Below are 56,689 nucleotides of genomic sequence, written 5' to 3' on the forward strand. Positions count from 1 at the left end.
CCATGGGCCCCAGGAACAGTGCAGCAGTGAGGGGGAGAGGTCAGCCCCAAAACGGAGTATTTTTTTTTTAACCCAGAGGTGGGAATCCGTTTCCGGGTGTGGCGCGGTGGCGCCGGGTGTGTGTAGAGAAGACGGTTGTTGTGCGCCCCCGGCCCGCCAATGGCCCCGGCCCGCCGACCCGCTCCGGCCTTTGCTGCTGCTTTCGCGCAGAGCCTTCCGGCGGCCGACCCGGTCCCCGCCGGGTCCCCGGGCGCACCCCGACCTCCGACCCATGAAGAACAGACCGATTTTCACCTTCGACGACGCCCGCCGGCAGACCGCCCCCGTCGCCTTCATGACGATGCTCAAGCCCGCCGGCTCGAGCTGCAACCTCGACTGCAGCTACTGCTACTATCTGGACAAGGCGGCGCAGTACGGCGGCCGTCAGGCGGTGATGAGCGACGAGCTGCTCGAACGCTACATCCGCCAGTACATCGAGGCCAACGATGTCCCCGTCGTGCAGTTCTGCTGGCACGGGGGCGAGCCGCTGCTGCTCGGCATTGACTTCTACCGCCGCGCCCTGGAGCTCCAGCGGCGCTATGCCGACGGCAAGCGCATCGAGAATACGCTCCAGACCAACGGCACGCTGGTCGACGAGCGGTGGTGCGCCCTCTTTGCCGAGAACCGCTTCCTGGTGGGACTCTCGCTCGACGGGCCGCGCGACATCCACGACGCCTTCCGCCGCACGAAGGGGGGCGAGCCCACCTTCGACCGCGTGATGCAGTGTGTCGAGCTCTTCCGCCGCACGGGGGTCGAGTTCAACACGCTGAGCGTCGTGAACAGCCGCTCGGAGGGGCGCGGCGCTGAAATCTACCGCTTCTTCCGCGACGAGGTCCGGAGCCGCTACATGCAGTTCCTGCCCGCCGTCGAGCATGTGGTCGACCTTCCCGGCGCGCGGCGGCCGCTCATCGTGCCGCCCGAGCGCGAGGGGGCGCGGCTGGCCGAGTGGTCGGTCTCGGCGCGCGGCTACGGCGACTTCCTGTGCGACGTCTTCGACGAGTGGGTGGTGCGCGACGTGGGGCAGTGCTTCGTCCAGATGTTCGACGCCACGCTGGCGCAGTGGTGCGGCGTACGGCCGGGCGTCTGCTCGATGTGCGAGACCTGCGGCGATGCGCTGGTGGTCGAACACAACGGCGACGTCTACCCGTGCGACCACTTCGTCTACCCCCGCTACCTGCTGGGCAACATCCGCGAGCAGACGCTCGCCGAAATCTACCGCTCGCCGCAGCGGCGCGAATTCGGGCTGGCCAAGCGCAACACGCTGCCGCGCGAATGCCTCCGCTGCCGCTACTGGTTCGCCTGCCGGGGCGAGTGCCCCAAGCACCGCTTCGAGCAGGGCAGCGACGGCTATCCGCGCAACTCGCTCTGCGAGGGGCTGCAGCGCTACTTCCGCCATGTGGAGCCCTACATGGAGCAGATGCGCGACCTGCTGGCCCGGCAGCAGCCGCCCGCCTGGGTGATGCCCTTCGCCCGCCGGCGCATGGGGCTGCTGTAGGCGCCGCCGCGGCTGAGGGGGTTGCTGTTGAGGTGCCGTTGCGTGGGGGCGCGCCTGCCTGCCTGCCCGCCTGTTCGCCCTGCCGTCGAGCCGTACAAAAAAGAGGCGGCCCGCGGCGAATCGTGCGATTCGTTGCGGGCCGCTTGCCTGTGGTGCGGGGCCGGCCGGGGGTTGCCGGGCGGGCCTTGTGTGCTGAGCGGGCGATGGTTCTGCCCCTCGGCAGCCGGGCGGTCAGAGGTTGAGGCGGTTGCCCTCGGCGAAGCGGGCGTCGAGGATGAGCTGCGCCTCGGTGAAGAGCTCCTCCTCGTCGAGCGTGCCGCTCAGCGCGTAGAAGCGGCTCTGCGTCGAGCCGTACTGGAGCATCGTCGCCATGCTGCACCCCTCCACGCCGCAGACGATGACCGCATCAATCTGCTCCTCGTGGCGCAGCAGGGCGTTGTAGAGTTCGAGCCGCTGCCGGTTGGAGGCGGCCCGCATGAGCGGGAGCAGCGCCCCCGTGCCGCCGTCGGCAAACTGGTCGGGGTGCTCGATGATGCGCAGGGCGTAGTGGCGGGCGAGCCGGTGTGTCGTCGCCTCGGGAAATCCATAGAGTACGATGTTCATGGCGTGTCGTTTTTTTGAAAAAAAGGCGCGGCGGCTACTAATCTCTCTCTTTTGCTTGTACCTGATGACCTGTTATTATGGCAGACAACGAAGTCGCTGGGTGCCGCGCCTTTTTATGGGTGTGACGGATAAGAACGTTGCGACCGGTTTCCCGATGCGGAGCCTGGCGTGCGTCCGGAGGTTTTCCAGGGGCAGGGAGCTTGTACCGCTCCGGGAGCTTGTGCCGTGCAAGGAGCTCCTGCCGTGACGGAGGGTATCCGCTGCACTGAGCCTTTGCCGCGCCGGGAGCTTGTGCCGTGGCGGGACCCGTGCCGCTCCGGGGGCTTGTGCCGTGACGGAACTCGTGCCGCTTCAGAGGCCTTGTGCCGGTCGGGACAGGAGCCTGTACGGTGCCCCTTCTGCGGTGGTGCGCCCCTGTTGCGGGTCTCTTCCCGGCGGTGCACCCCTTCTCGTGCGATGCGCCTTTGTCTGCGGTGCGCGGTCTGCCGGATATAATCCCGGTCCGACCTCCTGTCCGGCCCTCCTGTCCGGCCCTCTGTTGGCCCTTCTCTCCGGCCGCCGGCAGTCTCGGGCGGGTGCGGCAACGGGGGAGACGTATGCCTGCAACGGCATCCGCAGGGCGGAACGGGGCGCAGCGCCGCGTCAGCTCTTCATCCTGGTGAAACACTTCCGAAATCGAACGGCCATCCCACGGGCGAGTCCGATGTCGAATCGATTTGGCAGGTCTTCTGACTGGCTCCTGTTCCGAAGCCTTCCCGGCACGCGGCCAGTGGCTGAGATGTTCGGAATGTTGCGGAGCTTCACAGCAGCGGGACTGTCCGGGAATTGCACCCGGTTCCCTTTTCATCCTCGCCTCCGAAAGGGGGCGTCGGAACCAAATCTTCGGGAACAAATATAGCGGATAAATCCGAAAAACGAAGCATTGCGGGCAAAAAAAAATCGTCCGGCGCACCGGGAGAGCCCTCTGTCGGCTATTTTTGCACCATGGAACAGACGCTTCGCTACCGCGCCGAGGATTTCTCGGCGACGCTCCCCCTGGCCGACTACCTGGCCCGCTTCCGCGATGCCGCACGCATCGGCGGCTACTGCCGCAGCTGTCCCCGCTACGGGGCCACATGGGCCTGCCCGCCCTTCGAATTCGAGGTCGAATCGCTCTTCGAGGGGCGCACCACGGCGCTCATCATCGCCACGCGCATCACCCCCGCCGAGGCGGGTGCGCCCCTCGCCGCGGCGCGCGAGGTGATTCGCCCCGAGCGGCTGCGGCTTGAACGGCAGCTGCTCGAACTCGAGCATCGGGTCGGCGGCCGTGCCTTCACCTGCGTGGGGGAGTGCTTCGCCTGCCCCGGCGAGCCCTGCACCCGCCCCGAGGGGCTGCCGTGCCGCCATCCCGAACGGGTGCGCCCCTCGCTCGAGGCGTGCGGATTCGACCTGGAGCGCACCGCCTCCGAGCTCTTCGGCATCGAGATGCGCTGGGGACGCAACGGCCTCCTGCCCGAATACCTGACGCTTGTCTGCGGGCTCTTCCACAGCCAGCCCGCCGACGCCGTGCGCTGGTAGGCGCCGCCCGCGGCCGCCTGCCGCCGGAGCGCTTCGTCCCGCCCGCTACGCTGTCCTGCCTGTCGGCTCTCCGTCTGCGGCCGGCCGTTTTCGCCGGGTCCCGCCCCTGCTGCCCGCTGCGGGTTTCTCTCCGTTTCTGCCGCGCCCATCCTCACCTTGCGGCCCGTCTCAGCCCGCCCTGCTGTCCCGCCTGCCGGCTCTCCGCCCGCGCCGGAATATCCCGAAAAGTGGGGTTTGACTTCCGCTGCCGACGCCGCTATCTTTGCCCTTGCGAAATGCCTGATTCGGAAGAAAATGCGCCCCGGCCGCCGAAAAGGGGCCGCCCGGCGCTCCGTTTCGCAAAAAAAAGCATATCTTTGCCCCCAGACCGTCCGTGCGATGCGTAAACGACTGAAAAACATAGGCGCCCTGCTGCTTCTGGTACTCTTTGCCGGGTACTGGAGCTGCGTGACGCTCTTCCCCCACGTCCACCGCATCGACGGCCTCCTCTACGTCCACTCGCACCCCTATTCGGGTCCGGCCGACAACCCGACGCACAGCCACTCCGCGCAGCAGTTCCAGCTCATCGCCCACCTCTCGCTGCTGGTCATGGCCCTCGCGACGCTCGCAGCCCTGGTCCGCCGCCCCGAAGGGCGCACCTTCCTCTTCGGACCGCTCCGCCCCGCACGCCGCTCCTTCGCACCGATGCGGAGCTGCCCGCTCCGGGCCCCTCCCTGCCTCTGAACCGGCTCCGGCCCCGCCGCCGGAGGGGAGCATCCCGCCCGCGGTGCCTCCACACCCCGTGCATACCCCGCACTACATGCCCTGCGCACGTCCCGTGCATCCGGGTGCACCTTTCGGGTGCATCGTACCCATGCGCGCTCCCCGTTTGCGCGCCGCACCGCCGCGGCGCCCCGCCGTGCCGCACCCCTGCGGCGCGTGCAATCCGCCATTCACAACCCAACGAAACAACCCCACATGAAAAGATACCTTGCGGGAGCACTGCTCCTGCTGCTCCTTGCCGTCGCCGCGCCGCTGCGCGCCGACGAGCACCCCGCGCGTCCCGGCCGGCCGAGCGACGCCAACATCACGGGCCACGTCGTCGACGCCCGCACGGGCGAGCACCTGGCCTACGCCACCGTGACCGTCGAGGGGACCACCCTCGGCCTCTCGACCGACGCCACGGGCCACTACTTCCTCAAGAACCTCCCCACGGGCAGCTTCACGCTCGTCGCCTCGTCGGTGGGCTACGGCACGGCCCGTCGGCAGGTCGAGACCGAGGCCGGCAAGACCCTCGAGGTGAACTTCAGCCTCGAGGAGGAGGCCCTCTCGGTCGACGAGGTGGTCGTCTCGGCCAGCCGCACCGAGCGCAACAAGCGCTATTCGCCCACCATCGTCTCGGTGGTCGGCGAGAAGCTCTTCGACGCCACGGCGTCGTGCAACCTGGCCGAGTCGATGAGCTTCCAGTCGGGCCTGCGCGTCGAGAACAACTGCAGCAACTGCGGCACCGTGCAGCTGCGCATCAACGGCCTGGAGGGGCAGTACTCGCAGATACTGCTCGACAGCCGCCCCATCTTCAGCACGCTGGCCACGGTCTACGGCCTTGAGCAGCTCCCCGCCTCGATGATTGAGCGCGTCGAGGTGATTCGCGGCGGCGGCTCGGCCCTCTTCGGCGCCAACGCCATCGGCGGCGTGGTCAACATCATCACGCGCGAGCCGCAGCGCAACACCGTCTCGCTCTCGGGAACGACCTCCATCCTCGAGGGGGGCTCGCTCGACCTGGGGGCCTCGCTCAACGGCGCCTTCGTCTCGGACGACTATCGCGCCGGGGTCTACCTCTTCGGCATGGTGCGTGAGCGCGACGCCTACGACCGCAACGGCGACGGCTTCTCCGACATCCCGAAGCTCAACTCCGAGACGGCGGGCTTCCGCGCCTACTACAAACCCTCGGCCTATACCCGTCTGACGGCCGAGTACCACCACATCCACGAGTTCCGCCGCGGCGGCAACGCCTTCGACCAGCCGCCCCACAACGCCGACATCGCCGAGCAGCTCGACCATCAGATTGACGGCGGCGGGCTGAAGTTTGACTACTTCAGCCCCGACAACCGCCACCGGATGGGGCTCTACCTCTCGGCGCAGAACATCGACCGCAACAGCTACTACGGTGCCGGCCGCAACCCCGACGCCTACGGCGCCACGAGCGACCGCACGCTGGTGGCCGGCGCGCAGTACACCTACTCGTTCGAGCGGCTCTGGTTCTCGCCCGCCGAGCTGACGGCCGGCGTCGAGTACAACGGCAACGCGCTGCACGACCGCTACGTGGGGCTGGGGCGCGACCTGCGGCAGACGACCCACAGCACGGGCCTCTTCTTCCAGAATGAGTGGCGCAGCGACCGCTTCAGCCTGCTTGTCGGCGGGCGCCTCGACAAGCACAACCTCATGCGCAACGTCGTCTTCTCGCCCCGCGTCAACCTGCGCTACACCCCCCGCGAGGAGGTCGGCCTGCGGCTGAGCTACTCGAGCGGCTACCGCGCCCCGCAGGCCTACAACGAGGACCTGCACATCGACGCGCTCGACAACAAGGTCTCGCTCATCGAGCTGGCCCCCGGCCTGCGCCCCGAGTACTCCCACAGCGTGAGCGGCTCGGTGGACCTCTACCACAGCTTCGGTCGCGTGCAGACGAACCTGCTCGTCGAGGGCTTCTGGACGCTGCTGGACGACGTCTTCACGCTCGAGAAAATCGGCGAGAACGCCCAGGGCTACATCATCCGCGAGCGGCGCAACGGCTCGGGGGCGACCGTCGCCGGGGTGAGCGCCGAGCTGAAGGCGGGCATCCCGGGCCGCTTCGAGGTGCAGGCGGGCTACACCTTCCAGCGCAGCCGCTACACCGAGCCCGAGCGGTGGTCCGACGAGGTGACCCCGCAGCGGCGCATGTTCCGCTCGCCCGACCACTACGGCTACCTGACGGCCAGCTACACCCCGGTGCGGGCCCTCTCGCTCTCGCTCTTCGGCACCTTCACGGGACCGATGCTCGTGCAGCACAACGCCGGCTACATCGCCGCCGACACCGAGCGGATGACCCCCTCGTTCTGCGACCTGGGTGCGCGTGTGGCCTACGAGTTCCGCCTCACGCGGCAGTTGCGGCTGGAGCTGAGCGCCGGCGTGAAGAACATGTTCGACAGCTTCCAGCGCGACCTGGACCGCGGCGCCGGGAAGGATGCCGCCTACATCTACGGACCCTCGCTGCCCCGCACCTGGTTCTTCGGCGCCAAGTTCGCCCTCTGACGCGGCCGGTGCCGGGTTCGCTCTCTGAGCGGCCGGTGCCGGGTTCGCCCTCTGACGCGGCCGGTGCCAGGTTTGCCCTCTGACGCGGCCGGTGCCGGGTTTACCCTCTGACACGGCCGGTGCCAGGTTCGCCCTCTGTGCGGCCGCCAGGGAGCGCGGGGCGTCGAGGCCATTCGGGGACTGCCGCGACGAGCGTTGCAGCTCTTTTGCGGCAGTTGTTCCGCGGCACCGGCCCTTCGTCATGCCTGTCTCCACTGCCTTTGCTTACCGGCGGAGCCGCCCCGGATGCCTGCCGTTTTTGCCGCGCCGGCCCGCCGACCACCCCTCCATCGCTTCGCCCCGGACCTTCCATGGCCCGGGGCGTTGTTGTGGGGGCGCCGCAACCCTCCCGCCCCGTCGTTCGTCCCGCCGTTCGCCCCGTTCGTCCCGCCGCTGTCCCGCCGCTCGCCCCGCCGCCTGCTGCCGTGCCGTGGCTCCTGCCCGCCGTGCCGCCGCGGGGCGCGAACCCCGGAAAAATTGTTCCGAATGTGCCCGGTGTTTTTCAAAATCGGCACTCCAGAGCCTCATTTTTCGTGAAAATCCGCTCTTTTTTTCCGAAAGAGTGTATCTTTGCGGACGGAAAAACGGTTGGAGAGAATGCGCGGTCTGTTGCGAAATACATTGTGGCTCTGGATGTTCATGCTGCTGGGCAGCACGAATCTCCTCCTCGCACGAAGCGATGCGGAGCCCCTCCCCTCCCTCCGTCCGATGGCCCTCGTCTCGTGCTCCGACACCGCCCCGGGCGCTGTCGGCGAGCTGCTTCCCGCACACGAAGAGTCGCTCCTCGCACCCCGTCTCCAGGGTGCGCTTCCCGCCGAGACCTCCGTCACCCACACCGACCACAAGAGCCTGCAGGCACTCCGCCTTGCCGGCGACCGCGCGCGTCTGCGGAGCATCGCGTGCGGCAACACCGCCGCCGCCGTTGAGGCGGCCGCTCCGTTCCGACCTTCCGACTACTACGTCTTTACCCTGAGGCGCATCCTCGTCTGACGCCTTGAATCTTCCCTGCAGCCCTCCCCGCCGGACGGCTGCATGCGACGGCCCCGCCCCAGCGGTGCGGCCGTCCGCTCCGCACGGGCGGAGCCGAAGCGCTTTTGCTACGAATTTACCGGATGCCCGGCCGCGTGCCGGCGCACTCCGCCAACATTCTAAAAACGTTCGTCTTATGTATTTTACCTTGCTGGTTGTCGTCATCCTCACGGCCATTGCGCTGGTCGCCGTGGCGTTGGGTGTGGCCCGGGCCATCGCTCCCCGGTCGTACAACCCCCAGAAGGGCGAAGCCTACGAGTGCGGTATTCCCACCCGGGGCAAGTCGTGGATGCAGTTCAAGGTGGGTTACTACCTCTTTGCCATCCTCTTTCTGATGTTCGACGTCGAGACGGTCTTCCTCTTCTCGTGGGCCGTCGTCGTCCAGGACCTGGGCATCTACGGTCTGGTGAGCATCCTCTTCTTCTTGTTGATTTTGGTTTTGGGCCTGGCCTACGCCTGGCGGAAAGGAGCACTCGAATGGAAATAAGGAAGCCTGAGATAAAGTCGATGCGCTACGAGGATTTCAACGACAACGAATACCTCGAGCGGATGGTGCAGGAGTTGCGCGGCAACGGCACCAACGTCGTGGTGGGATGCCTCGACGATGTGATTGAGTGGGGTCGCAGCAACAGCCTCTGGCCGCTGACGTTCGCCACGAGCTGCTGCGGCATCGAGTTCATGGCCGTGGGCGCCGCGCGCTACGATTTTGCCCGGTTCGGGTTTGAAGTGGCCCGCGCCTCCCCGCGTCAGGCCGACTTCATCATGGTGGCCGGCACCATCACCCACAAGATGGCCCCGGTGCTCAAGCGCCTCTACGACCAGATGGCCGACCCCAAGTATGTGATTGCCGTGGGGGGCTGCGCCATCAGCGGCGGACCCTTCAAGAAGTCCTACCACGTGGTCAAGGGCGTCGACGAAATCCTGCCCGTCGACGTCTACATCCCGGGCTGCCCGCCCCGTCCCGAGGCGATGCTCTACGGACTGATGCAGCTGCAGCGCAAGGTGCGCCTGCAGCGCTTCTTCGGCGGCGTCAACAAGCAGATTGACCGCAAGGAGTACGAGCGGCTGCTGCAGCGCGACCTCACGGCCGAGCGCAACGAGCTCAACGTCGAAGTGCAATCCCAACCTCAAGAAGAAAACAAGAAGTGAAAGAGAATATGACGCTCAACGAAAAAATAACGGCCTGGGAGCCTGCGGCCGTCTGGTCCGACAAGGGCGACGGCCTCTACACCGTTCCCGCGGAGCGGTTCCACGACCTTGCCTCGCGGCTCCGTCACGAGGCGGGATTCGACTTCCTGCGCAGCCTCACGGGTGTCGACTGGGGCGAGGAGGGCATCGGCGCGGTCTATCACCTCGAATCGACCTCGACGGGCGAGAATGTCGTGCTGCGCACGCTCACGCCCGACCGCACGCAGGGGGTGCTCCCCTCGGTGTGCGACCTGTGGAAGGGTGCCGAGTTCAACGAACGCGAGGTCTTCGACTACTTCGGCATCCGCTTCCTGAACCACCCCGACATGCGGCGCCTCTACCTGCGTGACGACTGGGTGGGCCACCCCCTGCGCAAGGACTACGACGAGTCGCTCAACCCGCTGCGCATGAGCAACGAGGTCTCGCGCGACAGCACCGCCACGTTCGAGCTGATGCCCGACGGCAGCTTCATCCGCAAGCGCAGCATCCTGTTCGAGGAGGGCGAGTATGTCATCAACATCGGTCCCCAGCACCCCGCCACGCACGGCGTGCTGCGCTTCCGCGTCTCGCTCGAGGGTGAGATTATCCGCAAGCTCGACGTCCACTGCGGCTACATCCACCGCGGCATCGAGAAGATGTGCGAGAGCCTGACCTACCCCCAGACGCTGGCGCTGACCGACCGCCTCGACTACCTCGGGGCCTCGCAGAACCGCCACGCCCTCTGCATGTGCATCGAGAAGGGTCTGGGCGTCGAGGTGACGGAGCGCGTGCAGTACATCCGCACCATCATGGACGAGCTGCAGCGCATCGACTCGCACCTGCTCTTCTTCTCCTGCCTCTGCATGGACATGGGCGCCCTGACGGCCTTCTTCTACGGCTTCCGCGACCGCGAGAAGGTGCTCGACATCCTCGAGGAGACGACGGGCGGCCGTCTGATTCAGTGCTACAACACCATCGGCGGCGTGCAGGCCGACATCCATCCCAACTTCGTGCGCCGCGTCAAGGAGCTCATCACCTACCTGCGCCCCATGCTGCGCGAGTACCACGAGGTCTTCACCGGCAACGTCATCGCGCAGGAGCGTCTGAAGGGCGTGGGCGTGCTGACGCGCCGCGACGCCATCTCGTTCGGCGCTACGGGCGGTACGGGCCGCGCCGCCGGCTGGGCCTGCGACGTGCGCAAGCGCCATCCCTATGCCGTCTACGACAAGGTCGACTTCGACGAGGTGCTCTTCACCGAGGGCGACTGCATGGCGCGCTACATGGTCCGCATGCACGAGATTGAGCAGAGCATGCGCATCATCGAGCAGCTCATCGACAACATTCCCGAGGGCGACTACCAGCTCAAGATGAAGCCCGTCATCCGCATCCCCGAAGGCACCTACTACTCGGCCGTCGAGGGGAGCCGCGGCGAGTTCGGCGTCTTCATCGAGAGCCACGGCGACAAGTCGCCCTACCGCATGAAGTTCCGCTCGACGGGCCTCCCGCTGGTATCCTGCATGGAGACCATCGCGCGCGGAGCGAAAATCGCCGACCTGATTGCCATCGGCGGCACGGTGGACTACGTGGTGCCCGATATCGACCGATAAAGTTAACGCAGAAAGTGAAAATAAGCCATGTTTGATTTCAGTATCGTAACTTCCTGGGTCCACGGGCTGCTGACCTCGTTCATGCCCCTGGGACTGGCAATCTTCATCGAGTGTGTCATCGTGGGAGTCTTCCTGCTGGTGATGTACGCGGTGATTGCCGTGCTGATGATTTTCATGGAGCGCAAGGTCTGCGCCGCCTTCCAGTGCCGACTGGGCCCGGTGCGCGTGGGGCCGTGGGGAACGCTGCAGCTCGTCTGCGACATCCTCAAGATGCTCACCAAGGAGATTATCACCATCCGTCACGCCGACAAGTTCCTCTACAACCTCGCCCCCTACCTGGTCATCCTGGCCTCGGTGCTCGCCTTCTCGTGCCTGCCCATCAACCGCGGCATGGAGGTGCTCGACTTCAACGTGGGCGTCTTCTTCATGATGGCCGCCTCGTCCATCGGCGTGGTGGGCATCCTGCTGGCGGGGTGGAGCTCCAACAACAAGTATTCGCTCATCGGCGCCATGCGCAGCGGCGCGCAGATGATTTCCTATGAACTCTCCATCGGCCTCTCGATTCTGACCATCGTCGTGCTGACCGATACGATGCAGTTCTCCGAGATTGTCGAGCGTCAGGCCGACTGCTGGTTCATCTTCAAGGGCCACCTGCCCGCCTTCGTGGCCTTCGTCATCTACCTCATCGCCGGCAACGCCGAGGTCAACCGCGGCCCGTTCGACCTGCCGGAGGCCGAGTCGGAGCTGACGGCCGGCTACCACACCGAGTATTCGGGCATGCACTTCGGCCTGTTCTACGTGGCCGAGTTCGTCAACCTCTTCATCATCGCGGGCGTTGCGGCCACCATCTTCCTCGGAGGGTGGATGCCGCTCCACATTGCCGGCTGGGAGGGCTTCAACACGGTGATGGACTACATCCCGGGCTTCGTCTGGTTCTTCGGCAAGGCCTTCTTCGTGGTGTGGCTGCTCATGTGGATTAAGTGGACCTTCCCCCGCCTGCGCATCGACCAGATTCTGACGCTCGAGTGGAAGTATCTGGTACCCATCGGACTGGTCAACCTGCTGCTGATGGTTCTCGTCGTCGTATTCAAACTGCATTTCTGATTATGAGCAACTATATCAAAGGTCTTATCCACGGCGTGGGGAGCCTGCTGACGGGCCTCAAGGTGACCGGACGCGAGTTCTTCACCCCGAAGGTCACCGAGCAGTACCCCGAAAACAGGGCTACGCTGCGCATGTTCGACCGCTACTGCGGCGAGCTGACCATGCCCCACGATGCCGAGGGCCACAACCGCTGCATCGCCTGCGGTCTCTGCCAGGCGGCCTGCCCCAACGGCACGATTCACATCACCACCGAGATGGTGACCGACCCCGAAACGGGCAAGAGCCGCCGCCGGCTGGTGCGCTACGAGTACGACCTGGGGTCGTGCATGTTCTGCCACCTGTGCGTCAACGCCTGCCCGCACGACGCCATCCGCTTCTCGACGGCCTTCGAGCATGCGGTCTACACGCGCGAAAAACTGGTAAAAACCCTGAACAAGCAATAAGCCATGGAGATAACACTCGAACTCATCGTCTTCATCGTGCTGGCGCTCTTCACGACCGTCAGCGCGCTGCTGGCCGTAACGACGCACCGCATCCTGCGCGCGGCGACCTACCTGCTGTTCGTGCTCTTCGGTACGGCGGGTATCTATTTCCAGCTCAACTACTCGTTCCTGGGTGCCGTGCAGCTGCTCATCTACGCGGGCGGCATCACCGTGCTCTACGTCTTCTCGATTCTGCTCACCTCGAGCGAGGGCGACAAGGCCGAGGACCAGAAGGGCTACAAGCTCTTCGTCGGACTGGCCGCGACGCTCTTCAGCCTGGGCGTCTGCCTCTACGTGACGCTGTGCCACGACTTCCGTCCCGAGCACTTCGTCCACGGCGAGCTGCACGTGAGCGAAATCGGCCACACGCTGATGAGCACCGCGAAGTACGGCTACGCCCTTCCGTTCGAGGTCATCAGCATCCTGCTGCTGGCCTGCATCGTGGGCGGCATCCTCATCGCCCGCAAACGTTAAACTCCAAAGCCTGCGACTATGATACACATGGAATATTACCTCATCCTCTCGACCATCATGATGTTCGTGGGGCTGTACGGTTTCGTCACGCGGCGCAACCTGCTGGCGATGCTCATCTCGGTCGAGCTGATTCTCAACTCGGTCGACATCAACTTCGTGGTCTTCAACCGCTTCCTCTTTCCGGAGCACCTCGAGGGCTTCTTCTTCACGCTCTTTGCCATCGGCATCAGCGCGGCCGAGACGGCCGTGGCCATCGCCATCATCATCAACATCTACCGCAACATCCGCAACATCCGCGTCAAGAGCCTGCGCGAAATGAAGTGGTAAGCGCACCGAAAAACGTCTTCCTATGGAATATACGATTCTCATCCTGCTGCTTCCGCTGCTGAGCTTCCTCTTCCTGGGGCTCTTCGGCATGAAGCTCAAACCCGCCGCCGCAGGGGCCGTCGGAACGGCCGTGGTGGCCGTCGTGGCGCTGGTGAGCTACTGGACGGCCGCCGTCTACTTCGGCGCCGGCCGCGATGCCGCGGGCCTCTATCCGACCCTCATCGCGTGGAACAGCGTCTGGCTCCCCATCAGCGAGACGCTGCACATCGACCTGGGCGTGCTGCTGGACCCCATCTCGGTGATGATGCTCGTCGTCATATCGACCGTCTCGCTCATGGTCCACATCTACTCGTTCGGCTACATGAAGGGCGAGCGGGGCTTCCAGCGCTACTACGCCTTCCTGTCGCTCTTCACCATGAGCATGATGGGTCTGGTCGTGGCGACGAACATCTTCCAGATGTACATCTTCTGGGAGCTGGTGGGCGTCAGCTCCTACCTGCTCATCGGCTTCTACTATACGAAGCCCGAGGCGATTGCCGCCTCGAAGAAGGCCTTCATCGTGACGCGCTTCGCCGACCTGGGCTTCCTCATCGGCATCCTCGTCTACGGCTACTACGCCGGCACCTTCTCCTTCACGCCCGACGCGCGGCTGCTCGCCTCGGCCGGCGTGATGATACCTCTGGCACTGGGGCTGATGTTCGTCGGCGGCGCCGGCAAGAGCGCCATGTTCCCGCTCCACATCTGGCTGCCCGACGCCATGGAGGGCCCGACGCCCGTCTCGGCGCTCATCCACGCCGCGACGATGGTCGTTGCGGGCGTCTACCTGGTGGCGCGCATGTTCCCCCTCTTTGTGGGCTACGCCCCCGAAGTGCTCCACTGGACGGCCTACGTCGGCGCCTTCACGGCCCTCTACGCCGCCGCGGTGGCCTGCGTGCAGAGCGACATCAAGCGCGTGCTGGCCTTCAGTACCATCTCCCAGATTGGCTTCATGATTGTGGCGCTGGGTGTCTGCACCTCGGCCGACCCCCACGCCGGAGGTCTGGGCTACATGGCCTCGATGTTCCACCTCTTCACCCACGCCATGTTCAAGGCGCTGCTCTTCCTCGGCGCCGGCTGCATCATCCACGCCGTCCACTCCAACGAGATGTCGGCCATGGGCGGCCTGCGGCACTACATGCCCCTGACGCACGTGACCTTCCTGGTGGCCTGCCTGGCCATCGCCGGCATCTGGCCTCTGAGCGGCTTCTTCTCGAAGGATGAAATCCTCTCGGCCTGCTTCGCCTTCAGCCCCGTGATGGGCTGGGTGATGACCCTCATCGCCGGCATGACGGCCTTCTACATGTTCCGCCTCTACTACGGCATCTTCTGGGGCCGCGAGAACCGCGAGCTCCACGCCGCCCACACGCCCCACGAGGCCCCCTGGACGATGACCCTGCCGCTGGTGGTGCTCGGCGCCGTGACGCTCGTTGCGGGCTGGCTCCCCTTCGGACACTTCGTCTCCTCCAACGGCACGTCGTACGACATCCACATCGAGGGGAGCGTCGCCGCGCTGAGCCTCTGCGTGGCCCTCGCGGGCATCGCGCTGGCCACCTGGATGTACGCCCGCGAGAAGCAGCCCGTGGCCGACCGCCTGGCCGACCGCTTTGCGGGGCTCCACCGCGCGGCCTACCACCGCTTCTACATCGACGAGGTCTACCAGTTCATCACCCACCGCATCATCTTCGGCTGCATCTCGACCCCCATCGCCTGGTTCGACCGCCACGTGGTCGACGGCTTCCTCAACCTGCTGGCCACGGCGACGCAGAGCGCCTCGTGGGCCATCCGCGAGATGCAGAGCGGCAGCGTGCAGCGCTACTGCATCTGGTTCCTCGGCGGCGCGATGGGCTTCACGCTGCTCCTGTTGTTAATCTGCTAAAACGAGTCGCACTATGAATATGTTATCCCTGTTCCCCGCCATCCCGCTGCTCATGATGCTGGGCCTCTGGCTCTCGAAGAGCACGCGGCAAATTCATGCCGTCATGGTGACGGGCGCCTCGCTGCTCCTGGCGCTGGCCGTGCTGCTGGTCTTCCGCTACCTCGGACTGAGGGAGGCGGGCGAGAGCGCCGCCATGCTCTTCACGGAGAGCCACGTCTGGTATGCGCCGCTCAACATCCACTATGCGGTGGGCGTCGACGGCATCTCGGTGGCCATGCTGCTGCTCTCGGCCATCATCGTCTTCACGGGCACCTTCGCCTCGTGGCAGATGAAGGACCAGGTCAAGGAGTACTTCCTCTGGTACTGCCTGCTGAGCGTCGGCGTCTTCGGATTCTTCATCTCGGTCGACCTCTTCACGATGTTCCTCTTCTACGAGGTGGCGCTCATCCCCATGTACCTGCTCATCGGCGTCTGGGGCAGCGGCCGCAAGGAGTACTCGGCCATGAAGCTCACGCTGATGCTCATGGGCGGCTCGGCGCTGCTGCTCATCGGCATCCTGGGCATCTACTTCGGCTCGGGCGCCACGACGATGAACATCGAGGAGATTGCCGCGCTGCACAACATCCCCCTCTCGCTGCAGCGCATCTGGTTCCCGCTCGTCTTCGTGGGCTTCGGTGTGCTGGGGGCCCTCTTCCCCTTCCATACGTGGAGCCCCGACGGCCACGCCTCGGCCCCGACGGCCGTCTCGATGCTTCACGCCGGCGTGCTGATGAAGCTGGGCGGCTACGGCTGCTTCCGCGTGGCGATGTACCTGCTGCCCGACGCGGCGCAGGAGCTGAGCTGGATATTCATCATCCTGACCACCATCTCGGTGGTCTACGGCGCCTTCTCGGCCTGCGTACAGACCGACCTGAAGTACATCAACGCCTACTCGTCCGTCTCGCACTGCGGACTGGTGCTCTTCGCCATCCTGATGATGAACACCACGGCCTCGACCGGCGCCATTCTCCAGATGCTGAGCCACGGTCTGATGACGGCCCTCTTCTTCGCCCTCATCGGCATGATTTACGGCCGCACCCATACGCGTGACGTCCGCCAGCTGCGCGGTCTGATGCGCGTGATGCCCTTCCTGGCCGTGGGCTACGTCATCGCCGGTCTGGCCAACCTCGGACTGCCGGGTCTGAGCGGCTTCGTGGCCGAGATGACCATCTTCAACGGCGCCTTCATGCACGACGACACCTTCCACCGCGTGGTGACCGTCATCGCCTGCACCTCGATTGTCATCACGGCGGTCTACATCCTGCGCGTCATCGGCCGCATCCTCTACGGCACGTGCGAGAACCCCGAACATCTGAAGCTCTCCGACGCCACGTGGGACGAGCGTGTGGCGGTCATCTGCCTCATCGTCGCCGTGGCCGGTCTGGGACTGGCGCCGATGTGGGTCAGCGACATGCTCCGCTCGAGCGTCTCGGAAATCGTAGCGCACCTAATCAACTAAGTCGTTTATGGAATACAGCAACATATTCACCTACATGCAGGCCGAGCTCTCGCTCATCGCGGTCATCGTCCTGCTCTTCTTGTACGACCTGATTGCCGGTGAGCGCGGCCGCCGCCACTTCGCTGCGGTAGCCTGCTCGCTGCTCACCCTCTCCATCCTGCTCAACATCGTTCCCCGCGGGGAGTCGTGCGACCTCTTCGGCGGGATGTTCCGCTACGTGCCCATGCACACGGTCATCAAGAGCGTCCTCTCAATCGGCGCTCTGGTGGTCTGCATGCAGGCCACCACGTGGCTGCGGCGCGAGGATACGGCCCACAAGCAGGGCGAGTTCTACGTGCTGACGCTCTCGACGCTGCTGGGCATGTACTTCATGATTGGCGCGGCCAACTTCCTGCTCTTCTTCATCGGGCTCGAGCTGGCCTCGGTGCCGATGGCCTGCCTGGTCGCCTTCGACAAGTACAAGCACTACTCGGCCGAGGCGGGTGCCAAATACATCCTCTGCGCCCTCTTCTCGAGCGGTCTGATGCTCTACGGCATCTCGTTCCTCTACGGCACCACCGGCACGCTCTACTTCGACGACATGGTGCCCCTCATCACCGGCTCGCCGCTTCAGATTATGGCGCTGGTCTTCTTCTTCGCCGGTCTGGGCTTCAAGCTCTCGCTCGTGCCCTTCCACCTCTGGACGGCCGACACCTACCAGGGAGCCCCCACGGCAGTGACCTCCTACCTCTCGGTGGTCTCGAAGGGTGCCGCGGCCTTCGTGCTGATGGCCATTCTCGTGAAGGTCTTCGCCCCGATGCTCCACGAGTGGCGGACGCTGCTCTTCTGGGTCATCATCCTCAGCATCACGGTGGCCAACCTCTTCGCCATCCGGCAGCAGGACCTCAAGCGCTTCATGGCCTTCTCCTCCATCTCGCAGGCGGGCTACATCATGCTGGGCGTCATCGGAGGCACGGCCTTCGGCATGACCTCGCTGGTCTTCTACGTGCTGGTCTACCTGGCGGCCAACCTGGCCGTCTTCGGGGTCATCTCGGCCGTGGAGCAGCACAGCGGCAAGGTGCTGCGTGAGGACTACAACGGCCTCTACCGCACCAATCCGCGCCTTACGCTGGTCATGACGCTGGGACTCTTCTCGCTGGCGGGCATTCCCCCCTTCGCGGGCTTCTTCTCGAAGTTCTTCATCTTCGCCGCCGCCTTCCGCGAGGGCTTCTACGTGCTGGTCTTCATCGCGCTGCTCAACACGGTCATCTCGCTCTACTACTACCTGCTGGTGGTCAAGGCGATGTACATCGTCCCCAACGAGCGCCCCATCGCAACGTTCCGCAGCGACGGCTATACGCGCGCGGCGCTGGTGCTCTGCCTGGCGGGCGTGCTGCTGCTGGGTCTGGTGAGCGCCGTCTACGACGGCATCGGGCTGCACGCCTTCGGCATGTAGGCGCCCGAGCCTGTGCGTCCCGCGTCTGAGCCTGCGTTTTGCCCCCGCTCCCGCGTTTTGCCCCCGCTCCGGCCACCCCTGCGTCGGCCTCTTCCGCCCGCATGCGCGGCCGTTCGGGCCCGGCAAACCGACAACAAACCGACAACGGAAAACCCCCGGCATGGTTCCATGCCGGGGGTTTTCGTCTTTGTCTGCGCCTTCCGCCCGGGGTCAACCGGAGGCGGGGTGCCGCGGCGCCGCATCAATAGTCGGCGTCGGTCAGGTCGTTGGTCTCCGAGCCCGAGTATTTGGTCATCGGACCCTCCCACTCGATGAGTACGGTGCTCTGCGTACCCTCCTTGGTGGAGGAGTAGTTGCTGAAGCGGCCGTAGTCAACCATGCGGAAGGTGATTTTCCACGTCTTGTCGTCGTTCTTGACAACGGTCACCTTCACGTCGTCCGGGCAGCGGTAGGTCCAGCTGCCGAACATCTGGTAGTTCTCGAAGTACTCGGTGAGGTAGAGCTTGTCCTTTTCGGTCTTGTACTTGAAGTTCCAGTGGAGCTCCTCGTCGCCCGACGCCAGGTCGAGTTCGCCGTCGGTCGGAACGGCCGACGCGCTGAGCATCAGCTGCGGGATGGTGTAGGTGTCGGTGATGCTCGTCGTCTCCCCGCCCGCAGGACGGAAGTAGAAGAAGTAGGCGTCGAAGGTCGCGCCGCCATATGCCGGGTCACCGCCGCGCAGCTTGTAGTTCTTCTGCATGCGCATCTCGACCGAAATCAAATCCTTGTCCACATGGGTGGTCGTACCGTCGGCCGCCGTGAGGGTGAAGTGCGAACGGAAGGGGGCCACGGGGGTCATGTCGGGCTCCTGGCTCATCGGCGTGGTGACACCCGACCACTCACCCTCGAGCTTCGGCCCGTCGGGGAAGGACACCTCGAAGCTCAGATAGAGCTTCTTGCCGTCGCTCGTGCGGGCGACGGTGAGCGAACCGCTCATCCCCTCGCTGACCTTCGAGTTGTCGTAGGTCTTGTAGGCCTCGTAGTCGAAAATCCGGGCGCGGAAGGCCGAGATGTCGAACGTGCCGCCCTGGAGCTGCTTGGCCGTGAGGGTCAGCGCTGCGGCGTAGTGGCCCTGCTGGAGCTCCTCGGGCTCTGCGGCATCGACCTGGCCGAAGAGCAGGACGTTCGAGACGCCCGTGGTGGCGAAAATCTTCGTCAGCGCCTTCTCCTCGGCATTGCCCGCCTCGGTGACGCGGATGAAGTCGGCGCTCTCGAAGCCCTCGCTGAAGCCGCCTTCATAGTCGGCGCGCAGCCGTCGGCCGCTCTGCTCGGCATCGAGCGTGAGGGTCAGTTTGCCCTGGGCGTTGATTCCAATATGGAGGGTTCCGGTCGTTTCCTGGCTGCTGGTGAAGCCGCCGCAGCTGACCTTTACCTTCGACGGGTCGGCCGTCGAGAGGTCAATCTCCGAGGCATCGATGCCGTCGCTCAGCACCACCGTCAGGCCGTCGGCCCCCTCGGTGGGCTCCGTCAGCCCGGTGCGGGCATAGAAGGTGTAGGTGGTAGTCCCCTTGGCGGGAGCCTTCCATACGATGGCGCTGCCGATGGAGGTGGGTACCTCGTCGAGCTCGTACTCGTTCTCGAGCACGGGCAGCGTCGCCTTGTTGCAGGTGCCGTCGTAGCCGGCGCGCAGCGTGCGGCCGTCGGAGTGTTGGAGCTCAATGACGAGCTTCAGCGCGGCCGAAGCCTCCGTGTAGCCCACCTCGAGCGAGAGCGACTTGACGGCGAACATCGTGTGTTCGTTGACCGTCAGACCGCCGTACGCGAACTCGAAGTTGTCGGCATCGGGGTAAATCTTCCCCTTGGGGTCGGCCACCGTCACACGCAGGTAGTCGCCCGCGGCCTCCATCTCCTCCATGCCGGTGATGCCCGACGTGGGCGAGAGGTAGAAGGCATAGTTGTCGTTGTCGTCCATCTCGTAGATGGCCGAACGTATCTCGACGGGGTTTGCTCCGTTGAGCTCAATCTGGTTGTTCAACGCTACGGGCGGCGGCGCGGTTGTACCCTCGTCGTTGTCGTCCGTGCAGGCCGCGAAACTTCCTGCAGCCAGTAATGCTACGCTCCATGTCAGGACGCGGAGTCCCGACCAGTAACTGCTTTTCATGCTGTATTGTTTTTGGGGGTGAAAAAGGGAGTGCGGGTGCGGACGACATCCGCACTCCCCGAAAGGGTTTCTCGTATGGAATGCTAACGGAAGCGGACGCGCTCGACGGGTCTGCGGTCAAGCGGCAGGGTCACGTAGTCGCGCAGCCCCTCGACGGGCTTCATGTGGCGGAGCGTCTGCTGCTCGGCCTTCACCGAGGCGCCGTCCGACTCATCGCCGCCGGCACTGCCGCTCGATGCGGAGTCTTCCTCATCGAAGTGCTTGCCCGAGTCGGCCACCGGCGTGTCGGAGCCGCCCAGTACGACCGGTCCGGTCCACGAGCCGGTAATCTTGTGGTGCAGCACATCCTCGCCGTTGACTTCGAAGGTGTACCAGTTGTCGCCGCCGTCGGCCTTCGTGATGGTGACGGTGCCTTCGTAGAGGCTTGCGTAACCGGTCATCGAGGGGATGTTGAGCCAGCCGTTCTGTACCATGTAGTTGGGGTCATTGTAGTAGCGGGGCTTGCCGTTGCCGATAGCGCTGGAGATGTAGAGCCAGCGGGTGCCGATATGGTCCGTGGCCTGGTAGCCGCGGTAGCAGGCTCCGGGCTGGAGCGTGTTCAGGTAGCGGTTACGCGTGATGGTGTAGGTACCCGTCGTAATCTTGTCCTGGTCGCCCGGCTCGACGAGCAGGTCGAGGCGGATGATGTCACCCTCGTGGAGTTTGCCCGGGTCGACGTATTCGCCCGTCTCGTCATGCTCGTAGGTGCCCGTCGCCAGACCGATGTCGATATACTGGTAGCCGCACGGCGCGATGGCGGCCGGCTGGCCGATGGTGGTGATTTCATCCACGGGGATGTATCCCATGCCGGCGACATAAATCTCCGTCTGCGGGAAGCAGCGGGCCTGCTGGATGTAATCCACGTCGAGGTGCAGGTCCTCGGTCAGCGTCGACGAACCGTCGTTGTCGTTGTCGTTGGACTGGTCCGTGAGGAAGACGTCGCCCGTGAAGCTGCCCTTGATGGCATAGCCGGTCTGGGCCTCCAGGTCGAAGGTGATTTCGTACTCCGAGCCGCCGAGCTCCTTGACGTCAATCGTTCCGTCGTTGGCATAGGCGTAGTAGCCCGTCTCGGTGCTCGAGTCTCCCGTGACGCCGTAGGTGCCGAAGGGGAGAACCAGGCCCATGATTTCCAGCTCGGTAACCGGAGCCCAGGTCCCCTGTTCAATCTCCGAGAGGTTCGAGGCCGTGGTGCGGGTGTAGTGGTCCTCCACCAGCTTGCGCTCCGTTTTGGGGTTGAGGAACTTCGTGCTGGCGAGGAGCATTCTGACGGCCATGCCGCCCTCCTCGTTGTTGTCGCTCGCCTCGTCGTAGATGACCACCTCCGAAAGGCCGCTGCCGCTTTCGAACAGGTCGCCGTGGTAGATGCCCTCGGCGTAGAAGCCCTCCAGCTCGATGTCGGCCATCAGATGGGGATTCGTGGGCATCGCCAGGCCGTAGCCCACGCGCAGGTCGCCCGTGAACGAAACCTGGTGCTCGGCGCCGTTGCCGTCGATGAAGGCGGTGGTGATGGTGGTGATGGTGCCTTCACGCGTGATGACCACGTCGCTCGTGAGGGGCATCTGCTGGTAGCCTCCCGCATCGTCGGCCTGGAGCATGAAGCTGTTGGTGGAGTGATAGGTGTGGTCGCCGTAGCGGACGCTGTTCTTGAAGGTTCCCGTGGGGAAGGTCCGCCACTCGTCGCCGCTGTCGAAGTAGCAGTCCAGCAGCAGTGCGTAGCCAGCGCTCCTGAGCGAGAACTGCGTGCCCTGGTAAATCGAGAAGGGGGCGTTGCCCACGGCGATGTAGTAGTCGTTGGTGCCGGCACCGCTCTGGCCGATGTACCAGCTGAAAATCGGGGTGTCGAGCTCGACGGCGGGACCCTGCTCGCGCTCCTCGGTGATGCGGATGCAGGTGCCTTCGTAGTTGGCGTCGAGCGTCTGGCCGTTGGCCGTCTCGACCTTGGCCTCCATCTTCACCTCGGTAAGCGAGGGCAGACGCAGCTGCAAGGAGCTCGAGACGATGTTGCCGGCCGTCGATGCCGATACGGTTATGTCTTTGTAGACCAGCTCATTGCCTGCGGCCGTGAGGTCGATGTCTCCCGACGGGAGCGCGGTGATGATGCGCAGGTAGTCGTCGGCCTGCCACATGGCTTCGAGCGTGGTGATGCCCTCCGAGGGCGAGAAGTAGAAGGTATAGGTGGTCTCCACCTCGTCGTAGACGTAGAGTGCCGAGCCGAAGGGCTGCACCTTGTTGTTGTAGGCAAAGGAGTTTTCGGGGACGACTACAGGTCCTCCGTCCCCGTTTTCGTCGTTCTTTTCGCACGACGTGAGGAGTGTGCTGAAGGCTCCCGTGAGGAAGAGCAGAAGAGCAATAGAAATAGAGTTTTTTTCATAGACTGAGAAAATTTGGACGGCCTTTCGGCCGGGGGTTTGTCTGTTTCATGCCGCCGTTCGTGGAGACCGGCTGTGGTTTCCCGACGCGCGGGAAGCCGTCTGTTTCGGTTGAATGGAGGAGGGGGCGGTGTCGTCGTTCTGTTGCGGGCGGATGGTTCGGGACAGACGGGCAGCCTGCACCGCACCTCTTCGCCGGGTTGCCGGTGCAAAGGGCCTCAAGTGCCGTTTTGTACCAATCGAAGAATCCGAATTCCGCCGTGAAACCGTGCCTGCACCTTCGTGTCAGCCGAGGTTCTCAAACAAAAATCAAAATTAGAAAACAAATGTGGAAAAAGCAAGGAGTTTTCCCTATTTTTTTGCGCAGGAAGGCGTGGCTGCGGCGGTGAGGAGCAACTGCGGAGCGCAGGGAATGCGATGCCCTGCCGGAGGCTTCGTATCCGTCCTGAATGAGGTGTTATGAAGATGCGCTCTTATCGAATTTGTGTATTTATATTATTGAACAACAACGTATTGTGTTTGTATGCCTGCCTTTGCTCGTTCCGGAGCAGAAAACAGTTTTTTTGCGCATCTCTTGCGCACGGGCGTTTCAACCCTTTTCGGGGCCCTTTGCAGGCCATTTCGTGTCATAAAATGACCTGAAAACGGCACCTTGCTTAGGGATTGTAAGGGGCTCCGTCCTCCCTGTCGCCCGCACGGGGATGGGGCAGGGGGGGCTCCGAAGCCCCTTTTCGGTCGCAATGAGCCGCTATTGCTCCGGGCTCGGGCTTGTGCGTTCGTGTTACGGGTTGTCGGAAGGGGAGTCTCAACACCGTCCGGCCGCCGGCCGCGAGGACCCGCCGGAGGGACGGGGTGCTTCCCGGCTTCCGAGTGCGTATCGGACAAACTGCTCCGTTTTTGAAAAGAGCATGCGGCCTCCTGCTTCAGCTTCCCGTTTCGGCCTCCTGCTTCAGCTTCCCGTTTCGGCCTGCCGCTTCCGCTTCGTCCTTCCGTCTTGCCCTGCCGCAAGGACCGGCCGCGTATTTCAGCTTCCGGCTCCTGTCACAGCAGGATATTGAAGAGATAGCCCGACACGACGGCCGTCAGGAAAATGACCAGTACAATCATGGCCACAAGCCGATTCTTGAAGATGCTTGCCAGCATGGTCATCTCGGGAATGGCCATTCCGGCTCCTCCGATAATCAGCGCGATGACCGCTCCGATGCTCATGCCCTTTCCCATCAGCGCCAGACCAATCGGTATGGCTGTTTCGGCACGGATGTAAAGAGGTATGCCCAATACGGCGGCAACCGGAATGGCAAACGGATTGTCCGGACCTGCTATCTTCATGACGAAATCCTGGGGCATGTACCCGTAGATGCCGGCACCCAACGCTACTCCAATCAGCAGGTATCCCATAATAGGACGTAGGCTCCCCCAAGCTCCGGCGAAGGCCGCTTTCACCTTGCCGCGGAACGGCAGCGAGCGCTTGTCGACCACCTCGCCGCCGGCGCAGCACGTTGCGGGTTTCAGACGGACGTTTTTCACATACCTTTGAGCCCCGATTCGTTCCAGCAGGAGCCCGAACAGTACGGAGCACGAAAAGGCAATCACGAAATAGGCCCCATCGCCTTTATTCCGACCATCGCGCCGAGCATTCCGAGGATAATCGGATTGAGCAGGGGTGATGCAATCAAAAAGGAGATGGCCGAACCGAACGAAACCCCGGCATTCAGGAATCCGACGGTCATGGGAATGGTCGAGCAGGCGCAGAAGGGGGTCAGAGCCCCGAATCCCGCGGCGATGATGTTTCCGAAAATGCCGGCGCCCGAGAGTTTTTTGCGGATTTTCTCCTCCGGGACATACATCAGAATAATCTCGACCAGCGCGCTGATTAACAGGAACAAAGCAATCAACTCGACGGTTATCAGCACAAAATACCGGAGCGTTTCAAGGAGTGTGTTCATGAAATTTCTCTTTTTGGATTTCGGACCGATAGAAGCGGGCAAACGCCGCGCGAATCTCGTCGCGGACACGGCGGAATTCGGAATCGATGAACTCCGGGGAGCCTTCGGCATGCGAAGGGTCGTCGAAGCCCATGTGCAGGCGGCGGCCCACCTTGCCCGTAAATGCCGGGCAGCTCTCGTTTGCCCCGCCGCATACGGTGATTACGTAATCCCACTCCTGGTCGAGATAGACGTTGACATGGGTCGGGATGTGCGAGGCGATGTCGATGCCGGCCTCCCGCATCACCTCCACCGCACGGGCGTTCACCCGTGCGGCGGGTTGCGTCCCGCCCGAAAAGACCTCGAGCGACGAATCCATCGCCTGCAGAAATCCGTGAGCCATCTGGCTGCGGCAGCTGTTTCCCGTGCAAAGAATCAATATTCTCATGGCGGCGCTCCGGTTAAAAAAGGTTTCCGAAGAGGAATCCCGACAGCGTGGCCATGACGATGACGAGCGCCACGTAGACCACCGTCTTTTTCGTCCCCAGCACGCCGCGGATGACCAGCATGTTGGGCAGCGAGAGCGACGGCCCGGCCAGCAGCAGCGCCAGGGCCGGACCCTTGCCCATGCCCGAGGCCAGCAGTCCCTGGATGATGGGCACCTCGGTCAGCGTGGCGAAGTACATGAAGGCTCCGGTGAAGCTGGCGAAGAAGTTCGACAGCAGCGAGTTGCCTCCGACGGCCCATTCAATCCATCGGTTCGGGATGATGCCCGCGACGGACGTCTGGTCATGGGTCGAGCCGAGCAGGAATCCCGCCGTGACGACGCCCACGGCCAGCAGCGGCAGGATTTGTTTGGCAAAACCCCACGCCGAAAGGGCCCATTCGCGGTTCTCCGCATCGCGCTTGTCGAAAAGCAGAATCAGCGAGAGCGCGGCGATGGCCACAACCATCGGCACGAGCGGCACGAGCTTCGCGTCGCGGATGAACAGATTGGCCAGCACGACCGAGACGACGGTCGCCGCAGCGCCCAGCGCCACCCACCGCAGGCGGAGCCGCAGAATCTTCACCAGCGACCAGCACAGCACGAGCGACAGGGCGCCGGTGATGTACCACTTCCAGGCGAAGATGGCCGCCCACAGGCCGCGGTCCGAGGCGGCCGGTGCGCCCCAGTTGGCGAAGACGAGAATCAGCACCAGCGTGAAGAAGTGGAACGAGGTCTGCCACATCGGCCTCTTCTCGGGGGACGGTGTGATGTTCATCTGCTCCTCGCGCTTGGCCCGCTCCTCGCGGCGGAAGAGGAACGACATCAGCAGCCCGATGACCACCGAGAAGAGGATGGCGCCGAGGGTGCGGGCGATGCCCAGCTCGATGCCCAGAATCCGGGCCGTGAGGATGATGGAGAGGATGCTGATGGCCGGTCCCGAATAGAGGAAGGCGATGGCCGGACCTAACCCTGCGCCGCGCTTGTAGATGCTCGTGAAGAGCGGCAGAATCGTGCAGGAGCAGACGGCGAGGATACCGCCCGAGATGGCCGCCACGCTGTACGACAGCCACTTCTTGGCATTGGCCCCGAAGTATTTGATGACGGAGCCCTGGCTGACGAAGACGGCAATCACGCCGGCGATGAAGAAGGCCGGCAGCAGGCAGAGGATGACATGCTCGCGGGCATACCACCGGGCCAGGTCGAGCGTCGCATCGATGGCCGTCATGAAGCGCTCGCTGCCGAGCGGCAGGAAAAAGACCGCCGCAAAAACAAGAATAATCCACGCAAGGATTTTCAACTCCCGTTTGGTTTCCATCGTGATGGCTTTTAGATACCCAACAGCTGTTTGATTTCGTGCTCCGTGGGGACATGCCCCTTGATTTTCACCTCACCGTCGACGACCACCGCCGGGGTGCTCATGACGTTGTAGCTCATGATTTCGGTGATATCCTCGATTTTGGTGAGCCGCACGTCGAGGTTGTTTTCGGAGATGACCTTCGTGAGGACCTGATACGTTGCCTTGCATTTCGCGCAGCCCGGCCCCAGAATCTTGATTTCCCGGATTGCCCCGCTGGGCGTATCGAGTCGGACCTGGCTGAAGTCGTGTGCAGCCGGTTTTTCGACCTCTTCCACAATCAGGTTGTTGCCGCACGAGCACGAGCAGGATTTCGGTGAGAAAAGCGATGCCCAGAATCCCTTTTTCTTTTCGTTCTTGGTTTCCATATGCTTTATTTTTTAGGAATTTTAGAAATACATGATGACACAATAATAGATGCCGATTATTACAAACAGCCCTCCGACAATCCGGTTCAGCCACCTCTGCAGGGTCTGCATCCGTCCGTAGAACAGCCCGATGCGGCGGGCTCCGAATGCCAGAATCCAGGCGACGACCAGCACCGGCAGCGCCGTAGCCACGGCGAAGAGGACCGGCAGCAGGTATCCGGCCTCGGCCGAGGCCGACATCGGGATGAGCATCCCGAAGTAGAAGACGCCGCTCGTCGGGCAGAAGGCCAGCGCAAAGAGCACCCCGAGCAGCAGGGCTCCCCAGCCGCCCCGGCGGGCCAGCCGCTCGCCGTTGCCGCGGAATCCGAACGATGGGAGCCGCAGCCGGTCACCCGCCAGCATGAAGGCTCCGATGACGAGCAGCAGCGGACCCAGCACCCATTCGCCCCATTTGCCGATGGCCTTCTGGATGCCGAACATGCTCGAACCCTTCTTCAGAATCAGAATCAGCACGATGCCCAGCAGCGTATAGGAGAGCGTGCGCCCCAGCGTGTAGAGCAGGCCGTTGCGGAAGATTCGGCGGCGGTCGTCGATGTCTTTGCCGATGAATCCGATGGCGGCGATGTTCGTCGCCAGCGGACATGGCGACAAGGCGGTGAGCAGCCCCAGCAGGAAGGCTGTCAGCGGAGGCGTCGTGCTGCTCTCCAGCAGCGTTTGCAACCACTCCATGACCCTCTATTTTTGCAGTTCGCGAATCCGGGCCGCCAGACCGGCCTTGAATGCCTCGGAGGCCTTGCGGGCGCTGCCGAAGGCAAATTCGGTCAGGTTCTCCGGGGTCTCCCGGCCCCCTTTCCAGCGGCAGACGAAGAGCGACGACCACGTCACCTCGTATTTATCGGCAAGGGCCTCGTTCTCCGGTTGCGAGATGTCAATTACCCGGAAGACAAGTGACCCGTTTTTCAGCTCGTCGGCAAACTGCTCTTCGAGCGTCTCCCGGGTCCGCTGCTCGATGGCCATGCAGGTCGCGCAGCGCTTTTTGCCATGGAAATACAACACCTCAATGCGGTCTTTCGTGTTGTCCGCTTCGTTGCTCTCCTGCGTTTTCGCGTTGCCGCCTCCGCAGGCGAGGAGCCCCAGAGACAGCGCCATCCATAAAAGAATTCTCTTCATGACTGTATTTGATTGATTGGTTTCCATGCTCCATCCGCCGCTCCGGCCAGCTTGCGCTCCGGGACAACCCTCTGCCTCGGCGTGCATCCGTTCATCCCGGCCGCAGACCCTTCTTCGGGGCCGGTTGCCCGCCGGGCCTCCTTGCCGCCGCCGGAGCGGAGCGCGCGTCTCATATTATATTTGTATTTCGTAAAACAACGAACATTACTCGCGAAAAAAAGAGCCGTTTCCGACGGCCCGCGGGTTGTGCCTATTCGCAGCAGGACTCCTTTTTGCAGACGGGCTGTCCCCAGAACGCGGCAAAGAGCCGGGAGGCAGTCTCCCAATTCTCCCGGTTGATGCAATAGCGTACTTTGGGTGTTTCGATTTCGCCCTGAATCAGCCCGGCCTCCTTCAGCTCCTTGAGGTGCTGGGAGACGGTTGCCTTCGAGATGGGCAGCACCTCGTGGATGTCTCCGAAGAAGCAGCACTCCTGCCGGGCCAGAAACTCGAGAATCGCGATGCGTGCGGGGTGGCCCATCGCCTTGGCAAACCGGGCAAGACGTTCCTGTTCAGCCGTATACTGCTTATCTTTCATGACTCCTGTTGTTTGTTGTTCGCAAAACAACAAACATGCTGGGAATAAAGCAAGAAAAAAGGGAGATTTTTTCAACGACTGCTCCGGCGGGAAATCTCAAGGAACATTGTTTTTTGTCCGCGTTGAATTCCGTGCTTCTCCGGGAATGCGGACAAAATGCGGATGCGGCCGGCAGCGGCTCATTTGCGTAATTGGGTTAAAACAGATATATTTACAGCGTTTATAGTTTGCAACAAGGATGAAAAAGCGAATCTTCGCATGGGCTCTGCTGTTGCTCGGTTTCATGCAGGGCTATGCCCAAAACAGCCCGTCGGCAGATGCGGGGCGTGCGCGTGCGGTGGGCCGGTTCGAGGGGGAAATCGGCGGAGGCCTCTCTTTCGGGGCCGACCGGCTGAATTTCGACAGGAGCAACCCCGGCGCCGCCTTTTATGCCGAGGCGCGGTACAACGTGCAGCTCCTTCCGCTGGATGTCGGCGTGCAGGTCGGGGGTACGATTTTCCACCGCGAGTCGGACCATGCCGGGCAGCTGAAGTTCAGGAGCTGGAACGTGATGGCTGTGGCGGATTACAACTTCCGGCGCCGGCGGAACGTCTCGTTCTTCGCGGGCGCAGGCGTGGGTTATGCCTTTCTGGATAATTCGGCGCCGGTTGTCTTTGACGACACGCAGTCCAACTGGGGCGGCTTCTCGACGGGAAGCAGGAGCGGCTCGCTCTGTTTCATGCCGCGTATCGGCGTGGAGCTGTTTCACCACCTTCGGGTGACGTTCGACTACAAGCTGCAGGAGCGGGCCAATCGCCATTTCGGCCTTTCGCTCGGAGTGGTGTTCGGCGGGGGACGCAGGTAATCATAACGACAGAGGCGACGAGGATGCCGGGACCATCCGGCATCTTCCCGGCTTCAATCGGACAGGCGGCGGCATGGGCGTGCCGCCGCTTTTTTTGTATCCCGGCTGCCGGAGTATGCAGCGGACCCTGCGCGGATGGATGCAGGCGGTCTTCGCCGCCCATGGCGCCGGGGGAATAAAAAAAACTCGTCGGATTGCTCCAACGAGTTGTTTTCAGTGCCCAGGACAAGACTCGAACTTGCACGAACGTAATTGTTCACTACCCCCTCAAAGTAGCGTGTCTACCAATTTCACCACCTGGGCGACACTGCCGAATTTCTCATTTCGGGTGTGCAAATATAGAGTTTATATTTGAATCCGCCAAATTTTCGGACGCTTTGTGTCGAAAAAATGATTTTTTTCTTCCCTCCGCCCTCCACCGGGGAAGCCGTGAGGTCGGTGGAAGACTGCCGCAGGGCGGTCTCGGACGGTTGTGGAGGCCGGAGGGAGGCTGGCTAAGGGGGGGCCGCCGGGGAAGCCGTGAGGCCGGGGACGACTGCCGCCCGACAGGAGGTGCCCCATAATAAAAAAGGAACCGTCCGCCCCGATGCGGGGTGAACGGCTCCCGATGGCTCTGCGGGCCGGGCTGCCTCAGCGGACGAAATCCATCTCGCGGAAGAGGTAGTCGGCCCCGCCGATGCGGTCGATGACGAAGAGCACGTAGCGGATGTCCACCGCGATGTTGCGGCAGATTTCCGGGTCGAACTCGATGTCGCTCATCGTCGAGCGCCACGTGCGGTCGAAGTTGATGCCCACCAGCTCGCCGCGGCCGTTGATGACGGGCGAGCCCGAGTTGCCCCCCGTCGTGTGGTTCGTCGCCAGGAAGCAGACGGGCACCGTGCGCCGTCCGTCGAGCGTGATGCCCCAGCGGCCGTACTCCTTCGAGGCGTAGAGGTCGCGCAGTTGCTGCGGGATGTCGTAGTCGTAGATTTCGGGGTTGTCCTTGGCGATGATGCCGTCGAGGGTAGTCTGCGGCTTGTGGTACTCGCCGTCGGCATATTCGTATCCGGCCACCGAGCCGTAGGCCACGCGCAGCGTGAGGTTGGCGTCGGGGAAGAAGGCCCGCTGGGTGTCCCACTCGCGCAGCCCGCGGATGTAGCGGGTGTAAAGCTCGTTGAGGCGCTTGCTCGTGAGGTTGCGCAGCGAGCGCGTCCCTAGCAGCCAGACGATGTGGCTGCGCATGCGCTTGATGCCGGAGGCGAGCGCCTCGGCGTCGGCCGACTTCTCGCCGCTCCACACCTCCTCGAAGAGGTGGCGGGCATATGCCTCGGGGCTGCCCCACGTGTGGAGGCCGTCGAGGAACTCGGGAATCAGATAGGGTGCCGGGCAGCGGGCGGCATACTCCGCGGCGAGGAACTCGAAGAGGGCCTGCTCGGTGGCGCGGCGCCGCTCGAAGCAGCTCTCGGCACGCTCCTCCTCGTCGTAGGAGGTGGGCAGCGCGGCGAGCGTCTCCGAGATGAGCTCGTAGGCGAAGTAGGCGTCGGCGATGCGGGCATATTCGGCCTTGAGCTCCGCCACCACCGTGCGGTACTCCTCGCGGTCGGCGGCCCAGGCGGCAAAGCGCTCCTCGTAGTCGCGCTTCTTGGCCACCGTGCCCAGACGGTTGATGCCCAGCATCTCGCCCTGCCACTTCTTCCATGCGTTGGCGATGGTGGCGTGCTTGGCGGCGTAGTGGATGCGCAGCTCGGGGTCCTCGGCCTGCGCCTCCGAGATAATCTCGAGGCGGCCGGTGCGGATGGCAATCTTGGCCGGGTCGGAGCGCTCGGCGATGTAGGCCACGGCGTCCGAGAGGATGTACTCCTGGGTGTTGCCCGGGAAGCCGTAAATCATCGTGAAGTCACCCTCGTGGATGCCGCGCAGCGAGATTTTGAAGTGGCGCGCCGGGCGGTAGGGGACATTCTCCGGCGAGTAGGGCGCCGGACGGTTGTCCTTGCCGGCATAGACGCGGAAAATCGAGAAGTCGCCCGTGTGGCGCGGCCAAATCCAGTTGTCCGTGTCGCCGCCGAACTTGCCGATGGACGAGGGGGGCGTGGCCACCAGACGCACGTCGTCGAACTGCTCGTAGAGGAAGAGGAACTGCTGGTTGCCGTAGTACATCTGCTCGACCGAGGCGCGGTAACCCTTGCCCTCGGCTTCGGCCTTGCGGCAAATCTCCTCGGGGCTCTCGCCCGCGGCGATGCGGTCGGTCACCTCCTCCATGCGGACCAGCACCCGCACGTTGAGCCCCTCGTTGGGGAGCTCCTCGGCGCGCGAGCGGGCCCAGAAGCCGTAGGTCAGGTAGTCGTGTTCGAGCGACGAGTGGGCCTGGATGTAGTCGTAGCCGCAGTGGTGGTTGGTCAGCAGCAGCCCCTCGTCCGAGACGAATTCGCCGGTGCAGCCTCCGTCGAAGAGGACCACGGCGTCCTTGAGCGAGGCGCGGTTGATGCTGTAGATGTCTTCGGCCGTGAGGCGGAAGCCCTTGGCGCGCATGTCGTCGATGCGCGACGAGATGAGGCTCGGGAGCCACATTCCCTTGTCCGCCAGCGCGGGCAGCGTCAGCAGCAGCACGGCGAGGGTCAGAAACGTACGTTTGAACATGGTTCGATGGTTTTTTGTGGGTTTTTCGTTGGGTTTTTGTTGGATTTCGTTGGGTTGTTGCGGGTCGGGGTTGCGCGGGGCTCCGGGCGCTTTCCGCGGGGTCTGTGCAGCCGGGGCGGAGCGTCGGGTGTCGGGTGTCGGGGGCGCTGGGCCGTTGCGGCCGCTCTCCGGGCCGTTCTGCCTCGGGTAGCTTCCGGGCCGCTCTCCGGGTTGCGGGCCGCTCTCCGGGGCGCGGGCTACTCTGCCGGCGTCCCCTCTTCGCCGGCCGCAAGGAAGCGCTCCAACTCGACGTAGAGCCGCTGTACGGGGAGCCCCATGACGTTGTAGAACGAGCCGTCGATGCGCTCGATGGCCACATATCCGAGCCACTCCTGGATGCCGTAGGAGCCCGCCTTGTCGTAGGGGCGGCAGGTGTCGACGTAGTAGTCAATCTCCTCGTCGCGCAGGGGGCGGAACCACACCTCGCTGCGGGCCGTGAAGGTGTGGCTTGCGTGCACGGTGCGCAGCGTCACGCCCGAGACCACCACGTGCGACCGCCCCGCAAGGGCGCGGAGCATCGCGACGGCATCGGTGCGGTCGTGCGGCTTGCCCAGCACCCGGTCGCCGAGTACCACGACCGTGTCGGCCGTGAGCAGGATGTCCCGCTCGCCGAGCGGAAAGGGGTAGGCCTCGCTCTTGAGGCGGGAGAGGTAGCGCGGCACCTCCTCGGCCGGCAGTCCGGCCGGGTAGCGCTCCTCGCAGGCGTAGCGCGGGGCGAGTTCATAGGGGAGGCCGCAGCCGCTCAGCAGCTCGCGTCGCCGGGGCGACTGCGAGGCCAGCAGCAGACGGTAGTTGCGGAGTCGTTCGTGCAGCAGCATGGTTGTGTGTCGTGTCTTGTCGGTTTGCGGGTCGGCCGGCTCCGCGCGGGGGCGGTGTCCGACCGGCCGGTGGTTTTATGCGGGCCGCTCGGGGGCGGGTCAGCGGATGTCGAAGCAGAGCTGCTCGTGCCCCTCGAGCGTGGCGCGCAGCGTGTCGCCCGGGCGGACGGGCCCCACGCCGGCCGGCGTGCCGGTGAAGAGCAGGTCGCCCATGCGGAGGGTCAGGTAGCGCGAGACGCAGGCGATGAGGCGGTTGACCGGGTAGAGCATGAGCGACGTGTCGCCCTGCTGGCGCACCTGGCCGTTGAGCTCCAGCTCGAAGCGGAGCCGCTGCACGTCGCCGCCCAGCTCCTCGAGCGGGATGAAGCGGGGCGCGAGGGCCGCCGAGCGGTCAAAGGCCTTGGCCCGCTCCCAGGGGAGCCCCAGGCGGATGGCCTCGCGCTGCAGGTCGCGCGCCGTGAAGTCGATGCCGAGCCCCACCTCGTGGTAGTATCGGTGGGCGAAACGCTCCTCGATGCACTTGCCCACGCGGTCGATGCGCACCACCAGCTCGCACTCGTAGTGCACCTCCTGCGAGAAGTCGGGGACGTAGAAGGGGTCGTTGTTGCGCAGCAGCGCCGTGTCGGGCTTGAGGAACCAGAGCGGCTCGTCGGCCGCCTCCGTCCCGAGCCCCGTCTGGTGGTGGAGCTCCGCGGCGTGGGCGGCGTAGTTGCGTCCGATGCAGATGATTTTCATGGGTCGTCTCTTTGTTTACCGGTCATTGGGGGCGGAGTCGCGGCGGAGCTCCCCGACCATGCGGCGGGCGAAGCGCTCGCTGGCCCCCGGGCCGCCGATGATGCGGCGCAGCTGGTCGAAGTCGTCGAGCATGCGCTGCCGCCGGGAGCCCCCTTCGAGGATGGCGCGCAGCTCGCGCTCGGCCGCGGTGATGTCGAGGTCGGACTGGATGAGCTCGCGCACCGCCTCGCGCCCGAGGTTGAGGTTGACGAGCGAGACCCAGGGCACCTTCAGCACGTAGGGGCGCAGCTTGACCTGGAACCAGAGCGTGCGGTAGACCACCACCTCGGGGATGCCCAGCAGCGCCGTCTCGAGCGTTGCGGTGCCCGAGGTGACGACGGCCGCCTCGGCCGCCGCAAGGGTTTCATAGGTCTGGTCGCAGACGTAGCGGATGGAGCTCCCCGCCATGTAGCGCTCGTAGAGCGCGCGGTCGAGCCACGAGACGCCCGCCACGACGAACTGCCGCTCGGGGAAGCGCTCGGCCAGACGGGCCATGAGGGGGAGGTTGTCGCGGATTTCGCCGGCGCGGCTGCCGGCCAGCAGCGCCACGATGGGGCGGCTGTCGAGGCCGTTGCGGCGGCGGAACTCCTCGGGTGTGGGGAGCTCGGGCAGCCGCCGGTCGATGGCGTCGACCAGCGGGTTTCCCTCGAAGATGGGGGTGATGCCCTTCGAGGAGAAGTATTGCCGCTCGAAGGGGAAGATGATGAAGAGGCGGTCGACGTAGCGGCGGATGGACTTCACGCGGTATTCGCGCCAGGCCCACACCTTGGGGGCGATGTAGTAGAAGGTGCGGATGCCCTGCTCGTGGGCCCAGCGGGCCATCTTCATGTTGAAGCCCGGGTAGTCAATCAGAATCAGCACGTCGGGGGCGAAGGCGGCGACATCCTGCCGGCACTCGAGCATCTGGCGGCGGATGGTTCCCAGGTTGCGGAGCACCTGCACGATGCCGAAGAACGAGGTCTCGCGGTAGTGCTTCGCCAGGTTGCGCTCGCCGCCCGCACGGGCCATCCGGTCGCCGCCCCAGAAGCGGAACTGCGCTTCGGGGTCGGCCTTGCGGAGCCCTTCGATGAGGTTTGCGCCGTGCAGGTCGCCCGAGGGTTCGCCTGCGATGAGGTAGTATTTCATGTGCGGAAGTGTTGCGTTGCGGCGGGCGGGGCGCCGGGCCCCCCTCTCCCGTCCGCGAGACAAAAATAGCGAATCCCGGCGCTTCGGCAAAACTTTTCGGCCCCAAATCGGCCGCGCGCCCCGCCCGAGGGGTGCACCGCATCGAAAAAATCGTATCTTTGTCTTCAGAAACGGTCCCGGCCCGCCGCCCGGCGCTTCGGAAGGCACCCCGTCCGACGCTCCGGCTCCGCCCCGGTCCCGAAGAGCAACCAACCGACAACCAACCCAAAACAAAAACCCATTCCGAACCTCTCATGAAGCGTTCCCCCCTTCTGCTTGCCGGCGGCATTGCCGCCGTGGCGGCTTCGACCGCCGGCTGCGGCTCCCGCCCCGAGGCGCCCCGCCGCCCGATGAACATCCTCTACATCATGACCGACGACCACACGTCGCAGATGATGAGCTGCTACGACGACCGTTACGCCTCGACGCCCAACCTCGACCGCATCGCCGACGAGGGCGTCCGCTTCACCAACAGCTTCGTGGCCAACTCGCTGAGCGGCCCGAGCCGCGCCTGCATGCTCACGGGCAAGCACTCCCACGCCAACGGCTACACCGACAACACCTTCTGCGCCCCGTTCGACGGCTCGCAGCAGACCTTCCCCAAGCTGCTCCAGGGGGCCGGCTACGAGACGGCCGTCGTGGGCAAGTGGCATCTGGGAAGCCTCCCCACGGGCTTCGACTACTGGGAGGTGGTCCCCGGCCAGGGCGACTACTACAACCCGCTCTTCATCCGTCAGAGCGGCGACACGACCCTCTGCGAGGGCTATCTGACGAGCATCATCACCGACAAGAGCATCGAATGGCTCGAACACGGGCGCGATACGACGAAGCCCTTCTGCCTTCTGGTGCACCACAAGGCGCAGCACCGCAACTGGATGGCCGACACCTGCCATCTGGCGCTCTATGAGGAGCGCGACTTCCCGCTGCCCGAGACCTTCTTCGACGACTACGAGGGGCGTCCGGCTGCCGCCGCACAGGAGATGTCCATCGCCTCGGACCACGACATGGATGTGGTCTACGACCTCAAGATGTGGCGCAAGGGGGTCCGCAGCCGGCTGAGCGCCGGTTACGAGCGGATGCTCGACCGCATGAACCCCGAGCAGCGGGCCGCCTGGGAGCGCTTCTACGGGCCGCTCATCGAGGAGTTCTACCGCCACGAGCCGCAGGGACGCGAACGGGCGCAGTGGAAGTTCAACCGCTACATGCGCGACTACCTGAAGACGCTCCGCTCGCTCGACGACAACGTGGGGCGGCTGCTCGACTACCTCGAGGAGTCGGGTCTGGCCGACAACACGCTGGTGGTCTACACCTCGGACCAGGGCTTCTACATGGGCGAGCACGGCTGGTTCGACAAGCGCTTCATGTATGAGGAGTCGATGCGCACGCCGCTGGTGATGCGCCTGCCGGGCGGTGCGCGGGGCGACATCGATGCCCTGGTGCAGAATATCGACTACGCCCCCACCTTCCTCGAGCTGGCCGGGGTGCCGGTTCCCGACGACATCCAGGGGCGTTCACTGCTGCCGCTGCTGCGGGGCGAGCATCCCGCCGACTGGCGCCGTGCGCTCTACTACCACTTCTACGAATATCCGGCCGAGCATATGGTCAAGCGCCACTACGGCGTGCGGACCGAGCGCTGGAAGCTCATCCACTTCTACAACGACATCGACTGGTGGGAGCTCTACGACCTGGAGGCCGATCCCCACGAGCTGCACAACCTCTACGGCGAGCCGGCTTATGCCGACACGGAGGCCCGGCTGCACGAGGAGCTGCGGCGCCTGCAGCAGCAGTACGGCGACCCGATTGAGGAGCAGCTGACGCGCTGACGCGCGGGGCAGCGCCCGATAAAACGCCTGCGGGACGACGGAACCTCTCCGCCGTCCCGCTTTTTATGGGGCCGCCGAGCCTGCTTTTGTGGTTCGTCCGCCGCGCCCGGCTATTTTATGGTTTGTCGACCGGCCCCCGTCTGCCTGCCGGCCCGCCGCGCCTGTCCACCGCGCCTGCCCGCCGTCGGCCGGCCTCCGCCCGCCTGCCTGTCGTCCGGCCCCGTCCGTTTCTCCACCCTTCCCTCCTGTCCACCGCCGGCCCCCCCCGCCGTCCTCCCGCCGTCTTTTCGGTCGGTTTCCCTCCTCCGTAGGTCGCCAAACGGACGCCGCAGAGCGCTTTTTCGCAACAAAATCGTACCTTTGCACCGGGCCCTGCCGCCGGGCCGGTTGCACTCTGCGCACCGGTGCCGCCCCCGAGGCGCCCCTCCAATACCGAAGACCATGCAAAAGAGACTCCTGTTCCCCCTTGCCACCTTCTGCGCCACCACCCTGGTGATGGCGCTCCAGAAACCCGTATTCCTCCTCTACTACGCCTCCGAGGCGGCCCGTTACGGCTTCGGCGACTGGTGCCGGGTCGTCTGGCACGGCCTCTCGCTCGACATGACCGTGGCGGGCTACGTCACCGCCCTGCCGCTGCTGCTCACGCTCCTCTCGCTCTGGGTCACCCTCTCCGACCGCACGTGGCGGCGCATCTTCGGCCTCTACTTCTGGGTGGTGGCGCTGGTTGCGGGGGCGGTCTTCGCCGTCGACCTGGCCCTCTACGAACACTGGGGCTTCCGCCTCGACGGCACGGCGCTGATGTACCTCGACGCCCCGAAGGAGGTGCTGGCCAACGTCGACTGGTGGATGGGCATCCGCCAGACGCTCTTCTTCGCCGCCTGCACGGCGCTGCTCGTCTGGCTCTACCGCCTGCTGGTGCGGCGGCTCTTCCTCCCGGCGGGACGCATCCCGCTGCGCGGGGTGTGGAGCCTCGTGCTGCTTCTGCTCGGCGGCTTCGACTTCCTGGCCATCCGCGGAGGGGTCGGCGCCTCGGTGGCCAACGTCTCGAAGGTGGCCTTCAGCCCCGAGATGTTCCTCAACCAGGCGGCCGTCAACCCGCTCTTCTCCTTCCTCTCGACGCTGGGCGACGACGGCTCCTATGCCGATGCCTACCCCTTCTTCCCCGAGGAGGAGCGCGCCGCCCGCTTCGAGGAGCTGCGCGGCAACCGCCGTGCGGAGGGTGCTCCCGCCGCCGCGGGCTATGCGTCGGCTTCCGCTCCGGCCTCTGCGGAGGATGCCGCCCCGACCGGCGCTCCGACCGGCGCTCCGGCCGCTTCCTCCGGCTCCGTCCCGGCCGATGCGGCCGATGCGGTGCTCCGCACGCAGCGCCCCAACGTGGTGGTCGTGCTGCTCGAGAGCTTCGGCCGTACGGTGATGGATGCCACGTGCGAAGGCGAGCCCGTTATGCCCAACATGCAGCGGCTCAAGAGCGAGGGGGTCTGGTTCGAGAACTTCTTCGCCAACTCGTTCCGCACCGACCGCGGCGAGGTGGCCGTCCTGAGCGGCTTCCCGGCCCAGACACTCCTCTCGGTGATGAAGCTCCCGGCCAAGGCCGCGACGCTCCCCTCCATCGCCCGCTCGCTGGGGGAGGAGGGCTACGCCACGAGCTTCACCTACGGCGGCGACCTGAACTTCACCAACCAGGCCTCGTACCTCTACGCCACGGGGTGGCAGGAGCTCGTATGGCAGCGTGACCTGCACTTCGACGCCCCCGCCTCGCACTGGGGCTACGACGATGCGGTGATGTGCGACTACTTCGCGCGGCGGGTCATCGAACTCGATGCCGGGGGGCACCCCTTCCTTGCCGGACTGCTCACGCTGAGCAGCCACATCCCCTTCGATGTCCCCTATGCGCGCTTCGACGACAAGGTGCTCAACGCCATGGCCTTCTCCGACGAGTGCGTCGGACGGATGGTCGAGCGGCTGAAGGCCTCGCCCGCCTGGGAGAACCTGCTGCTGGTGCTGGTGGCCGACCACGGCTACCCCTATCCCGAAGGCATCGCCTACAACATCCCGCTGCGCCACCGCATCCCGATGCTCTGGCTGGGGGGCGCCGTGGCACGGCCGCGCACGGTCGAGGACTATGGCTCGCAGATGGACTTCGCGGCGACGCTGCTGGGGAGCATGGGGCTGAGCCACGAGGCGTTCGACTACAGCAAGGACCTCTTCGACACGGTCAACCAGCCGCGGCGCTTCGCCTACTACACCTTCAACGAGGGCTTCGGCGTGGTCGACGCCTCGGGCGAAGCGGTGTGGGACTGCGCCGCCGACCGCGCCGTCTCGGTCACCTCGCCCGAGCTGCTCGACGTGGGGCGCACGCTGCTGCAGACGACCTATGTCGACATCGACCGCCGTTGAGGCCGGCGGCCCGGTGGGGTGAGGCGGCCCGAAAATACCTGAAAATGGGGATTGCACATTCCCGCCGCAACGGCTATCTTTGGACGGTTCAAACAGGCCGCCCCGCCCGACGCGCAAGGCTGCGGAAGAGCCCGCCCGGCGCTTCGGCCCGGCTGCGGAAGGTTCCCGGTTCCGAGTGCGCTCCGGCGACGGCATCCCGGTTCCCGGCTGCGGAAGAGCCTACCCGGCAAAACACTCAGGGCCTCCGGCTCCGAGGCGGCTGCAAAACGATGAAACCATGTACAGAATAGGAAAATACGACGTCGACGACCGCATGTGCGACCTGGTGTGCGACAACTACCCCGTGCTGCTGGTCATGAGCCGCTTCGGCATCTCCCTCGGATTCGGCGACGCTACCATCGGCGAGGTGTGCCGCGCGGCGGGGGTCGATGCGGCCACCTTCCTGGCCGTGGTCAACATGCTGACGGCCGGCGAGGCGATGCCCGCCGACGACCCCTCGGGCCTCTCGGTCGAGGCGCTGCTGGGCTACCTTCACAATTCGCACGGATACTTCCTCGACTTCCGCCTGCCGGCCATCCGCCGCAAGCTCATCGAGGCCATCGACTGCAGCAGCGACGTGGCGCTGGTCGTCATCCGCTTCTTCGACGCCTACGTGGCCGAGGTGCAGAAGCACATGGCCTACGAGGAGGGGCGCGTCTTCCCCTACGTGCGGGCGCTGCTCACCGGCACCCGTCCGGATGACTACTCCATCGACGTCTTCAGCCGCCACCACGACCAGGTGGAGTCGAAGCTCTCGGAGCTCAAGCGGATTCTGATTCGCTACTACCCGGCGCAGGGGACCAACGAGCTCAACAGCGTCCTCTTCGACCTCTTCACCTGCGAGCAGGACCTCGCCTCGCACAACGCCGTCGAGGACAGGCTCCTCACCCCGGCCATCCGCCGCCTCGAGCAGAAAGGGGGTCCGCAATGAGCAAGGCGCTGAAATTTGCCGTCGCCGAGCCCTCGGCCATCATCCGCTGCGGGCTGCTGGCGCTGCTGCGCGAGATGCCGGGCGTCAACCTCGACATCCTTGAAATCGGCGACATGTCGCGTCTTGCGATGCTCCTCACGCGCCACCGCCCCGACGTGCTGGTGGTCAACCCCGCCTCGCTGGGGCTCATCACCCCGCAGCAGTTGCGCGACGAGTCGGGCTGCGAACGGATGCGCTGCGTGGCGCTGCAGCTGGCCGTGACCGACTCGTCGGTGCTGCAGGCCTACGACGAGACCCTCTCGCTCTACGACTCGGAGGAGCAGCTGCGCGCCAAAATCCTGTGGCTCGAGGGGTCGCGCGGCACCGAGCCGCGGCAGGAGCCCCTCTCGGCCCGCGAGCGCGAGATTGTCATCTGCATCGTCAAGGGGATGACCAGCAAGCAGATTGCCGACCACCTCTGCATCTCGACCCACACGGTCATCACCCACCGGCGCAACATCGTCGCCAAGCTGCAGATTCACTCGCCGGCCGGGCTGACCATCTACGCCATCGTCAACAAGCTGGTCGAGCTCTCCGACGTGAAGGAGAGCATCGGCGAGCTCTGAAGGGTACGAAAAGACAAACATCAAACAATATGGCACAGGAACCTCATCATCACCATCATCATCCGCTCCCGGCCGACGCCTCGTCTCTCAACCGGGCCTTCGTGCTGGGCATTGCGCTCAACCTGCTCTTCGTCATCGTCGAGTTCGTCGTCGGCCTCTGCTACGGCTCGATGGGTCTGCTCTCCGATGCGGGCCACAACCTGAGCGACGTGGCCGGCCTGCTGCTGGCGATGCTCGCCTTCCGGCTGTCGCAGAGCCCCGCCACGTCGCGCTACACCTACGGCTACAAGAAGAGCACGGTGCTCATCTCGTTGCTCAACTCGCTCATCCTGCTCATCGCCGTCGGGGTGATTGTGGCCGAGAGCATCGGCCGCATGCTCCATCCCGAGGCGGTCACGGGGGATGCCATCGCCTGGACGGCCGGCGTCGGGGTCCTGGTCAACGGCTTCACGGCGTGGCTCTTCATGCGCGGCAAGGGGCGCGACCTCAACGTCCGCGGCGCCTTCCTCCACATGGCGGCCGACGCCCTCGTCTCGGTAGGGGTGCTGCTCTCGGGCGTCATCATCTCGTGGACGGGGTGGAGGCTCATCGACCCGATTGTGGGTCTTGCCGTGGCGGCGGTCATCGTCGGCTCCGTCTGGTCGCTGCTGCGCGACAGCCTGCGCCTCTCGCTCGACGGCGTGCCCGAGGGCATCCGCCTCGAGGAGGTCGAGCGCACCATCGCCTCGGTCGAGGGGGTGCGGGGCGTGCACCACATCCACATCTGGGCCATCAGCACCACGGAGAATGCCCTTACGGCCCACGTCGTGCTGGAGCCCGAAGCCGAGGCCCGCATGGAGCAGGTCAAGCATCAGGTCAAGGAGCGGCTGCACGAGGCGGGCATCGGCCACGCCACGCTCGAATTCGAGACGGCGGGCGAGCACTGCTGCGAACCGCATGACCTCTGAGCCGCCGGGGAAACGCTGCTGCGAGCCGCACGACCTCTGAGGTGCCGGGAAACTTCTGAACGGTTGAACGGTCCTTCTCGGCCCCCTTGGCGGCCGGCGCTAGCCGGGGCCGCCGGGTGACCTTCGACTCGTCTCTGCCGCGCGATTTTGGGACCGCCGAGCACCATCTTTCAGCCGCCGCGCACGACCTCTGAACCTCCGCGGCCGTGCAAACATGCAAAAAGCGCCCCGCATCCTCCGATTCAAGGATGCGGGGCGCTTTGTTTGTTTGTTTGTCTGTTTGTCCGGGGCTTTGGCGGCGCCTCTTTCGGCGCCTCTCGGGGTTTTCGGGCCTCCGGGGCCTCTCCGGACCTTTTTCTCCTTTTTATCCCGCCGGCCGTTGTGCCGCTTTGCTCTGCCCGGTCGTCATTCGGGCCTCGTCCGGCCGTTGTGTCGTTGCCTTGTCCGGCCATCGTTCGGTCGTCATTCGAGTCTTCTCAGGGCCTCTTCCTTCCTCTTTCCAGCCCCTTCCTTTTCCGGTCCCTCCCCGGTCGGCAGGCCGCGCCGCTCAGGGGACGGGGTCGTAGCCGCTGCCGCCCCACGGGTGGCACCGTGCAAGGCGCCGCAGCGTCAGCCAGCTCCCCTTCAGCGGGCCGTACTTGCGCAGCGCCTCGACGGCATACTGCGAGCAGGTGGGCGTAAAGCGGCACGAGGGGGGCGTGAAGGGGGAGATGCAGTAGCGGTAGAACTGCACCAGCACCAGCAGCGGAAAGGCGGCGACGCGCTTAAAGCCGTTCCGCAACGTTTTCCAGAATCCGGCGGACGGCATGGGCAATGGTCTTGTAGGGGAGCACCTCCTTCGAGGAGTAAATCAGCGCCAAATCGACGTTCGACTGCCCGCAGTGGTTCGTGAGCAGCTGCTTCTGCAGGCGGTAGGCCTCCTTCGTGCGGCGGCGCAGCAGGTTGCGGCGGTTGGCCCGCTTGTGGAACTTCTTGGGGACCGAGAAGAGCACCTCGACCGAGGCCTCGACGTCGGGTTCGGCGTAGCAGACGTAGCGGAACGGAAAGACGAAGCCCCCCTCGCCGTGCTGAAACAGCCGCCGCACGGCTCCGAGCGAACGGAGCCGCTCCGACGGTCGAAGGGCGTGGGGATGCTGCATCATGGTCGTGCCTCCTGTTTGTGCGCGGTGCTACTTGGCGCTCTCCGTACGGCGGACGCGGCTCTTCTTGGCGAGCTTGTGCTGCTGGCTGCGGATGAACTCCTCCTTGCGGGTGTCGGTGGTCAGCGCCACGGGCTGGGGCTCCTTGCCGGCAGCCACCTTCGTCAGGAAGATGTCCACGGCCTTGGCCATCGAGGGGGCCTCGGGCGTGGGGGCGTTGGCCAGCACGGTCAGACCCGCATCGAGCGCCGCACGCAGCGTACCCTCGCCGAAGACGGCGATGGCGGGCAGCCCCTCGGTGCCGAAGTGCTCGACGAGCGCCTTGACGTCCGACGGCGAGTAGAGGGCCAGCAGCCCGTACTCCTTCAGGTCGAGGTCGTTCAGGTCCGAGGCCACCGTGCGGGCCAGAATCACCGGGTGGAACGAGAGCTTGAACTTGGCCAGCGTCTCGGGCAGCTCGGATTTGTGGGGCTCGCTCAGCGTGAGCAGGAACTTCTCCTCCTTATGCTTGACAATCAGTTCGATGAGCGACGTAAAGGAGCCGTCGCCGAACGAGATTTTCCGTTTGCGGTAGACGATGTACTTCTGCAGGTAGAGCGCCACGGCTTCCGTCTGGCAGATGTACTTCATGGTTTCGGGCACGGTGATGCGGGCCTCCTCGCAGATGTGGAAGAAGCTGTCGATGGTGGTGCGCGAGGTGAAGATGACGGCCGTATGGTCGAGAATCTCGACCCGCTGTCCGCGGAACTCCTTCAGCGAGACGCCTACGACGCGGATGAAGGGGTTGTATTCGATAGCAACGTTGTGCTTCCGGGAGAGTTCGTAGAAGGGGGACTTTTCGATAATCGCAGGACGGGGCTGCGACACTAAGACTTTGCTAACTTTCAATGCTCTAACCATTTTTATGGTTGGGCGCCCTATCTCACGACGAGCAGCCACAACAGAGTGACGGGAAAGATTTCCACGGCGCAAAGGTACAAAATCCAAAGCAAAATCGAAACTTTTTTGCTGATAAAGAGCGCAAAAGTCTCCCTGAGGTACAGGAGGAACGTTATGAGCCACCCGGCCGTGAGCAGCCCCGCCCAGATGGTGTCGCTGCCGAGCGGACTGAGGGCGAAGAGGAGGATGACGGGGGCCAGGATGATGGCTCCCAGCGCGGCGTAGCCCCGTTTGATGCGGATGAGCTGCGTGGTGAATCCCGAGGTGAGGGTCACCCCGCCCACGGCGCGCAGCAGCAGGATGCCGTAGAGGTAGACGAGCAGGAAGAGGAGCCCGACACCCAGCGCCAGCAGCAGCGAGAGGGTGCTGCCGTTGCCCATGCTGAGCAGCTCCTGCGCGATGTCGGGACGGTCGCAGAGGCGCACGGCCGTGACCCCCGCCAGCAGGAATCCCAGTGCGAGGGCGATGTTCAGGAAGCGGGTGAATCCGGCGTTGCCCGACTCGTCGGAGGTGCGCTCCGAGTCGCGCCGCTCGAAGGCGACGCGGCCGACCAGGGCGCGCATGTCGCCGGGGTTGCGGTAGAGCAGCAGTCCGAAGAGGAGGGTCAGCAGCAGCACTAGCCCCTGGAAGGGGAGTTCGTCGGTGAGGCGCGGCTGCTGCTGTGCTGCGGGGCGCGGTGCGGCGAGCAGCGACTGCTGCCCGAAGAACTCCCCGGCGCCGACCGTGCGGTAGCCCTCGAGCGGGGTGCCGTCGGGCAGGTAGTGCAGCGTGGTGGCGTGCGCATAGAGCGAGTCGCCCGGCATGAAGGCGCCCAGCGGGCTCTCCCAGAGCGTGTCGGCGCCGGCAAGGCTGCCTGTAAGCGAATCGGCCTCCATGCGGAGCGAGTCGGGCATCGCTGCGGCGAGCGAATCGGGCAGCTGCGCGGCCGCCTCGGTCTGCGTTTCGGCCCGCATCCCGGCAGCGGCAGGCGATGCGGAGCCCACGGCGGCAGAGTGCCGCGCGTCGGCGGTGTGTTGTGTGGCGGTGTATCCGGCGTCGTTGTGCCGTGCGTCGGCGGCGCTTTCGGCTTGCTGAGACCCGGTTGTGTGCTGAGCTGCTGCGGAGCCGCTCTTCTGTTGTGTCCCGGCCGTCCGTTCGGTCTGCTTCCGGGCGGTGTCGGTTGCAGCGGCGTGCCCGCTCTGCTGCCCGGTGGCAGTCTCTTTGCTCCCGGCGTGCTCCGCCCGCGACCCGGCGGCGTGTTGCTGCCCGGCCGAACGTTGTGTGGCGTGTTGTCCGGCGGTATGTTGCGCCTCGTCGGCGTGTCGGGCTCCGGCTCCGGCTGTTTCGGAGGCGTGCCCCTGCCGCTCCGTCGTTCCGCTCCGGTGTGCGGCGGTTGCGTCGTTCGTCCGGTGCGTTTGGACCGTTGCGGCTCCGGCTGTGTGCGGCTGCGTTCCGGCCTCCCCGCTGCCCGCTTCGCTCCGGCCGGCCGCCTGCCGCTGCGTGTGCAGCGAATCGGCCGCCTCACGGTACGCTACGACCTCATCCCCGTACCAGAGAGCGGCTGCCTCCTGTACGGTCCCCTCCTGTACGGCTGTCCCCTGCGCGGCCCCCATCTGCACGTCCGTTCCCGGCACGGCGGCTTCCGCCTGCAGGGCGGCACCCTGCACGGAGGCCCCTTCCGAGGCGGAGCGGCCCGTTCCGCCGGCCGGAACGGGATGAAGGGTCATCGTGAGGCTTTTCATTGTTCGAAGCTGCGTTTAAGCGTGACGCGGATGGTCGTTCCCTTGCCGATTTCCGAGTCGACGACGGCAATCTTGCCGCCGTGGTACTCCTCGACGATGCGCCGCGAGAGCGAGAGGCCGAGCCCCCAGCCGCGGGTCTTGGTGGTGAAGCCCGGTTCGAAAATCCGCTTCCAGTTGCTCTTGGGGATTCCCTTGCCCGTGTCGCGCACGTCGACCATCACATGCTTGTCGTCCGACGAAATGCGCACGTCGATGGCGCCGTGGCCCTGCAGCGCGTCGAGCGAGTTCTTCATCAGGTTCTCGACCACCCACTCGAAGAGCGCCGCATTGATGTTGGCCTGCACCGGGGCGATGGCCAGTCCGTTGTAGTCGAGCGTCACGTTACGCGGGATGCGCTTGCGGAAGTACATGACCGATTCGCCCACCACCTCGTTGATGTTGGCGGGGGTGAGGGGCGTCTCGGAGCCGATTTTCGAGAAGCGGTCCACAATCTTCATCAGGTGGGCCAGGTCCTTGCCCATCTCGTCGACGGCGCTCTGGTCGACGGGCTGCGTGCGCAGGTACTCGAGCCAGCCGAGCAGCGACGAGGTGGGGGTGCCCAGCTGGTGGGCGGTCTCCTTGGCCAGACCTATCCAGACGCGGTTCTGCTCGTCGTGCTTCGTCGAGCGGAAGGCGACGAAGCCCAGCAGGATGAAGGCCGTGATGACCAGCAACTGGATGTAGGGGAAGTAGTAGAGCGACTTGAGCAGCGCCGACTGGCCGTAGAAGATGATGTGGTAGTGGTCGCTCGACCACCAGTAGCGAATCTGTACCGGCGGGTTCTCGTCGGTGAAGCGGTCAATCTGGCGGCGGAGCTTGTCGGGGTGGTCCAGAATCTCGTCGGGGACCAGGTGCGAGTAGTGCACCTTGAGGTTCTCGTCGGTGATGATGAAGGGGATGTTGTTGCTGTTGTTGATGATGTCCTGGATGAGGGGGTCCTGCAGCGAGTTGCCCATCACGTCGCGGTTGGCGCGCTCCATGGCGTGGGTCCAGAGCACGACGTCGTGCTGCTCCTTCTCCTTGAGGCGCTGGGCCATCTTGTTGGTGTAGAGCAGCGAAAGCACCCCCAGCGCCAGGCCGACGAAGATGACGACCACGCGGTTGCGGAACGAAAAGTTGCGGAACGATAATATGTTGCGTCCGAATTTCATCTCTTTTCCTTCGGTTTTTGCTCCTTTGTTTGCGGACCACGGCTGCAGCCTCCCGGTTGCGGGCGGTTTGGTTGCGGTGGGTCCTGCTCAGCGGCCCCCGGATTGCGGGCCCCTGTGCTGCGGGCGGTTCGGTTCAGCGGCTCCTCCGGGTTGCGGGCGGTCCGGTCTCTATCCGTCTGTCCGGCACCCCTCTGTCCGGCACCCCTCCGTCCGGCGCCCGTTTGTCCGGTGCCCTACGTCCGGACCCCTTCAGCAGCCCCCTTGGTGCCTTCCCCCCCCCGGCCGGGGCGCTATTTGCGGGCGGTGTCCTGCTCGCGGGTGATGCGGCGGTACTCGTCGGGCGAGGAGAGCACCTTGACGGCGCGCTGCACCTCGGCATCCTGCGGCAGGGCGTGCTCGATGACCCCCTGCGCATAGGCGTAGCGCAGGATGATTTCGTTCTCGAGCGTGCGGACAATCTCCTGGCGGTAGGTCTCCAGATTGGTCTGCGTGTCGTCGCGGACCTCCTGCTCGAGTCGGGCCAGATGGTTGTCGAGCTCCGTGTAGCGCTCCTCCTCGGCCGCCTTGCGCAGCCGTTCGAGCGCGCGGCGCGTCTCCGACTCGTAGGGCACCTTCTTGTCCTTCATGAAGTCGGCGAAGCGGTCGTAGGTGGCCGAGTCGAGCGCGAACTCCATCAGGTGGAAGGGCTCCCCGGCGTGGCTGCGCATGTAGTCGTCGACGAAGTCCTCGACGAAGCCCAGCGCATAGAGCGTCGCCGCGAAGCGGCTGATGTACTCGGGTTCGGTGCGGATGTCGGGCATGATGCCCCCGCCGTCGTAGACCTTGCGGCCGGCGGCGGTCCTGAACTCGCGGATGAGCGAGTCGGGGACGCTCTTCACCTCACCCTGCTGCGAATGGGAGTAGTCGATGGCCTGGATGCAGCGCCCCGAGGGGATGTAGTACTTGGCCGTCGTCAGCTTGAGGTAGGCGTTGTAGCCCAGCGGGCGGGTCGACTGCACGAGCCCCTTGCCGAAACTCTTCTGTCCGATGAGCACCGCGCGGTCGAGGTCCTGCAGCGCACCCGATACAATCTCGGCGGCCGAGGCCGTGTTGCCGTTGACGAGCACCGCCAGCGGCAGCTCCGCAAGGATGGGCTCCGACTGCGTGCGGTAGCTCTTCTGCTCGGTGCGGCCGTGCGTGGCGACCACCTCGGTCCCCTTGGGGACGAACATCGAGAGAATCTTCACCGCCTCCTGCATGATGCCGCCGCCGTTGCCGCGGTAGTCGAGCACCAGCCCCCGCAGGTTGCCCTCCGCACGCAGCCGTTCGACGGCCGCGCGCACCTCCTCGTAGCACCCGTCGGTGAAGTCGCTGTGCTGGATGTAGCCAATCGAGTCGTTGAGCCAGCCGGCGTAGGGGACGGCCGGGATGGCAATCCGCTCGCGGCGGAGCGTCACCTCCTCGCGGCGGCCGTCGAGCAGCCGCTCGACGGTGACCCGTACCGTCGAGCCGGGGGCGCCCTTGAGCCGTGCGCTCACCTTGTCGGTGGTGAAGCCGCGGGCATCCTCGCCGTCGATGGCCACAATGCGGTCGCCGATTTTCAGCCCGGCGCGGTCGGCCGGCGAATCCTTGTAGGGCTGAGCGATGATGACGTAGTCGCCCTTCTGGCGGATGAGGGCGCCCACGCCGCCGTACTTGCCCGTGGTGAGCAGCTCGAAGGAGGACATCCGCTCCTCGGGCATGTACTCGGTATAGGGGTCCAGGTCGCTGACCATCCCCTCGGCGGCCCCCTCCATCAGACGGTCGGGGTCGACCTCGTCGACGTAGTAGAGCGACAGCTCGCGCATCATGTTGACGGCGATTTCGATGTTGCGCCCCAGACCGAAGTCGTTGCGCTTGCCCCAGAGCAGCGCGCCGAAGCCGACGACCAGGATGGCCGCCGCGGCGAGCATGCGCAGGCTGTTTCTCTTCAGGATGTTTCTATTCATACTTGCTTTGTTCAATGTAGGAGTCGAGCCGGTAGGCGGCGCGGGCCACACCGCGGCGGATGCCCTCGAGGCGGACCCACTGTCCGTACTGCGAGACGCGGATTTCATCCTCGCCCAGCATGAGCAGCCGTCGCCACAGGGTGCTGGCGCGGAACATCATCACCCCCTCCTGCTCGTCGACGAGCTTGAAGCCCGAGCTGTGCAGGGCGTTGACAATCTGCTGGCGGTTCTCCTCCAGGTCGCCCTCGACGTCGCGGACGATGAATCCGAAACGGGGGTAGTAGAAGAAGGCCAGCACGAGGATGACCGCCGGCAGCAGCAGTCCGCGCGGCGTGTGGAACATGACGTAGAGCGTCTGCGAGAAGCTCAGCGTCGCGCCGTAGAGCTGGTTCAGGAGCATGATTGCCGCACATAGAACGCAGAGGGCGACGAAATATTTTACCGCACGGATGAGATAACGTTTCATGGTATGGTTGTTTTTCGGTTGTTTCTTCAGGTGTTTTTCCGGCTCGGCCGGTCGGGCCGGTTTTGTTTTGTCTCGGTTCTCTCCGGCTCGGCCGGGTTCGGTTCGGGCTGTTTTGTCTTGTCTTTGCTTTCTCCGGTTTGATTCGGTCGGGCCGGTTTGTCTTGTCCTGTTTCGGCCTGTTTCGGCTTTGTCCGTTTGCTCCGGCCCGGCTTTATCTTGCTCCGGGCTGCCGGAACGGATGTTGCGGCGGCCGGCGGCTATGCCTCCCCGGAGCCTCCGTGCTCCGCAGCCGCTGAGGCGGCCTTTTCTTGTTCTTGTCCGGCGCCCTTCTCTTGTCCGGCGGCGAGCTGACCGACGGCCCCGGCCACCTGCTGCATGAGCCAGCGGGGGGTCGACGTGGCACCGCAGATGCCTACCGAGGCGGCTCCGGCGAGCCACTCGGGGCGGATTTCGGAGGCCTCCTCGATGGTGTGGGTGCGGGGGTTGGCGCTGCGGCACACCTCGTAGAGCACCTTGCCGTTGGACGATTTGCGGCCGCAGACGAAGAGCACCACGTCGAAGCGGCGGGCGAAGGCCTCGAGATGCTGCTCGCGGTTCGAGACCTGGCGGCAGATGGTGTCGATGACCTCCACACGGCCGGGGTCGGCGGCGCGGCGGCGCATCTCGGCGGCCAGATGCTCGAAGAGGGCGATGCTCTGGGTGGTCTGCGAGAGGAAGATGATGGGCCGCGTGAAGTCGAGCTGGTCGAGGTCCTCCTCGCGTTCGATGACCGTCGTGGGCTCCTCGACCTGGCCGGTGAGCCCCACCACCTCGGCGTGGCCCCGCTTGCCGAGGATGACCACCTGGCCCCCCACGGGGCGCATCTTCTCGTGGGCGCGCACGACGCGCTCCTGCAGCCGCGCCACTACGGGGCAGGTGGCGTCGATAAGCTCGATGCCCAGCCGCTGCGCCTCGCGGTAGGTGGTCGGCGGCTCGCCGTGGGCACGGATGAAGAGGCGCTTGCCCTCGAGACGGGGCATCTCCTCGTGGGTGACGGTCCGCAGCCCCAGCTGCTCGAGGCGCTGCACCTCGATGCGGTTGTGTACGATGTCGCCTAGCGAATAGACGCGGCCGCCTCCGGCGAGGGCCTTCTCGGCCTCCGTGATGGCCCGGACCACGCCGAAGCAGAAGCCCGATTTATCGTCGATTTCGATGTTCATCTTTCGTCAGCATTTTTTTGCCCCTTGCCGGAGGGGCTCTTCCCGGGTTCCTTCAGGGAGCCCCGGGCTTTCCCGGCGGCTGTTTTCCGGGACGGTTTTCCGGAACCTCTTCCCCGAAGCCTTCGCCGATGTCCGCGGCCCTGCGGTTCCTCGGTTCTATGGTCCTTCGGTCCCTTGGTTCCACGGTCCCTTGGTTCCACGGCCCCTCGGTTTCTTGGTTCTACGTCCCCCTCGGCCCCGCGGCGGGCCTCCGGCTATTGCTGCTGCTCCGTCTGCCTGCCCTCCTGCGCACGCATGCGTTCGCGCAGTTGGCGGAGCTGCTCCATGAACCAATCCATCTGTTCGTCGACGGTCATGTGGCTGTTGTCCAGCACGATGGCATCTTCGGCCTGGCGCAGCGGCGAGACGGCGCGGCTCATGTCGGCCTTGTCGCGCGAGCGGACGTTCTGCTCAATCTCCTCGAGCGTGACGTTGTCGCCCTTCGCGCGCAGCTCCTCGTAGCGGCGCAGGGCGCGCACGTGGGGGTCGGCCGTCATGAAGAGCTTCATCTCGGCGTGGGGGAAGACCACCGTGCCGATGTCGCGGCCGTCCATGACCACCCCCTTGCGGCGTCCCATCTCCTGCTGCATGGCCACCAGCTTGTGACGCACGGCGGGGATGGCGCTCACGCGGCTCACGCAGTTCGAGACCTCGATGGTGCGGATTTTGCCCTCGACCAGGTCGCCGTTGACGTAGATGTCGCTCGCCCCGCGGTCGGGGTTGAAGCGGAAGGTGATGGAGATGCGGTCGAGCAGCCCGACCACCGCCTCCTCGTCGACCATACCCGAGCGGATGGCCCCGTGCTCAAGCGCATAGAGCGTCACGGCACGGTACATGGCGCCCGTGTCGATGAAGATGTAGCCCAGACGGCGGGCAATGGCCTTGGCGAAGGTGCTCTTGCCGCACGACGAGAAGCCGTCGACGGCGATTATGATTTTCTGTTCAGTGTCCGACATTGGGGAATATGTCAAAAAAGGTGGATAGAATCGTGTAGATGCCCAGCAGACCGATGATGAGGCCGGCCACGTGGTTGATGGTGAGCATGTGGCGCGGACGGAAGCGGCGGCGGAAGAGGTTGATGACGCAGGCCAGCAGCGTCCACCAGGCGCAGGCGCCGCAGAAGAAGCCGAAGATGACGAAAATCGCGCGCGAGATGCCCGCCACGTCGTTGCCGCCCACGTCGCTGCTCGAGACCTTGAAGGCGGCGAAGAAGGCCAGGATGTAGGGAATCACCATGATGAAGTTGGCGATGGTGATGCCGAAAATCGAGGCGAAGTCCTGCCACAGGCTGCTCCGCCCGACGCGGTTGCGGCGAATCTGCGGCACGGGGTTCTGGGCGAAGATGTAGACGCCGACCACCACCACGAAGATGCCGCCGATGACCCGCAGCAGGGTGTTGTACTGCTCGATTTGGGTCTGCAGCATGGAGTAGAAGAAGAAGGCGACGATGGCCATGAAGCTGTCGGCGCAGGCCACGCCGATGCCCGATACGATACCTGAGCGGCGGCTCTTCGAGAGCGTGCGCTGGATGCAGAGTACGGCGACGGGGCCGACGGTGATGGAGGCGGCGATGCCGACGCAGATGCCTCGGAACAAAACTTCAATAATCTCGAATCCCATGTCCGTTCATCGGGTTTTAGGGAGCAAAGATAGGCAAAAAAAGTGATGCGGCCTACGGCCGGCGGAGTTTTTCGCCGAAACGGACAGCAAAGCGGCGGAGGCGGCTGGCGGTGAGGTTGCGGTGAGGTTGCGGTGCGGTCGGGCGCGGAGGTGCCGGGCTGCCGGCAGTGCATGGTGCGGTGTGTTTGGCCGCTCACGATACATCTTGTGCCGGGGGCTGTTGCCGGAGAGGGACGGTGCCTTTCGCGACCCGCAAAAAAATCCGGCAACCGCTGCTAACGGTTGTCGGATTTCTGCACCCTTGCCGGACGCCTTCGCCCGGCCTTTTGGCATATGTTCGGGAGGCGGGCAGTGCGGACTTTCCGCCTTCGTACTGCCATTCCGCCCGGCTTTGCGCCGTCGGGGAAGGTGTGGTCGATTATTGTTCTGCCGCGCCGTCGGCTCTGTGTTGCCGCGCGCAGGCTGGCCGGTTGTTGTGCTGCCGCGCTGCCCGGTTTCGTGCCGCCGGAGTGTGGCGGCACGGCTACCCGGCGGTCGGTTACCAGCGTACGGGCTCCTGGAGGATGTTGCCGTCGGTGGCATCCTCGGCCGTGAAGGTGCCGCCGCGGTACTGGACGCAGAGCATCACCAGCGGCTCGCTGCCGTTGTTGCGGACCGAGCGGCGTCCCTCCGGCGCCACGCGTACCACGCTCCCTTCGCCTACGGTGAAGCACTTGCCGTCGACCTGGAACTCGCCCCGTCCGCTCAGGAAGAAGTAGAGCTCCTCGTGGGTGCGGTGCGTGTGCAGGAAGCCGGTCTCGGTGCCGGGAGCAAAGCTCTGGAAGGAGAACTCGGCGCCCGTGGCCCCTACGGCAGCACCTCCGAAAACCTTGCCCGGCAGCTCGACGCCCGGAGCCAGCTGCAGCCGGTATTCGCCCAGTTGGGCCATCTTGCCTGCATCGACGGCGGTGAAGTGTTCGCCCGCCGCAATCTTTTCCATCTGTTTCATAGTCGTATTTTTTTGTGTGGTTTTGTTCGTTCGTGATGCCGGACCCCGGTGCGGAGCAGCTCCGTCGTTTTCGGATGGCGTCCCGTTATTGCCCGATGTCTCCCGTCGTTCTTTCAAGGCGCCGGTTTGCTCCGGTTGTTTCCCGGCTCTCCCGGCGGCCCTTCTCCGGCTGCTTTCCGGTCCTTCCTGTCGGCGCCTCCGGTTTGGCTCCCGGTGGCTCCCGGTGGCTTCCCGGTTCGCTCCGGCTCTCCCCGGCTCCTCCCCGATGCTCTCTTTCCGGGCGCCTTCCTCTTCGGAAAACGACCGGTCGTTTCGTCGGAATCCGTGTGCAAAGATAGTGTATCCCCATGCTGTTTGTCAAGAAGTTACACGCAGGTAACCCGGTAACCTTTCGCTCGGTTTTGCTGAAAATGACCGCTTTGCGGAACCGAAAAAAATGCAAAAAAAATCTCCGTTCTTGTTGCCGGTCTGTCGTTTTTATAGTTACTTTGCAAAAGAGAGTAACTTTATTTTGCATATCGTATGGGCAAAACGTCAAAAAACGCGGAAAAGAGGGCGCCTCGGGCGAAAAATTCGCTGGTCGAGCTCTGCCCCGTGCGCAACATCGTCGCCCGCTTCGGCAACAAGTGGTCGCTGCTCGTCATCCTGCTGCTCGACGAGAACGGCGTGCTGCGCTTCAACGAACTGAGCCGGCTGATTCCCGACGTCTCGTCGCGGGTGCTGTCGGGGACGCTCCGCATGCTCGAGGCCGACGGGCTGGTCGACCGGCAGGTCTACCCGGTCGTGCCGCCGCGTGTGGAGTACCGGCTGACCGCCTCGGGGCAGTCGCTCGTGCCGCTGATTGCCCAGCTCACGCAGTGGGCTCTGGCGCACATGGAGGAGATTGTCTCCCACCGTCGCCGCTACGAATCGGCACACGCCGCCGGTGCGGAGACCCCGTCCGGACGATAACGGCTCGGGAGGCTGTTGCAAAGGGTCTCGCTGTTGATAATTTATCGAAAACTTTGGCGGAAAATTTGCCTCAAAAAGCGGGAAATCGGCTATTTTTGTAAAAAACCGTGTAGTATGGCAGAGATGAAACAATTCGGCCTCGACATCGAACTCGACGAGGCGGTGGCGCAGGGCAACTACTCCAATCTGGTTATCATATCCCACTCCACTTCGGAATTTATCCTCGATTTTGCGACGATGCTCCCCGGTCTGCAGAAGGCGCGGGTGAAGAGCCGCATCATCCTCACCCCCGAGCATGCCAAGCGGCTGCTCCTCTCGCTGCAGGACAACATTGTCCGCTACGAGAGCAACGTGGGGAAAATCGAGATTCCCCGGCCGCAGTCGGTTCCCGAGTCGGGTCCCAAGATGGGTCAGGCCTGAGGCCGGACGGGGCCGGGGGGGCGGAGCTGGAGACCGGAACTGGGGTGCGAAACAGGGAACGGGGCTGGGGCTGGAACGTGATGGAGTGTTGCGTTCCGGTACTGCCGGGTGTCTTCCGACCCTGTCGGTTCTTGTGCCGGGTTTCACGATGATGTGGGCCGGAACCAAAGCCGGACGGAACGGGCGTTGGACTGCGCTCCGACGCCGCCAGGCTGTGAGGCGAACCCCACGGTGGGGCATCCCTTCTGTCTCCGTGTGTGTTCCGGCAAAGGGCGTTCTGTCCGCCTTTGCTCCGCAGCCGTTCCGGCGGTGGTGAGGCCAGCAGTTGTCTGCGGCAGCTTCCGGCAGCGTGTGTCCTGTCTGCGTTTTGTCCGCAGGTGGTTCGGCTGAGGAAGGTCGCATCTGCTTTGTATCCGCAAAAAAGTTTTACGCGCTCGGCGTCCCGGCTATTCTTCCCGGTTTCCCTCGGCTCGTTTTGTCTTTCCCGATTGGCCTCGGCCGGAGGAGGTTGCCCCTCGACGAATGAAAAATGCGCCGCTCTGCATGTGCAGGGCGGCGCATAATTGTTATCAGTTGTCCGCGGAGTATAGCTGTCCGCGGCGCGTGGTTTCAGTGGCGTATAATGCTCAGCGATGCGTGATTGTCAGCGGGTTGCAGCTTTGTCGTCGGCCCCGTCGGAATAGGGTTGCATCCTCGACGAATGGCCCCGCCGGAACCGGGTTGTATCCTCTGCGGTGCGGCCCCGTCAGAATCGGGGCGCAGCCTCAGAGTGCCTCGCCGACCACGTAGGTGCTGCCTCCGATGAAAATCATGTCGTCGGGACCGGCCAGCTCGCGGGCGCGGGCTACGGCCTGCTGGACGTCGGCCACCACCTCACCCTGCAGTCCGAATGCGGCGGCGCGCTCGGCCAGCTCCGCAGCCGGAATCGCCCGGTGGGTCTTCGCCTGCGTGAAGATGTAGTGTGCGTCGGCGGGCAGCAGCGGGAACATGTGGGCCAGGTCCTTGTCGTTCACCACGCCCAGCACGCAGTAGAGGTGGGCGTAGTCGCGGCTCTGACGGCGCAGCTGCTCGCCCACATAGGCCATGCCGTGGGCGTTGTGGCTCGTGTCGCAGATGACGAGCGGCTTCTCGCCGAGCTTCTGCCAGCGGCCGCGCAACGAGGTGTGGGCCGCGGCGTCGCGCGTCCCCTCGAGGAAGGCGCGGCGGCTGATGGTCAGCGGCGTCTCCTGGTGGAGGAAGTCGATGGCCGCCGTGGCCGTGATGATGTTGTGGCGCTGGTAGTCGCCCGCCAGGTCGAGCAGCAACTCGAAGTCGTGGTTGTCGCGCGTGCGGTGGAGGTGGAAGAGCTGCCGTTCGCCGGCCGGCTCCTGACCCGTGCAGGTGAAGAGCTCCTCGGCGTGGAGCAGCTTCGACTTGTTGGCGGCAGCCACCTCGGCAAAGACGGGGTCGCACCGCTCGTCGTGCTCGCCGATGATGACGGGGATGCTCTTCTTGATGATGCCGGCCTTCTCGGCGGCAATCTTCTTGGGGGTGTCGCCCAGCAGCGCCGTATGCTCCATGCCGATGTTGGTGATGATGCTCAGAATCGGCACGATGATGTTCGTGGCGTCGAGCCGTCCGCCGAGCCCCGTCTCGATGACGGCCACCTCGACGTCGCTCTGCGCGAAGTAGTCGAAGGCCAGCGCGGCGGTCATCTCGAAGAACGAGAGCCCCAGTTCGACCATGCGGTCGTGGTGCTTGTCGACGAAGTTGACCACCTTCTGCTTGGGAATCATCTCGCCGTCGACGCGGATGCGTTCGCGGAAGTCCTGCAGGTGGGGCGAGGTGAAGAGTCCCGTGCGGTAGCCCGCCTGCTGGAGCACCGAGGCGATGATGTGCGAGACGGAGCCCTTGCCGTTGGTTCCGGCCACGTGGATGGTGAAGAAGTTGCGCTGGGGGTTGCCCAGATGGCGGCAGAAGGCCGCGATGCGTTCCAGCCCCGGCTTGTAGGCCGTCGCTCCTGCGGTCTCGTAGGCCGGTAGCGACGAAAAGAGAAATTCGAGCGTTTGGGAATAGTTCATATCGTTTCGGGAGAGATTTGTCGTGTGGTGCAGCCTCAGTCTACGAGGTAGTTGCGTTTGCGGACGCGGTAGGCGACGTAATAGAGCACGCAGAGCAGCGCCACGTATTGGGCGATGCGGGCGATGTAGTCGCCGTAGCGGGTGTAGAAGGTGAGGCGGTCGTCGAGCGCCACCTCGTCGGTGAGCGTTCCGCGCTCCTGCCAGCCGAGGGTCCGCCCGATGTCGCCCCGCGCCGTGATGAAGCCCGACATGCCGGTGTTGGCCGCGCGGGCCACGGCGCGGCGGTGCTCGATGGCGCGCAGCCGCGAGATGGTGAACAGGTGGCGGTAGCCGGGCGTGTCGCCCCACCAGCCGTCGTTCGAGATGATGAAGAACGCCCGGGCTCCGTGGCGGACGAACTCGCCGCAGAAGTCACCGTAGAGCCCCTCGTAGCAGATGGGGGCGGCCGTCCGCAGGCCGTTGTGTTCGAAGACGGGGCCCGGCCGTCCGATGCCGATTTGCCCCAGCGTGCCCCCCAGGTCGATGA

Annotated in this window: 51 protein-coding genes, 1 tRNA gene and 1 riboswitch (1 of these 53 only partly in view); of the genes, 23 read left to right on the forward strand and 29 right to left on the reverse strand. The window is 64.7% G+C overall.

The features are described 5' to 3' along the window. The first annotated feature begins 271 nt into the window (after positions 1–271). Positions 272–1,534, forward strand: a complete 1,263-nt coding sequence (locus tag C8267_RS09695; RefSeq protein ID WP_106634479.1) for an anaerobic sulfatase-maturation protein — start codon at positions 272–274, stop codon at positions 1,532–1,534. A 231-nt stretch (positions 1,535–1,765) separates the two neighbouring features. Here C8267_RS09695 and C8267_RS09700 read toward each other — a convergent pair whose 3' ends face one another. After that, positions 1,766–2,137: a hypothetical protein gene (locus C8267_RS09700; RefSeq protein WP_087362123.1), complete on the reverse strand. Its 372-nt coding sequence runs from the start codon at positions 2,135–2,137 to the stop codon at positions 1,766–1,768. 701 nt (positions 2,138–2,838) lie between these two features. Beyond that, positions 2,839–3,031, reverse strand: a riboswitch (cobalamin riboswitch). A 90-nt stretch (positions 3,032–3,121) separates the two neighbouring features. Between C8267_RS09700 and C8267_RS09710 the strand changes: the two genes are divergently transcribed. The 14 genes from C8267_RS09710 (at position 3,122) to C8267_RS09775 (ending at position 18,038) form a co-directional block, all read left to right on the forward strand. After that, positions 3,122–3,694, forward strand: coding sequence for a DUF2284 domain-containing protein (locus C8267_RS09710; RefSeq protein ID WP_087362122.1), 573 nt, complete (start codon positions 3,122–3,124; stop codon positions 3,692–3,694). Between the two features lie 378 nt (positions 3,695–4,072). Further along, entirely contained in the window at positions 4,073–4,417 is a 345-nt protein-coding gene (locus tag C8267_RS09715; protein ID WP_106634481.1) for a hypothetical protein, read from the forward strand. Positions 4,418–4,651: 234 nt separating this feature from the next. Next, complete coding sequence (locus C8267_RS09720) at positions 4,652–6,961, forward strand: TonB-dependent receptor (protein ID WP_106634482.1); 2,310 nt, start codon at positions 4,652–4,654, stop codon at positions 6,959–6,961. Between the two features lie 636 nt (positions 6,962–7,597). Then, positions 7,598–7,990 (forward strand): hypothetical protein, encoded by a 393-nt coding sequence (locus C8267_RS09725; protein ID WP_143256124.1) that lies wholly within the window; start codon positions 7,598–7,600, stop codon positions 7,988–7,990. A gap of 175 nt (positions 7,991–8,165) precedes the next feature. Beyond that, a complete protein-coding gene (locus C8267_RS09730; protein ID WP_087362118.1) occupies positions 8,166–8,516 on the forward strand; it encodes an NADH-quinone oxidoreductase subunit A in 351 nt (116 codons plus the stop codon). Next, the gene (locus C8267_RS09735; RefSeq protein WP_087362117.1) at positions 8,507–9,178 is read left to right on the forward strand and encodes an NADH-quinone oxidoreductase subunit B; all 672 of its coding nucleotides are present in this window, start codon (positions 8,507–8,509) and stop codon (positions 9,176–9,178) included. The genes C8267_RS09730 and C8267_RS09735 overlap by 10 nt, the downstream gene beginning before the upstream one ends. Before the next feature lie 8 nt (positions 9,179–9,186). Next, a complete protein-coding gene (locus tag C8267_RS09740; protein ID WP_106634483.1) occupies positions 9,187–10,803 on the forward strand; it encodes an NADH-quinone oxidoreductase subunit C in 1,617 nt (538 codons plus the stop codon). Between the two features lie 27 nt (positions 10,804–10,830). Then, the gene (gene nuoH / locus C8267_RS09745; protein ID WP_087362115.1) at positions 10,831–11,907 is read left to right on the forward strand and encodes an NADH-quinone oxidoreductase subunit NuoH; all 1,077 of its coding nucleotides are present in this window, start codon (positions 10,831–10,833) and stop codon (positions 11,905–11,907) included. A gap of 2 nt (positions 11,908–11,909) precedes the next feature. Next, positions 11,910–12,350 carry a NuoI/complex I 23 kDa subunit family protein gene (locus tag C8267_RS09750; protein WP_087362114.1) on the forward strand — a complete coding sequence of 147 codons (441 nt, stop codon included), beginning with the start codon at positions 11,910–11,912 and terminating at the stop codon, positions 12,348–12,350. Positions 12,351–12,353: 3 nt separating this feature from the next. After that, the gene (locus C8267_RS09755; RefSeq protein WP_106634484.1) at positions 12,354–12,863 is read left to right on the forward strand and encodes an NADH-quinone oxidoreductase subunit J family protein; all 510 of its coding nucleotides are present in this window, start codon (positions 12,354–12,356) and stop codon (positions 12,861–12,863) included. 18 nt (positions 12,864–12,881) lie between these two features. Then, a complete protein-coding gene (gene nuoK, locus C8267_RS09760; RefSeq protein WP_087362112.1) occupies positions 12,882–13,190 on the forward strand; it encodes an NADH-quinone oxidoreductase subunit NuoK in 309 nt (102 codons plus the stop codon). A 22-nt stretch (positions 13,191–13,212) separates the two neighbouring features. Continuing rightward, complete coding sequence (nuoL, locus tag C8267_RS09765; RefSeq protein ID WP_087362111.1) at positions 13,213–15,105, forward strand: NADH-quinone oxidoreductase subunit L; 1,893 nt, start codon at positions 13,213–13,215, stop codon at positions 15,103–15,105. A gap of 13 nt (positions 15,106–15,118) precedes the next feature. Continuing rightward, positions 15,119–16,603 carry a complex I subunit 4 family protein gene (locus C8267_RS09770; protein WP_087362110.1) on the forward strand — a complete coding sequence of 495 codons (1,485 nt, stop codon included), beginning with the start codon at positions 15,119–15,121 and terminating at the stop codon, positions 16,601–16,603. 7 nt (positions 16,604–16,610) lie between these two features. Beyond that, on the forward strand, positions 16,611–18,038 hold the full coding sequence (locus C8267_RS09775; protein WP_106634485.1) for an NADH-quinone oxidoreductase subunit N: 1,428 nt from the start codon (positions 16,611–16,613) through the stop codon (positions 18,036–18,038). Positions 18,039–18,279: 241 nt separating this feature from the next. Here the strand turns inward: C8267_RS09775 and C8267_RS09780 are convergent, their stop codons facing one another. The 10 genes from C8267_RS09780 to C8267_RS09820 all read right to left on the reverse strand — a co-directional run bounded on the left by C8267_RS09780 (position 18,280) and on the right by C8267_RS09820 (position 28,467). Then, complete coding sequence (locus tag C8267_RS09780) at positions 18,280–20,178, reverse strand: hypothetical protein (protein WP_158699771.1); 1,899 nt, start codon at positions 20,176–20,178, stop codon at positions 18,280–18,282. Positions 20,179–20,261: 83 nt separating this feature from the next. Then, positions 20,262–22,442 (reverse strand): hypothetical protein, encoded by a 2,181-nt coding sequence (locus tag C8267_RS09785; RefSeq protein WP_106634487.1) that lies wholly within the window; start codon positions 22,440–22,442, stop codon positions 20,262–20,264. Positions 22,443–23,627: 1,185 nt separating this feature from the next. Then, a complete protein-coding gene (locus C8267_RS11105) occupies positions 23,628–24,179 on the reverse strand; it encodes a permease (RefSeq protein ID WP_262494573.1) in 552 nt (183 codons plus the stop codon). Further along, positions 24,176–24,532 carry a permease gene (locus tag C8267_RS11110; RefSeq protein WP_262494574.1) on the reverse strand — a complete coding sequence of 119 codons (357 nt, stop codon included), beginning with the start codon at positions 24,530–24,532 and terminating at the stop codon, positions 24,176–24,178. Before C8267_RS11110 ends, C8267_RS11105 begins: the two co-directional genes overlap by 4 nt. After that, complete coding sequence (locus tag C8267_RS09795) at positions 24,516–24,959, reverse strand: arsenate reductase ArsC (protein ID WP_106634488.1); 444 nt, start codon at positions 24,957–24,959, stop codon at positions 24,516–24,518. Before C8267_RS09795 ends, C8267_RS11110 begins: the two co-directional genes overlap by 17 nt. Before the next feature lie 13 nt (positions 24,960–24,972). Then, entirely contained in the window at positions 24,973–26,313 is a 1,341-nt protein-coding gene (locus C8267_RS09800) for a permease (protein ID WP_106634489.1), read from the reverse strand. 11 nt (positions 26,314–26,324) lie between these two features. Next, on the reverse strand, positions 26,325–26,561 hold the full coding sequence (locus C8267_RS11070; RefSeq protein ID WP_234025746.1) for a thioredoxin family protein: 237 nt from the start codon (positions 26,559–26,561) through the stop codon (positions 26,325–26,327). Positions 26,562–26,741: 180 nt separating this feature from the next. Further along, positions 26,742–27,449 carry an aromatic aminobenezylarsenical efflux permease ArsG family transporter gene (locus tag C8267_RS09810; RefSeq protein WP_106634490.1) on the reverse strand — a complete coding sequence of 236 codons (708 nt, stop codon included), beginning with the start codon at positions 27,447–27,449 and terminating at the stop codon, positions 26,742–26,744. Positions 27,450–27,455: 6 nt separating this feature from the next. Next, positions 27,456–27,917, reverse strand: a complete 462-nt coding sequence (locus C8267_RS09815; protein ID WP_442778183.1) for a nitrophenyl compound nitroreductase subunit ArsF family protein — start codon at positions 27,915–27,917, stop codon at positions 27,456–27,458. A 223-nt stretch (positions 27,918–28,140) separates the two neighbouring features. Continuing rightward, on the reverse strand, positions 28,141–28,467 hold the full coding sequence (locus C8267_RS09820) for an ArsR/SmtB family transcription factor (RefSeq protein WP_106634492.1): 327 nt from the start codon (positions 28,465–28,467) through the stop codon (positions 28,141–28,143). A 238-nt stretch (positions 28,468–28,705) separates the two neighbouring features. Between C8267_RS09820 and C8267_RS09825 the strand changes: the two genes are divergently transcribed. Beyond that, positions 28,706–29,311 (forward strand): outer membrane beta-barrel protein, encoded by a 606-nt coding sequence (locus C8267_RS09825; RefSeq protein WP_087362099.1) that lies wholly within the window; start codon positions 28,706–28,708, stop codon positions 29,309–29,311. A gap of 217 nt (positions 29,312–29,528) precedes the next feature. On the opposite strand, the gene C8267_RS09830 is transcribed toward C8267_RS09825, so the two are convergent. The 5 genes from C8267_RS09830 to lpxB all read right to left on the reverse strand — a co-directional run bounded on the left by C8267_RS09830 (position 29,529) and on the right by lpxB (position 34,683). Then, positions 29,529–29,614 (reverse strand) — tRNA-Leu (locus C8267_RS09830). 327 nt (positions 29,615–29,941) lie between these two features. Further along, positions 29,942–31,927, reverse strand: coding sequence for a S46 family peptidase (locus C8267_RS09835; protein ID WP_106634493.1), 1,986 nt, complete (start codon positions 31,925–31,927; stop codon positions 29,942–29,944). 236 nt (positions 31,928–32,163) lie between these two features. After that, positions 32,164–32,784 carry a Maf family nucleotide pyrophosphatase gene (locus tag C8267_RS09840; RefSeq protein ID WP_087362088.1) on the reverse strand — a complete coding sequence of 207 codons (621 nt, stop codon included), beginning with the start codon at positions 32,782–32,784 and terminating at the stop codon, positions 32,164–32,166. A 99-nt stretch (positions 32,785–32,883) separates the two neighbouring features. Further along, positions 32,884–33,519, reverse strand: a complete 636-nt coding sequence (locus C8267_RS09845) for a fumarylacetoacetate hydrolase family protein (RefSeq protein WP_106634494.1) — start codon at positions 33,517–33,519, stop codon at positions 32,884–32,886. Between the two features lie 15 nt (positions 33,520–33,534). Further along, positions 33,535–34,683, reverse strand: coding sequence for a lipid-A-disaccharide synthase (gene lpxB / locus C8267_RS09850; protein WP_106634495.1), 1,149 nt, complete (start codon positions 34,681–34,683; stop codon positions 33,535–33,537). A gap of 293 nt (positions 34,684–34,976) precedes the next feature. Between lpxB and C8267_RS09855 the strand changes: the two genes are divergently transcribed. The 5 genes from C8267_RS09855 (at position 34,977) to C8267_RS09875 (ending at position 41,464) form a co-directional block, all read left to right on the forward strand. Beyond that, positions 34,977–36,545: a sulfatase family protein gene (locus tag C8267_RS09855; RefSeq protein WP_087362085.1), complete on the forward strand. Its 1,569-nt coding sequence runs from the start codon at positions 34,977–34,979 to the stop codon at positions 36,543–36,545. Between the two features lie 441 nt (positions 36,546–36,986). Continuing rightward, entirely contained in the window at positions 36,987–38,942 is a 1,956-nt protein-coding gene (locus tag C8267_RS09860) for an LTA synthase family protein (protein ID WP_234025744.1), read from the forward strand. A gap of 277 nt (positions 38,943–39,219) precedes the next feature. After that, positions 39,220–39,912 carry a hemerythrin domain-containing protein gene (locus C8267_RS09865; protein WP_106634496.1) on the forward strand — a complete coding sequence of 231 codons (693 nt, stop codon included), beginning with the start codon at positions 39,220–39,222 and terminating at the stop codon, positions 39,910–39,912. Next, on the forward strand, positions 39,909–40,517 hold the full coding sequence (locus C8267_RS09870) for a response regulator transcription factor (RefSeq protein ID WP_106634497.1): 609 nt from the start codon (positions 39,909–39,911) through the stop codon (positions 40,515–40,517). Before C8267_RS09865 ends, C8267_RS09870 begins: the two co-directional genes overlap by 4 nt. A gap of 29 nt (positions 40,518–40,546) precedes the next feature. Further along, entirely contained in the window at positions 40,547–41,464 is a 918-nt protein-coding gene (locus C8267_RS09875; RefSeq protein ID WP_106634498.1) for a cation diffusion facilitator family transporter, read from the forward strand. 547 nt (positions 41,465–42,011) lie between these two features. On the opposite strand, the gene yidD is transcribed toward C8267_RS09875, so the two are convergent. The 11 genes from yidD to C8267_RS09930 form a co-directional block, all read right to left on the reverse strand. Next, positions 42,012–42,272 (reverse strand): membrane protein insertion efficiency factor YidD, encoded by a 261-nt coding sequence (gene yidD, locus C8267_RS09880; RefSeq protein WP_106634499.1) that lies wholly within the window; start codon positions 42,270–42,272, stop codon positions 42,012–42,014. Beyond that, complete coding sequence (locus C8267_RS09885) at positions 42,229–42,540, reverse strand: ribonuclease P protein component (protein WP_234025747.1); 312 nt, start codon at positions 42,538–42,540, stop codon at positions 42,229–42,231. The genes yidD and C8267_RS09885 overlap by 44 nt, the downstream gene beginning before the upstream one ends. Positions 42,541–42,633: 93 nt before the next feature. Continuing rightward, positions 42,634–43,491: a uroporphyrinogen-III synthase gene (locus C8267_RS09890; RefSeq protein ID WP_234025745.1), complete on the reverse strand. Its 858-nt coding sequence runs from the start codon at positions 43,489–43,491 to the stop codon at positions 42,634–42,636. 29 nt (positions 43,492–43,520) lie between these two features. Then, the gene (locus C8267_RS09895) at positions 43,521–45,263 is read right to left on the reverse strand and encodes a DUF4271 domain-containing protein (protein ID WP_106634501.1); all 1,743 of its coding nucleotides are present in this window, start codon (positions 45,261–45,263) and stop codon (positions 43,521–43,523) included. Further along, positions 45,260–46,453, reverse strand: coding sequence for a sensor histidine kinase (locus C8267_RS09900; protein ID WP_106634502.1), 1,194 nt, complete (start codon positions 46,451–46,453; stop codon positions 45,260–45,262). The genes C8267_RS09895 and C8267_RS09900 overlap by 4 nt, the downstream gene beginning before the upstream one ends. A 290-nt stretch (positions 46,454–46,743) precedes the next feature. Continuing rightward, on the reverse strand, positions 46,744–48,420 hold the full coding sequence (locus tag C8267_RS09905; RefSeq protein WP_106634503.1) for a S41 family peptidase: 1,677 nt from the start codon (positions 48,418–48,420) through the stop codon (positions 46,744–46,746). After that, complete coding sequence (locus tag C8267_RS09910) at positions 48,413–48,886, reverse strand: hypothetical protein (RefSeq protein ID WP_087362076.1); 474 nt, start codon at positions 48,884–48,886, stop codon at positions 48,413–48,415. Before C8267_RS09910 ends, C8267_RS09905 begins: the two co-directional genes overlap by 8 nt. Positions 48,887–49,143: 257 nt before the next feature. Further along, a complete protein-coding gene (locus tag C8267_RS09915; RefSeq protein WP_106634504.1) occupies positions 49,144–50,085 on the reverse strand; it encodes a 4-hydroxy-3-methylbut-2-enyl diphosphate reductase in 942 nt (313 codons plus the stop codon). Between the two features lie 254 nt (positions 50,086–50,339). Beyond that, positions 50,340–51,080: a (d)CMP kinase gene (gene cmk / locus C8267_RS09920; protein ID WP_106634505.1), complete on the reverse strand. Its 741-nt coding sequence runs from the start codon at positions 51,078–51,080 to the stop codon at positions 50,340–50,342. Further along, positions 51,067–51,744 carry a LysE family translocator gene (locus tag C8267_RS09925; protein ID WP_087362073.1) on the reverse strand — a complete coding sequence of 226 codons (678 nt, stop codon included), beginning with the start codon at positions 51,742–51,744 and terminating at the stop codon, positions 51,067–51,069. The genes cmk and C8267_RS09925 overlap by 14 nt, the downstream gene beginning before the upstream one ends. A 538-nt stretch (positions 51,745–52,282) precedes the next feature. After that, positions 52,283–52,732, reverse strand: coding sequence for a cupin domain-containing protein (locus tag C8267_RS09930; RefSeq protein WP_106634506.1), 450 nt, complete (start codon positions 52,730–52,732; stop codon positions 52,283–52,285). 522 nt (positions 52,733–53,254) lie between these two features. Between C8267_RS09930 and C8267_RS09935 the strand changes: the two genes are divergently transcribed. Together C8267_RS09935 and C8267_RS09940 are read left to right on the forward strand one after the other, a co-directional pair. Further along, complete coding sequence (locus C8267_RS09935) at positions 53,255–53,683, forward strand: winged helix-turn-helix transcriptional regulator (RefSeq protein ID WP_087362071.1); 429 nt, start codon at positions 53,255–53,257, stop codon at positions 53,681–53,683. A gap of 114 nt (positions 53,684–53,797) precedes the next feature. Beyond that, entirely contained in the window at positions 53,798–54,103 is a 306-nt protein-coding gene (locus C8267_RS09940) for a DUF3467 domain-containing protein (protein ID WP_087362070.1), read from the forward strand. A 764-nt stretch (positions 54,104–54,867) separates the two neighbouring features. Here the strand turns inward: C8267_RS09940 and C8267_RS09945 are convergent. Next, positions 54,868–56,163 (reverse strand): bifunctional folylpolyglutamate synthase/dihydrofolate synthase, encoded by a 1,296-nt coding sequence (locus tag C8267_RS09945; protein ID WP_106634507.1) that lies wholly within the window; start codon positions 56,161–56,163, stop codon positions 54,868–54,870. Between the two features lie 35 nt (positions 56,164–56,198). Further along, positions 56,199–56,689 carry the 3' end of an apolipoprotein N-acyltransferase gene (gene lnt, locus C8267_RS09950; RefSeq protein ID WP_106634508.1) on the reverse strand. It continues 1,069 nt past the right edge of the window, so only the last 491 of its 1,560 coding nucleotides appear in the window; the start codon falls outside the window, past its right edge; it ends in the stop codon at positions 56,199–56,201.

The sequence above is a fragment of the Alistipes sp. Marseille-P5061 genome (assembly GCF_900290115.1).
Classification (GTDB): Bacteria; Bacteroidota; Bacteroidia; order Bacteroidales; family Rikenellaceae; genus Alistipes; species Alistipes excrementigallinarum.

What these genes read in the sequence shown, in the direction of transcription:
- C8267_RS09780 (WP_158699771.1), bottom strand. Translation starts at nt 20,178, where the DNA reads ATGAAAAGCAGTTACTGGTCGGGACTCCGCGTCCTGACATGGAGCGTA.
- C8267_RS09715 (WP_106634481.1), top strand. Translation starts at nt 4,073, where the DNA reads ATGCGTAAACGACTGAAAAACATAGGCGCCCTGCTGCTTCTGGTACTC.
- C8267_RS09945 (WP_106634507.1), bottom strand. Translation starts at nt 56,163, where the DNA reads ATGAACTATTCCCAAACGCTCGAATTTCTCTTTTCGTCGCTACCGGCC.
- C8267_RS09840 (WP_087362088.1), bottom strand. Translation starts at nt 32,784, where the DNA reads ATGCTGCTGCACGAACGACTCCGCAACTACCGTCTGCTGCTGGCCTCG.
- C8267_RS09720 (WP_106634482.1), top strand. Translation starts at nt 4,652, where the DNA reads ATGAAAAGATACCTTGCGGGAGCACTGCTCCTGCTGCTCCTTGCCGTC.
- C8267_RS09900 (WP_106634502.1), bottom strand. Translation starts at nt 46,453, where the DNA reads ATGAAATTCGGACGCAACATATTATCGTTCCGCAACTTTTCGTTCCGC.
- C8267_RS09895 (WP_106634501.1), bottom strand. Translation starts at nt 45,263, where the DNA reads ATGAAAAGCCTCACGATGACCCTTCATCCCGTTCCGGCCGGCGGAACG.
- C8267_RS09755 (WP_106634484.1), top strand. Translation starts at nt 12,354, where the DNA reads ATGGAGATAACACTCGAACTCATCGTCTTCATCGTGCTGGCGCTCTTC.
- C8267_RS09775 (WP_106634485.1), top strand. Translation starts at nt 16,611, where the DNA reads ATGGAATACAGCAACATATTCACCTACATGCAGGCCGAGCTCTCGCTC.
- C8267_RS09845 (WP_106634494.1), bottom strand. Translation starts at nt 33,519, where the DNA reads ATGAAAATCATCTGCATCGGACGCAACTACGCCGCCCACGCCGCGGAG.
- lpxB (WP_106634495.1), bottom strand. Translation starts at nt 34,683, where the DNA reads ATGAAATACTACCTCATCGCAGGCGAACCCTCGGGCGACCTGCACGGC.
- C8267_RS09825 (WP_087362099.1), top strand. Translation starts at nt 28,706, where the DNA reads ATGAAAAAGCGAATCTTCGCATGGGCTCTGCTGTTGCTCGGTTTCATG.
- C8267_RS09865 (WP_106634496.1), top strand. Translation starts at nt 39,220, where the DNA reads ATGTACAGAATAGGAAAATACGACGTCGACGACCGCATGTGCGACCTG.
- C8267_RS09875 (WP_106634498.1), top strand. Translation starts at nt 40,547, where the DNA reads ATGGCACAGGAACCTCATCATCACCATCATCATCCGCTCCCGGCCGAC.
- C8267_RS09910 (WP_087362076.1), bottom strand. Translation starts at nt 48,886, where the DNA reads ATGAAACGTTATCTCATCCGTGCGGTAAAATATTTCGTCGCCCTCTGC.
- C8267_RS09835 (WP_106634493.1), bottom strand. Translation starts at nt 31,927, where the DNA reads ATGTTCAAACGTACGTTTCTGACCCTCGCCGTGCTGCTGCTGACGCTG.
- C8267_RS11110 (WP_262494574.1), bottom strand. Translation starts at nt 24,532, where the DNA reads ATGAACACACTCCTTGAAACGCTCCGGTATTTTGTGCTGATAACCGTC.
- C8267_RS09915 (WP_106634504.1), bottom strand. Translation starts at nt 50,085, where the DNA reads ATGAACATCGAAATCGACGATAAATCGGGCTTCTGCTTCGGCGTGGTC.
- C8267_RS09700 (WP_087362123.1), bottom strand. Translation starts at nt 2,137, where the DNA reads ATGAACATCGTACTCTATGGATTTCCCGAGGCGACGACACACCGGCTC.
- C8267_RS09730 (WP_087362118.1), top strand. Translation starts at nt 8,166, where the DNA reads ATGTATTTTACCTTGCTGGTTGTCGTCATCCTCACGGCCATTGCGCTG.
- cmk (WP_106634505.1), bottom strand. Translation starts at nt 51,080, where the DNA reads ATGTCGGACACTGAACAGAAAATCATAATCGCCGTCGACGGCTTCTCG.
- C8267_RS09750 (WP_087362114.1), top strand. Translation starts at nt 11,910, where the DNA reads ATGAGCAACTATATCAAAGGTCTTATCCACGGCGTGGGGAGCCTGCTG.
- C8267_RS09740 (WP_106634483.1), top strand. Translation starts at nt 9,187, where the DNA reads ATGACGCTCAACGAAAAAATAACGGCCTGGGAGCCTGCGGCCGTCTGG.
- yidD (WP_106634499.1), bottom strand. Translation starts at nt 42,272, where the DNA reads ATGCCGTCCGCCGGATTCTGGAAAACGTTGCGGAACGGCTTTAAGCGC.
- C8267_RS09820 (WP_106634492.1), bottom strand. Translation starts at nt 28,467, where the DNA reads ATGAAAGATAAGCAGTATACGGCTGAACAGGAACGTCTTGCCCGGTTT.
- C8267_RS09860 (WP_234025744.1), top strand. Translation starts at nt 36,987, where the DNA reads ATGCAAAAGAGACTCCTGTTCCCCCTTGCCACCTTCTGCGCCACCACC.
- C8267_RS09725 (WP_143256124.1), top strand. Translation starts at nt 7,598, where the DNA reads ATGCGCGGTCTGTTGCGAAATACATTGTGGCTCTGGATGTTCATGCTG.
- C8267_RS09770 (WP_087362110.1), top strand. Translation starts at nt 15,119, where the DNA reads ATGAATATGTTATCCCTGTTCCCCGCCATCCCGCTGCTCATGATGCTG.
- nuoL (WP_087362111.1), top strand. Translation starts at nt 13,213, where the DNA reads ATGGAATATACGATTCTCATCCTGCTGCTTCCGCTGCTGAGCTTCCTC.
- C8267_RS09815 (WP_442778183.1), bottom strand. Translation starts at nt 27,917, where the DNA reads ATGGAAACCAATCAATCAAATACAGTCATGAAGAGAATTCTTTTATGG.
- C8267_RS09930 (WP_106634506.1), bottom strand. Translation starts at nt 52,732, where the DNA reads ATGAAACAGATGGAAAAGATTGCGGCGGGCGAACACTTCACCGCCGTC.
- C8267_RS09940 (WP_087362070.1), top strand. Translation starts at nt 53,798, where the DNA reads ATGGCAGAGATGAAACAATTCGGCCTCGACATCGAACTCGACGAGGCG.
- C8267_RS09795 (WP_106634488.1), bottom strand. Translation starts at nt 24,959, where the DNA reads ATGAGAATATTGATTCTTTGCACGGGAAACAGCTGCCGCAGCCAGATG.
- nuoH (WP_087362115.1), top strand. Translation starts at nt 10,831, where the DNA reads ATGTTTGATTTCAGTATCGTAACTTCCTGGGTCCACGGGCTGCTGACC.
- C8267_RS09855 (WP_087362085.1), top strand. Translation starts at nt 34,977, where the DNA reads ATGAAGCGTTCCCCCCTTCTGCTTGCCGGCGGCATTGCCGCCGTGGCG.
- C8267_RS09905 (WP_106634503.1), bottom strand. Translation starts at nt 48,420, where the DNA reads ATGAATAGAAACATCCTGAAGAGAAACAGCCTGCGCATGCTCGCCGCG.
- C8267_RS09710 (WP_087362122.1), top strand. Translation starts at nt 3,122, where the DNA reads ATGGAACAGACGCTTCGCTACCGCGCCGAGGATTTCTCGGCGACGCTC.
- C8267_RS09735 (WP_087362117.1), top strand. Translation starts at nt 8,507, where the DNA reads ATGGAAATAAGGAAGCCTGAGATAAAGTCGATGCGCTACGAGGATTTC.
- C8267_RS09810 (WP_106634490.1), bottom strand. Translation starts at nt 27,449, where the DNA reads ATGGAGTGGTTGCAAACGCTGCTGGAGAGCAGCACGACGCCTCCGCTG.
- C8267_RS09925 (WP_087362073.1), bottom strand. Translation starts at nt 51,744, where the DNA reads ATGGGATTCGAGATTATTGAAGTTTTGTTCCGAGGCATCTGCGTCGGC.
- C8267_RS09695 (WP_106634479.1), top strand. Translation starts at nt 272, where the DNA reads ATGAAGAACAGACCGATTTTCACCTTCGACGACGCCCGCCGGCAGACC.
- C8267_RS09870 (WP_106634497.1), top strand. Translation starts at nt 39,909, where the DNA reads ATGAGCAAGGCGCTGAAATTTGCCGTCGCCGAGCCCTCGGCCATCATC.
- C8267_RS09935 (WP_087362071.1), top strand. Translation starts at nt 53,255, where the DNA reads ATGGGCAAAACGTCAAAAAACGCGGAAAAGAGGGCGCCTCGGGCGAAA.
- C8267_RS09800 (WP_106634489.1), bottom strand. Translation starts at nt 26,313, where the DNA reads ATGGAAACCAAACGGGAGTTGAAAATCCTTGCGTGGATTATTCTTGTT.
- nuoK (WP_087362112.1), top strand. Translation starts at nt 12,882, where the DNA reads ATGATACACATGGAATATTACCTCATCCTCTCGACCATCATGATGTTC.